Source organism: Kitasatospora sp. Xyl93 (assembly GCF_055383135.1).
In genome coordinates, this window is sequence record NZ_AP029185.1 from 3,352,280 (window position 1) to 3,409,950 (window position 57,671).

Consider the following 57,671-nt stretch of genomic DNA (forward strand, 5'->3'; position numbering starts at 1 on the left):
TCGCCGGCGCCGTCCACGCAGGTGAAGGCGACCAGCCGGCCGCCGCCGGAGGAGTGCAGCGCGGACACCAGCCCGCACTCGGCGCACAGCCCCAGCCCGTACGAGGCGTTCTCGACGTTGCAGCCGGTGACCACCCGGCCGTCGTCCACCAGCGCGGCCGCGCCGACCGGGAACCTGCTGTACGGCGCGTACGCGTGGCCCATCGCCTCGCGCGCCGCCGTCCGCAGCAGCTCCCAGTCGACCGGGCCGGCGGCCGGGGCCGTCACTTGCCCTGGCCCTTGCGGTAGATCTGGCCGTCCGCCTTCGGCATCCGCAGCCGTTGCGAGGCCAGCGAGAGCACCACCAGGGTGATCAGGTACGGCGTGGCGACGATCAGCGGGCGCTGCACCTGCTCGGTGAACGCGTACCAGCAGATCAGGCCCGCGGCCGCCGCGATGGTGACCGCCGTCGAGACGTACTTGCGGCGGTACAGGTTCCAGAGCGCCAGCAGGACCATCGCGATGCCGACGATCAGGATCAGCACGTGCACCGACTCCGGGTCGCGCAGCTGGAGGCTGTCGGTGAAGCCGAACAGGCCGGCGCCCATGGCGAGGCCGCCGGGCATCCAGTTGCCGAAGATCATCGCGGCCAGGCCGATGAAGCCGCGGCCGGCCGTCTGGCCGTCCTTGTAGAAGTGCGCGGCGACCAGCGAGAGGTAGGCACCGCCGAGGCCCGCGAACGCGCCGGAGGCGACGACCGCGAGGTACTTGTACTTGTAGACGTTGACGCCCAGCGACTCGGCGGCGGTGGGGTTCTCACCGCAGGAGCGCAGCCGCAGGCCGAACACCGTGCGCCAGAGCGCGAAGTAGCTGACCACGATCAGCACGGCGGCGAGCACCACGACCACCGAGAGCTTGGTGACCATGCCGCCGAGCACCCCGGCGAGGTCCGAGACGAAGAACCAGTGGTGGCTCTCGATGTCCTTCAGCCCGGAGGACAGGCCCGGGATGGTGATGTACGGCAGCGGGTCCGCCGGCGGGGACTGGTTCTGGCCGGCACCGGCCGAGACGTAGTCCTTGTAGTAGATCCGGTTGACGTACGCGCAGATGCCGGGGATCAGCAGGTTGATGCCGACGCCGGAGACGATGTGGTCGACGCCGAAGGTGACGGTGACGACCGCGTGCAGCAGGCCGCCGAGCGCGCCGCCGGCCATTCCGGCCAGCAGGCCGACCCACGGGTTGACCAGGTAGCCCGCCCAGGCGCCGCAGAAGGTGCCGGCGACCATCATGCCTTCGAGACCGATGTTGACCACACCGGCCCGCTCGGACCAGAGGCCGCCGAGACCGGCCATGCCGATCGGCACGGCCGCGCCCAGCGCGGCGGTGACCTGCCCGGAGGAGGTCAGCGAGTGGTTGCCGGTGGCCAGGCCCACGGCGGAGAACAGGACCAGGGCGCCCGCGATCAGGAGCAGGACGACCGGCCAGGACAGCTTGCGCTTCTTCGCGGGCGCGCCCGGCGCCTTCGGACGAGCAGCGGTGGCGGTACTCATGCCGACACCTCCTTCTTCTCAGTGGCCGCGAGCTGGGCGGCGAGCTGGGCGCCGACCTTCTGCTGCTGGCGCTTCAGGCCGTAGCGGCGCACCAGCTCGTACGCGACGACGACGCAGATGACGATGGTGCCCTTCATGACGTCGACGATCTCGAACGGGAACTCGCCGTTCAGGGGCAGCGGGAGCACCGAGCCGGACGCGTCCAGGAAGGCGAACAGCAGCGCCGCGAAGGCGATGCCGATCGGGCTGTTCCGGCCGAGCAGGGCGATCGAGATGCCCAGGAAGCCCAGGTTCTGCTGGAAGGTCTGGCCGAAGTAGTACGAGTTCTGCAGCAGTTCGGGCAGACCGATCAGACCGGCGATCGCACCGGAGACGATCATCGAGATGACGACCATCTTCTTGACGTTCACGCCGGACGCGGTCGCGGCGGACTCCGAGCGGCCGGTGGCCCGCAGGTCGAAGCCGAAGCGGGTGCGGGTCAGCACGAACTGGAAGACCACGCCGACCAGGACGGCGACGACCAGGAAGCCCCAGAGCCTGCCGCCGTCCGTCTCGATCGAGAAGAAGTGGCTGGACTCCGAGATCTTCTCGGTCTGGATCGAGTTGCTGGTGCCGCTCACCTTGGGCGCGAAGATGCCCGGGACGAGCAGCACGCCGACGATCGCGGTGGCGATCGCGTTCAGCATGATGGTCGAGATGACCTCGCTGACGCCGCGGTAGACCTTCAGCAGACCGGCGATGCTCGCGTACAGGCCACCGACCAGCATGGCGGTGATCAGCAGCAGCGGGATCTGGATGAAGGCCGGCAGGTCGAGCCGGCTGCCGACGAAGGCCGCGAACAGCGCCGCGACCTTGTACTGGCCCTCGACGCCGATGTTGAACAGGTTCATCCGGAACCCGAACGCCGCGGCCGCGGCGGCCAGGTAGTACGTGGTGGTCCGGTTGATGATGTTCACCTGGCCGTCCGACTTGGTGGCGTACGTGATCATCACGTTCCACGCGTCGAACGGGTTCTTGCCCGAGGTCGCCAGCAGCACCGAGCAGATGGCGACGGAGAGCACGATCGCGAGCACCGGCGCCGCCAGGGCGAGCACGATCCGCTCGCCGCTGAACCGCTGCGCCAGGCCGGGCTTCGCGGCGGCGGGGTTGGGACTGGTCATGGGTTACTCCCCCGCCTGCGGGTCGTCGGCGGTGTCGGTGTGCGAGTGCTGGCCCTCGGCCTCGGTGCCCTCGGCGGCGACGGCCTGCGCCTCGGCGACGGCCTCCGGCTCGGACTCCAGGTGGCCGCTGGCGGCACCGGTCATCGCGGTGCCGAGGTCCTCGGCGGTGACGGTGGCCGGGTCGGCGTCGGCGACCAGGCGGCCGCGGTAGATCACCCGGATGGTGTCGGACAGGCCGATCAGTTCGTCCAGGTCCGCGGAGATCAGCAGGACGGCCAGGCCGGCCCGCTGGGCGACCCGGATGTGCTCCCAGATCTGCGCCTGCGCGCCGACGTCCACACCGCGGGTGGGGTGGGCGGCGATCAGCAGCTTGGGCTGGTGGCTCATCTCGCGGCCGATGATCAGCTTCTGCTGGTTGCCGCCGGAGAGCGAGGCCGCGGTGACCTCGATGCCGGGGGTGCGGACGTCGTACTCCTCGACGATCCGCTGGGTGTCCACCCGGGCGGCGGCCGGGTCGAGCAGCACGCCCTTGGAGTTGGGCGCCTCGGTGACGTGCCCGAGCATGCGGTTCTCCCAGAGCGGAGCCTCCAGCAGCAGGCCGTGCCGGTGGCGGTCCTCGGGGATGTAGCCGATGCCGGCCTCGCGGCGGGCCCGGGTCTGGACGCCGGAGAGGTCCTTGCCGTCCAGGGTGACGGTGCCGGCGTTCAGCGGCAGCATGCCCATCACGGCCTCGACCAGCTCGGCCTGGCCGTTGCCCTCGACACCGGCGATGCCGAGGATCTCGCCCTTGTGGATGCGCAGCGAGACGTCGTCCAGGACGACGCGCTCGACGCCCTCGGCGTCGGTCTTGGCGATCCGCAGGCCGTCGACGTCGAGCATCACGGCGTCGGTGACGGTCGACTCGCGGCTCTCCGGGGAGGGCAGCTCGGCGCCGACCATCAGCTCGGCGAGCTGGCGGGCGGTGACGGCCTTCGGGTCGGCGTCGCCGACCGTGGTGCCGCGCCGGATGACGCTGATCGCGTCGGCCACCGCGAGCACCTCGTGCAGCTTGTGCGAGATGAAGATGACGGTGACGCCCTCGGACTTGAGCTCGCGCAGGTTGTCGAACAGCGCGTCGACCTCCTGCGGCACGAGCACGGCCGTGGGCTCGTCGAGGATCAGGATCTTGGCGCCGCGGTACAGCACCTTGAGGATCTCGACGCGCTGGCGGTCGGCGACGCCGAGGTCCTCGACCAGGGCGTCCGGGCGCACGCCCAGGCCGTACTGGTCGGAGATCTCCTTGATCTTCGCCTTGGCCTTGGCGCCGATGCCGTGGATCTTCTCGCCGCCGAGGACGACGTTCTCCCACACCGTGAGGTTGTCGGCGAGCATGAAGTGCTGGTGCACCATGCCGATGCCGCGGGAGATGGCGTCGCCCGGGGTGTTGAACTCGCACAGTTCGCCGTTGATCGCGATGGTGCCCTCGTCCGGCTTCTGCATGCCGTAGAGGATCTTCATCAGCGTCGACTTGCCGGCGCCGTTCTCACCCATCAGGGCGTGCACGGTGCCGGTGCGGACGGTGAGGTTGATGTCGTGGTTGGCCACGACACCGGGGAAGCGCTTGGTGATGCCGCGCAGTTCGACGGCCAGTGTCGCCGTCCCCGCGCTGGGGGTGCCGTCCTCGCGCAGGGGGACGGGGTCGGATGCGGTGATGGCGATCTCCTGGTGGTCTGGAGGCGCGACGTTGCGCTCGGAGGGCCAAGGGGGAACGTGGGAGACGGAACGGGGCCCGGGGGTACGCGTTGAGCGCACCCTGCCGGGCCCCTCCCGTGAACTGTGTGGACGCGTCGCGCTGCCGGGCAGGCGGCAGGCGCCGCGGCGTCCGGGACGCGCGGTGCTTACTTGACCGGCGCGGTCGGGATGGTGGTGGCGCCGGACTTGATCGCGTCGGCGGCGGCCTTCAGCTTGTCCTGGATGTCGTCGATCTTGCCGCCGGTGGTGGCGAGCGAGACACCCTCGGCCTTCAGGTCGAACAGCTTGACGCCGGTCGGGCTCTGGCCCTGCTTGACCGACTGGACGTACGAGAACACCGCGGTGTCGACGTTCTTGACCATCGAGGTCAGGATGCTGTTCTTGTACTTCGCCAGGGCCGGCTGGCTGGCCTGGTCGGAGTCGACGCCGATGGCCAGCGCGCCCGACTTGTTGGCGACGGCCTCGATGGCACCGTTGCCGGAGGAGCCGGCGGCGGTGTAGATGACGTCCGCGCCCTTGTCGAGCTGGCCCTGGGCGGCCTCCTTGCCCTTGTCGGGCGAGGCGAAGCCGGTGAAGTCCGGCGGGGTGGTCAGGTAGGTGGTCTCGACCGTGATGTTCGGGTCGACGGACTTCACACCCGCGGTGTAGCCGGCCTCGAACTTCTTGATCAGCTCGGACTGCACGCCGCCGATGAAGCCGACGTGCTTGGCCTTCGACTTGTTCGCGGCGGCGACGCCGGCCAGGTACGAGCCCTCCTGCTCGGCGAAGAGCAGCGAGGTGACGTTGGCCGGCTGGTCCTTGTCGTTCGAGTCGATGATCGCGAACTTGACGCCCGGGTTGTCCTTGGCGACCTTGTTGACCGCCTGCTGGTAGACGAAGCCGACCGCGACGATGGTCTTGTAGCCACCGTCGATCAGGTTCTTGAGGCGGGTCTCCTTGTCGGCCTCGGCCTCGCCCTGCTTGGCCTCGGCCTCGGTCACGGAGACGCCCAGCTCGGACTTGGCCTTGTCGAGGCCACGGGCGGCGGAGTCGTTGAACGACTGGTCGCCGCGGCCGCCGATGTCGTAGGCCATGCCGACCTTGATCGAGCCGTCGCCCGAGCCGGAAGAGGAGGAGGTGTCGGTGCTCTTTGCGCCGCAAGCGGCGAGCGAGGCCATGCCCAGGGAACCCGAGAGCACAACCGCGGCGAGCTTCATTGAACGGCGCAAGGGGATATCTCCTTCTACACGCAACCGTTTGGCGTGGTCGGACGCCACCGTAACGCGCGTAGAACACGGTTGTGTTACGGGGTGCCGGAGCATTCGGGTTGTTATCAAACCGTGGTCTGATGCTCGCCCCGAGGCTCTGTCCCCTGCGCGGACGGTGGTCCGAGGTCGGTCCGGCCAGTCTACGGAACGGTTCCGGAACCCCCGGGTCCGCGCGCTCCGCCCGTGTCGGCCGCACCGCCCCGGGTCCGTCGCCGGCTGTCGCCGCGCCGTCAGCTGCCGTCCGCCTCCAGGGCCAGCGCCGAGAACAGCTCCACGCCGATGCCGATCGACCGTTCGTCCACGTCGAAGCGGCCCTGGTGCAGGTCCCGGACGGTGGCGTCGCCGGGGGCGCGGACGCCCAGCCGGGCCAGGGCGCCCGGGGCGTGCTCCAGGTACCAGGAGAAGTCCTCGCCGCCCAGGCTCTGTTCGGTGCCCTCCACGACCACGGCGCCGTCCCGGCCGAAACGGTCGTTCATCACCTCGTCCAACCGGGCGACCGAGACCGCCTCGTTGACCACCGGCGGCACCCCGCGGTGGTAGTCCAGCGTCCACTTGGCCCGGTGGGTCTCGGCCAGCTTGGCGATCAGCTCGTGCAGCAGGTCCGGCGCCTCGCGCCAGCCGTCCAGCTCCAGGCAGCGGACGGTGCCCTCCAGCTCGGCGTGCTGCGGGATGACGTTGGCCGCGGAGCCGGAGGCGATCCGCCCCCAGACCAGGCTGACGCCCCAGCGCGGGTCCATCCGGCGGGCCAGCGCGCCCGGGAGGTCGGCGGCCGTCCGGGCGACGGCGGTGACCAGATCGGTGGTCAGGTGCGGACGGGCGGTGTGCCCGCCGGGACCGTCCAGGTGGAGCACCAGGCGGTCGCAGGCCGAAGTGATCGCCCCGACCCGCAGCGCGATCCGGCCGACCTCCACCTTCGGGTCGCAGTGCACCGCGAAGATCCGCCCGACGCCCGCCATCCCGCCGGCCTTGATCACGTCCAGCGCGCCGCCCGGCATGACCTCCTCGGCGGGCTGGAACACCAGCCGGACGGGGCGGCGCAGTTCGCCGGTGCGGGCGGCCTCGGCCAGCACCAGGCCGGTGCCGAGCACCACCGAGGTGTGCACGTCGTGGCCGCAGGCGTGGGCCCGGCCGGGGACGGAGGAGCGGTACGGCACGTCGGTCTTGGCGTCGTCGATCGGCAGCGCGTCGATGTCGGCGCGGAAGGCCAGGAACTCCGTGCCCGGGGCGGTGCCGGGCGGGACGATGTCGACGAGCATGCCGGTGCCGCCCGGCAGCACCCGGGGTTCGAGGCCGGCCGCCACCAGCCGGTCGCGCAGCAGCCCGGTGGTTCGGAACTCCTGGCGGCCCAGCTCCGGGTGCCGGTGCAGATCACGGCGGAAGGCGATCAGCTCGGGCTCCAGCGCCCGTACCCGGTCGCGCAGATCGGCGGCGGGACGTGCGACGGCGAGAGTGGTGGCGCCCGACTGAGCGGGCTCAGGACGGTTCATCTCGCCAATCGTAGGCCTGTTGGGGGGATTTGGCCCGACTTCCGGAAAATTAGTCTCCGGATGGGTGCATACCGGCCGGACACGTGGGTATGACATCTTGTTTCAGCCGCCTTCCCCGGGTTGCGTGCCCTGTGCAACGATCCCTCCGGCCGGCGGTCACGGCCGCCACCGCCAGGACGCGACCCGCGGGTTGACGGCCGTTCAGCGGGAGGTCAGAAGCGCTCCACCGGGGCGTACGTCCCCCACACCTCGCGCAGCGCGTCGCACACCTCGCCGACGGTGGCCCGGGCGGCCAGCGCCTCCTTCATCGGGTACAGCACGTTCCCCGTCCCCTCGGCGGTGCGGCGCAGCGCGTCCAGCGTCCGGGTGACGGCGCCGGCCGAGCGCTCGGCCCGCAGCCGGGCCAGCCGCCGCGCCTGCCGCAGCTCGATCGCCGGGTCCACCCGCAGCGGCTGGTACGGCTCCTCCGTGTCCGACCGGAAGCGGTTGACGCCGACCACGGTCCGCTCACCGGAGTCGGTCTCCTGCTGGAGCCGGTAGGCGGTGCGCTCGATCTCGCCCTTCTGGAACCCGCGTTCGATCGCGGCCACCGCGCCGCCCTGCTCCTCGATCCGGTCCATCAGCGCCCGCGCGGCGTCCTCCAGCTGGTCGGTGAGCGACTCCACGGCGTAGGAGCCGGCGAACGGGTCCACGGTGGCGGTCACGTCGGTCTCGTACGCGAGCACCTGCTGGGTGCGCAGGGCGAGCCGGGCGGCCTTCTCGGTGGGCAGCGCGATCGCCTCGTCGAATCCGTTGGTGTGCAGCGACTGGGTGCCGCCGAGCACCGCGGCGAGCGCCTGGACGGTGACCCGGGCCAGGTTGACCTCGGGCTGCTGGGCGGTGAGCTGCACTCCCGCGGTCTGGGTGTGGAAGCGCAGCATCTGCGAGCGCGGGTCCCGGGCGCCGAATCCGTCCCGCATGATCCCGGCCCAGATCCTGCGCGCCGCGCGGAACTTGGCCACTTCCTCCAGCAGGGTCGTGCGGGCAACGAAGAAGAACGAGAGCCGGGGCGCGAAGTCGTCCACGGCCATCCCGGCGGCGAGCGCGGTACGGACGTAGGCGATGCCGTTGGCCAGGGTGAAGGCGACCTCCTGCGCGGGGTCGGCGCCGGCCTCGGCCATGTGGTAGCCGGAGATGGAGATGGTGTTCCAGCGCGGGATCTCCGCGCGGCAGTACCGGAAGACGTCGGCGACCAGCCGCAGCGAGGGCTGCGGCGGGAAGATGTACGTGCCGCGGGCGATGTACTCCTTCAGCACGTCGTTCTGGACCGTGCCGGTGAGCGCCGCCGGCGCCACCCCCTGGGCCTCGGCCACCAGCCGGTAGAGGAGCAGGAGCAGGGCGGCGGGCGCGTTGATGGTCATCGAGGTGGACACGTCGCCGAGCGGGATGCCGTCGAACAGCTCCGCCATGTCGTCGACGCTGTCCACGGCAACGCCCACCCTGCCGACCTCCCCGGCGGCGAGCGGCGCGTCCGAGTCGTAGCCCATCTGGGTGGGCAGGTCGAAGGCGACCGAGAGGCCGGTGCCGCCGCCGGCGATCAGCTGCCGGTAGCGGGCGTTGGACTCGGCGGCGGTGCCGAAGCCCGCGTACTGGCGCATCGTCCAGGGGCGGCCGGTGTACATCGTCGGGTAGACGCCCCGGGTGTACGGGTACTCCCCCGGCCGGCCCAGCCGGGCGCCGGCGTCCCAGCCCGCCAGGGACTCGGGCCCGTACAGCGGCTCGATCCCGAAGCCCGACTCGGCGCGGCGCGGCTCGGCTGCCATGGGTGCCTCCTGCGGAACTGGGAGCGGGGTCCTCGCGGTGTCTCGCAATGTAGGGCCTGACCGGCCCGCCGGGGCGGCGACGCGGTTGAGATGATCGGGTGAACGACCGATGAGCCCCAGGGAGTGGCAATGACCGAGCAGAAGGTGGCCGTGGTCACCGGTGCCAGCAGCGGGATCGGCGCGGCGACCGCCCGCCGGCTGGCCGCCGAGGGTTTCGACGTGGTGCTGACCGCCCGCCGGACCGACCGCGTCGAGGCGCTGGCCAAGGAGATCGCCGACGGGGGCGGCTCCGCCCGGGCGGTCACCCTGGACGTCACCGACCGGGCCGCGGTGGACGCCTTCGCGGCCGCGGTGGGCCGGGTGGACGTCCTGGTGAACAACGCCGGCGGCGCGATCGGCGCCGAGACCGTCGAGCACGGCGACCCGGCCGACTGGCGGGCCATGTACGAGGTGAACGTGCTCGGCGTGCTGCACGTGACCCAGGCCCTGCTGCCGGCCCTGCGGGCCACCGGCGACGGCACGGTCCTGGTGCTCTCCTCGACCGCCGCGCTGGCCGCGTACGAGGGCGGCGGCGGGTACGTCGCCGCCAAGCACGCCGCGCACACCATCGCCGCCACGCTGCGGCTGGAGCTGTGCGGGGAGCCGATCCGGGTGATCGAGATCGCGCCCGGCATGGTGAAGTCCGAGGGCTTCGCGGTCACCCGCTTCCGCGGCGACGAGGAGAAGGCCGCCGCGGTCTACGCGGGCGTGGCCGAGCCGCTCACCTCGGAGGACGTCGCGGACACCGTGGCGTGGGCGGTCACCCGGCCCTCGCACGTGAACATCGACCTGCTGGTGGTCCGCCCCCGGGCGCAGGCCGCCAACCACAAGGTCCACCGCGGCTGAGCCGGGGCCCGCCCCGAGCGGCGGGCCGACGACCGCGGGGAGGGCGCTGACGTGCGGGTGTCAACGTCACAACTTGATAGCTCGTCCGGATGAATTCGGCGCGCGCCCTCCCCAACTGATGACGGCTCAACTACCTTTGAGGCGCAGCCCGACCGGCGCCCGCGCGCCCCTCGGCAGCCCCTCTTCCACCCGCTCACCCCCCCCTTCACCGGCACCTTCCCGCCCTCACGAGGAGGACCCGCTGGCCAGCGACATCCCGTCACAGCGGCTCGACGTCAGAACAGAGCCGACCCTCCTCGGGTTGCACCGCTTCAACGAAGCCGACGCCGGCGCTGCCGAGGAGGCCCTGCTGGCCTGCTGCGGCAGCCACCGCTGGGCCCTGCGCCTCACCGCGCACCGGCCCTACCCCGACATCGAGTCCCTGCTGGCCGCCGCCAGCGAGGCCTCCTACGACCTCCGCCCGGCCGACCTCGCCGAGGCGTTGGCGGACGAGAGCTGGATGCCGCAGCCGCTGCTCGGCATGCGGGCCCCCGGCAGCCAGGCCGCCCACACCGCGCTGCGGGCGGCGCACGCCGCGTACGAGGCCCGGTTCGGGCACGTCTTCGTGGTCTGCCTGGAGCGGGTCGCCCCGGAGGAGATGCTCGACACCGTGCTCTCCTCCATCCGCACCCGGCTCGCCAACGACCCGGACGAGGAGCGGCTGATCGCGGCCGACGAACTCCGCCGGATCGCCCTCACCCGACTGGAGCACCTGGTCGCCACCCCCACGGGGGCCGCGGCGCACTGAGCCCGCCACCGCACCCCGGCTTCACCTGTGCGGGTGACTCCATCCGCGAATCCGCCCGGACGGGTGAATCCGGGGCACCACCGGAGCCGAACCGGCCCGGGTCCGCGACCGCCGCGCCCCGCACCCTCCGGTGCGGGGCGTGAGCGCGCCCTCACCCGCCGTGGCGACAACCGGTCCGGTTCCCGCCCCGCTAGGCCAGAAGTGCCTGATTGATCACACCTGGGGCCCCCGGAGGCGGTTCCCGAGAAGGCGTCGATAGGATGCTGGCGGCCGGTGGACCGTACCCGGCCGGGCTGACCGACACCGAAGCCGGCCGAGCCCCCAATCGCTTCCGGAGGGTTTTTCCGTGCCGGCTGGAACGCTGTACCGCGGCCGGGAAGGCATGTGGAGCTGGGTGGCTCATCGAGTCACCGGCGTCCTCATCTTCTTCTTCCTGTTCGCCCACGTCCTGGACACCGCCCTCGTGCGAGTGTCGCCGGAGTCCTACGACACCGTCATCCAGACGTACAAGACTCCGCTCGTGAACCTGATGGAGTACGGCCTGGTGGCCGCCATCCTGTTCCACGCCCTCAACGGCCTGCGCGTCGTCGCGGTGGACTTCTGGTCCAAGGGCCCGAAGTACCAGAAGCAGATGCTCTGGACCGTCGTCGGCGTCTGGGTCGTCATGATGGCCGGTTCCTTCTACGGGATCCTCCAGCACACGCTGATCTCCTGGTTCGGGAAGTGAGCCGAGACATGTCCACGGAAATCTCCGACGCCATCGTCGTCCCGTCGAAGCAGGCGCACACCGGCAAGGGACTGGGCACCGGCAACCCGGCCGACGCGTTCGTCATCGAGCCTCCGCGCAAGCGGACCAAGAAGACCCCGCGTCGCACCCGCACCAACTTCGAGATGCTGGCCTGGCTCTTCATGCGCCTGTCCGGCATCGTCCTGGTCGTGCTGATCCTCGGCCACCTGCTGATCATGCTGGTGCTCGACGGCGGCGTCTCCAAGATCGGTTTCGCCTTCGTGGCCGGCCGCTGGGCCTCGCCGTTCTGGCAGGGCTGGGACCTGCTGATGCTCTGGCTCGCCATGCTGCACGGCGCCAACGGCATGCGTCAGGTCATCAACGACTACGCCGAGAAGGACTCGACCCGGCTCTGGCTCAAGGGGCTCATGGGTACCGCCACGGTCTTCACCGTGCTGCTGGGCACCCTGGTGATCTTCACCTTCGACCCCAACATCTGAGCCGCGAGCACCATCGACCACCGGCAGAGGCCAGAGGCGAGTTAACCCCCCATGCAGATTCACCAGTACGACACCGTCATCGTCGGCGCCGGCGGCGCCGGCATGCGCGCGGCCATCGAATCGACGCAGCGCAGCCGCACCGCCGTCCTGACCAAGCTCTACCCGACCCGGTCCCACACCGGCGCGGCCCAGGGCGGCATGTGCGCCGCCCTGGCCAACGTCGAGGAGGACAACTGGGAGTGGCACACCTTCGACACGGTCAAGGGTGGTGACTACCTGGTCGACCAGGACGCCGCCGAGATCATGTGCAAGGAGGCCATCGACGCCGTCCTCGACCTGGAGAAGATGGGTCTGCCCTTCTCCCGCACCGAGCAGGGCCGGATCGACCAGCGCCGCTTCGGCGGCCACTCCCGCAACCACGGCGAGGCCCCGGTCCGCCGCTCGTGCTACGCGGCCGACCGCACCGGCCACATGATCCTCCAGACGCTGTTCCAGAACTGCGTCAAGCACGGCGTCGAGTTCTTCAACGAGTTCTACGTCCTCGACCTGCTGATCAACGAGGGCAAGACGGCCGGCGTCGTCGCGTACGAGCTGGCCACCGGCGAGATCCACGTCTTCCAGGCCAAGTCGGTCGTGTTCGCCTCCGGCGGCACCGGCAAGTTCTTCAAGGTCTCCTCCAACGCCCACACCCTCACCGGTGACGGCCAGGCCCTGGTCTACCGCCGCGGCCTGCCGCTGGAGGACATGGAGTTCTTCCAGTTCCACCCGACGGGCATCTGGCGCATGGGCATCCTGCTCACCGAGGGCGCCCGCGGCGAGGGCGGCATCCTGCGCAACAAGGACGGCGAGCGCTTCATGGAGCGCTACGCCCCCGTCATGAAGGACCTCGCGTCCCGTGACGTCTGCTCCCGCGCGATCTACACCGAGATCCGCGAGGGTCGCGGCTGCGGTCCGGACGGCGACCACGTCTACCTGGACCTGACCCACCTGCCGCCGGAGCAGCTGGACGCCAAGCTGCCGGACATCACCGAGTTCGCGCGCACCTACCTCGGCATCGAGCCCTACACGGACCCGATCCCGATCCAGCCCACCGCGCACTACGCCATGGGCGGCATCCCGACCAACGTCGAGGGCGAGGTGCTGCGCAACAACACCGACATCGTCCCCGGCCTGTACGCGGCCGGCGAGGTCGCCTGCGTGTCCGTGCACGGCGCCAACCGCCTGGGCACCAACTCGCTGCTGGACATCAACGTGTTCGGCAAGCGCGCGGGCATCGCCGCCGCCGACTACGCGCAGACGGTCGACTTCACCGAGCTGCCCGAGAACCCGGCCGAGAAGGTCCAGGCCCTGGTCGACGGCCTGCGCGAGTCCACCGGCACCGAGTCCGTGGCGCAGATCCGCAAGGAGCTGCAGGAGACCATGGACACCAACGCCATGGTCTACCGCACCGGCGCCACCCTGAAGCAGGCGGTCGAGGACATCGCCGCGCTGAAGGAGCGCTACAAGAACGTGGCGATCCAGGACAAGGGCTTCCGGTACAACACGGACCTGCTGGAGGCCGTCGAGCTGGGCAACCTGCTCGACCTGGCCGAGGTGCTGGCGGTCTCCGCGCTCGCCCGCGAGGAGTCCCGCGGCGGCCACTACCGCGAGGACTTCCCGACGCGTGACGACGTGAAGTTCATGCAGCACACCATGGCGTACCAGGAGGTTGCCGAGGACGGCACCACCTCCATCCGCCTCGACTACAAGCCGGTCGTCACGACCCGCTACCAGCCGATGGAGCGTAAGTACTGATGAGCACTCCGACCGTGGAGAAGCACTCGGCCGCTCTGGACGCGGCCGAGGCGGGTGCCGTCCAGCTGATCACCGTCACCTTCCGGATCCGCCGGTTCAACCCGGAGGAGCACCCGGACCCGGTGTGGGTCGACTACCAGCTGGAGATGGACCCGAAGGAGCGCGTCCTGGACGCGCTCAACAAGATCAAGTGGGAGCAGGACGGCACCCTCACCTACCGCCGTTCCTGCGCGCACGGCATCTGCGGTTCCGACGCCATGCGGATCAACGGCCGCAACCGGCTGGCGTGCAAGACGCTGATCAAGGACGTCAACCCGGAGAAGCCGATCACGATCGAGGCCATCAAGGGCCTGACGGTCCTCAAGGACCTGGTCGTGGACATGGACCCGTTCTTCCAGGCGTACAAGGACGTCATGCCGTTCCTCATCACCAAGGGGAACGAGCCGACCCGCGAGCGCCTGCAGTCCGCCGAGGACCGCGAGCGCTTCGACGACACCACCAAGTGCATCCTGTGCGCCGCGTGCACGTCGTCCTGCCCGGTGTTCTGGAACGACGGCCAGTACTTCGGCCCGGCCGCCATCGTCAACGCGCACCGCTTCATCTTCGACTCGCGCGACGAGGGTGGCGAGCAGCGCCTGGAGATCCTCAACGACCGTGAGGGCGTGTGGCGCTGCCGCACCACCTTCAACTGCTCCGAGGCCTGCCCGCGCGGCATCGAGGTCACCAAGGCGATCCAGGAAGTGAAGCGGGCGCTGGTCACCCGCCGCTTCTGATCCCCGCCTGACGGCCCGAAGGCCCCCGGCCCGATCCACCGATCGGGCCGGGGGCCTTCGCGTTCCCGCCCGCCGGGTCAGTCGGCGGCCGGGGTGCGGCGGGTGGCGCGCAGGCCGCGGACGCCGACGGCGCCGACGGCGATGCCGAGGGCGAAGGAGGTGACGGCGAGGAGGAGGTGGACCCAGAAGAAGGCGGTGGGCTGGGAGTGGTCGCCGCCGGTGAAGGCCTGGCCGCCGGAGTCCTTCCAGAGGTTCTTGACGAAGGTCGTCCAGATGATGACCGACCAGACCCCGAAGGCGGTCAGGAACCAGGAGGTGCGGCGGCTGAGCTTCATGGGGGTTCCTCGGCGTGTGAAGACGGTGTGCGTCCCCAGTATGCGCGGCCTCCGATCGGCGTAGGGCGGGCCCCTCCTGCGGAGTGGACGGGCCCCGGGGGGAGGACGCGGGGAGCCGGGAGTGGGTACGGTCGGCTGGTGCCCACACCCCGTCACACGCTCGCGCGCCTGTGCGGCGCGCTCACCGCGGCCCTACCGGTACTGCTCGCCGCCCCGGCGGGCGCGGCCCCGCAGCAGCCGCCCCCGTCGGTCGCGATCGGCGGCGAGCGGCTCGGGCTCCCCGGGGTGCAGGTCGCCCCGATGGCGGGCGCCCCGCCCCTGCCCACCGACCTGACCGGCCAGTCCTGGATAGTCTCCGACGCGGCGTCGGGAGAGGTGCTGGCGGCCAGCAACCCGCATCTGCGGCTGCCCCCGGCGAGCACCCTGAAGATCCTCTTCGCGGACACCGTGCTGCCCAAGTTCGACCGCGACGCGGTGCACCGGGTGGCCGACGAGGAGATCCAGGGGATCGGCCCCGGCAGCAGCCTGGTCGGCATCAAGGAGAACCTGGACTACCGGGTCGAGGACCTGTGGCGCGGGGTGTTCCTGAGCTCCGGCAACGACGCGGTGCACGTCCTGGCGCACATGAACGGCGGCGTCCAGCGGACCGTCGACGAGATGCAGGCGCGCGCCGACGCGCTCCAGGCGAGGGACACCAGGGTGGTCTCCCCGGACGGCTACGACATGGACGGCCAGGTCTCCTCGGCCTACGACCTGTCGCTGTTCGCCCGGGCCGGCCTGCGCAACGCGGACTTCCGGACGTACTGCGCCACCCGGGACGCGATGTTCCCGGGCGCCGTCGACCGGAACACCGGCCAGCGCGGCAGCTTCGGGATCGCCAACACCGACCGGCTGCTGGGCAGGTACCCGGGGCTGATCGGCGTGAAGAACGGCACCACCACCAACGCCGGCTCGACCTTCGTCGGGGCCGCCGAGCGCGACGGCCGCACCCTGCTGGTGACGGTGATGCACCCGGCCAACTACCAGAAGGTGTACGACGAGACGGCCGCCCTGCTGGACTGGGGCTTCGCCGCGGCCGGCAAGGTCCAGCCGGTCGGCAGGCTGGTCGACGAGCTCCCGCCCGGCGGCGCCGAGCCGACCGGCCAGGCCGGCGGCACCGGCGGCCCGCCCGCCCCGCCGCCGCACCCCTCGGCCACCGCCGCGCCGGCCACCGCGGCCGCGTCGGCGCCCGCCGCGGCCACCGACGGCGGCGGGCTCGGGCTCGGCGGCTGGTCGGCCGTGGTGCTGGCCGGGGCCGCGGCCGGGTACGGCGCGGTGGTGCTGCGGCGGCGGCGCTCCGCCGGCTGACCCACCGGTCGTCGGCGGGGTTCGGCCTCAGTCCGGGGGCCGGGCCCCGCCCTTCTCCACCGCCGTCTCCACCCGCCCGGCCGCCGCCTCCGCCTTGTCGGCCGCCTCCAGCAGCGTCCGGCCGTGCGCCCTGGTCCGCTCCCGGGCGGCCACCGGGTCGGCCGTCGCGGTCCAGGCCACGCAGTACATCAGCAGCCGGGAGACGAAGTTGATCCACAGCAGCAGCGCCACCGGGGTGGCGAACGCCCCGTACAGGCTCCGTCCCGCGACCGAGCTCAGGTAGGAGGCGAGCAGGAGCTTCAGCAGTTCGAAGCCGACCGAGCCGATCAGCGCGCCCTGCACGAGGTCCCGGCGGCGCTGCTCGGTGATCCCCGGGAAGGGCGCCAGCAGGTAGGCGAAGAGCAGCATGTCGCACGCTATGGCGATCAGCACGCCCACCGCCGTCAGCAGGTAGCCGCTGCCCAGGCCGGCCGCGCCGGCGATCCGGCCGGCCAGCGTGGTCCCGACGGCGGAGACGCCCAGCGAGAACAGCGACACCAGGCCGAGGCCGGCCAGCACCACCACGTCCCAGGCCTTGCGCAGCACCGGGTTGCCGTCCTCCTGGGGCAGCTGCCACAGGTCGCGGATCGAGGTGCGCATGGTGTCCACCCAGCCGAGGCCGGAGACCAGCAGCAGCGCCCCGCCGACCAGTCCGACGGTGCCCGCGTTGGCCACCAGGGCGGGCAGGTCGAGCGCGTCCGAGATCCCCGGCAGCTGGTCGGAGATGTGCTCCTGCAGCTCGTGCACCCGGCTGTCGCTCAGCGCCGCGGCGGCGATCGCCAGGCCCACCGTGAGCAGCGGGAAGAGGGCGAGGAAGCCGAAGAAGGTGACGGCGCCGGCCAGCCGGTTGCCCCGGGCGGCGGAGAGGTACTCGTACACCCGGTACGGGCGGCTGCGCAGTACCCGGGCCACGAAGGGGCCGACGACCGGAAGTCGGGTCAGGAAGTCCACCCACCGGTTATACCGGCCTGTCCCCCGAATGGGCGTCAGGCGGGCCCAGGAACCGGTCCGTCGGCCGCCGCGGCCCGGGAGCGCGGCGGGACCGGCCGGCTACCGCTTGACGAGTCGGCGGGCCTTGGCGAGGGCCCGGACGGCCTGGTAGGCGCCGTAGCGGCCGTGGCTGAGCAGCTCGGTGCGCACGCCGTCCACCCCGGCCGGCGGCCGGTAGCCGGCCGGCCGCAGCCGGGCGCAGTGCCCGGCGGCCCGGCGGAAGTACTCGCGGCGGTCGCCGGGCGGGACCCGGCCGGGCTTGGAGACCACGGTGTTGAGGTGGTGCAGCATCCGGCCGTAGACGACCGGGCGCCAGCGGTCCAGGTCGGGGCGGCGGTCGAGGAAGGCGAAGACCAGGTCGTACTGGGCGAACACGTCGAAGTGCTTGCGGCTGGCGGTGGCCAGGATGTTGCCGCCCTCCTGGCGCTGGCGGTAGTGCACGCCGACCTGGTCGAGCAGGGTGATCCGGGCGGCGGCGAGCAGCGCCGGGTACGTCCAGGGGGTGTCCTCGTAGTAGCCGGCCGGGAAGACCAGCCGCTGCTCGGTGACGAACCCGCGGCGGTAGGCCTTGTTCCAGACGACCTGCAGCAGGTCGAGCAGGTCGGGGCGGGCGTCGAGGTCGAAGACGTCCGGGGAGGCGGCGCCGAAGACGTGCGCGGAGGCGGCCCGGGTGATCCGGCCGTCGGCGTAGGTACGGGCGTAGTCGTAGACCAGGACGTCCGGTTCACCCGTGGCGGTGAGCCGCTCGTCGACGGCCTTCAGCAATCCGGGCGTCAGCGTGTCGTCGCTGTCGAGGAAGATCACGTAGTCCCCGGTGGCGACCTCCAGGCCGGCGTTGCGGGCCCGGCCGAGGCCGACGTTCTCCGGCAGGTGCAGCACCCGGATCCGGGCGTCGGCGGCGGCGGCCTCGTCCAGCATCGCGCCGCAGCGGTCCGGGGAGCGGTCGTCCACCGCGATCAGCTCGAAGTCCGGGCCGTCCTGGCCGAGCACCGATTCGAGGCACTCGGCGAGGTAGTCCTGGACCTGGTACACGGGGACGATCACGCTGAAACGGGACACGGCCCCAGCGTAGTGGCCCCCGGGCGGGCGAGGTCCCCGGAGGTAGGATCGGGGCGCACGTACGCACCGATCACAAGTGCGGCCAGGCCCCGTACGGGCTGCCACGCTCCTCCAGAGAAAGGCCTGCGTAGCCGATGGCTCCCCGCCTCTCCATCGTCGTCCCGATCTACAACGTCGAGCGCTACCTCGTCGAATGCCTCGACTCGATCGCCGCCCAGACCTTCACGGACTTCGAGTGCGTCATGGTCGACGACGGTTCGAAGGACGGCAGCGCGGCGCTCGCCGAGGCCTACGCGGCCGGGGACTCCCGGTTCCGGCTGGTCCGGCAGGTGAACAAGGGCCTCGGCGCGGCCCGCAACACCGGCATCCGGCACATCGACCCGGACTCCGAGTTCCTGTGCTTCGTGGACAGCGACGACTCGATGCCGCCGAGCGCGTACGAGCTGATGATCAACACGCTGGACGAGACCGGCTCGGACTTCTGCACCGGCAACGTGCTGCGCTTCCGCGCCGTGGGCTACTACCCGTCCGGCGGCCACCTGAAGCCGTTCAAGGAGACCAGGCTCAAGACCCACATCACCGAGATCCCGGCGCTGGTCACCGACCGCACCGCGTGGAACAAGGTGTACCGCCGCTCGTTCTTCGACGCGGCCGGCCTGCTCTACCCCGAGGGCATCCTGTACGAGGACGCCCCGGTCAGCGTGCCGCACCACTACCTGGCCAAGAGCGTGGACGTGCTCTCCGAGCCGATCTACCACTGGCGCGAGCGCGAGGTCGGCGAGATGTCGATCACCCAGATGCGCACCAACCCCAAGGGCCTGATCGACCGGGTCGCCTCGGTCGAGCTGGTCCGCGCCTGGCTGATGAAGCAGACCGAGCCGCGCTTCGCCGAGTACCTGCGCTCCTACGACGAGAACACCCTCGTCGAGGAGATCCCGATGTTCTTCTCCTCCCTCGTGGAGGGCGACAAGGAGTACCGGGACGCCTATCTCCTGCACGTCGGCCGGCTGCTCCGGGCGATCGGCGCCGACCAGGTCGCCCGGCTGCGCGCGCCGCTGCGGCTGAAGTACCACCTGACCCTGTCGGGCCGGATGGACGAGCTGGTCGAGCAGATCACGTACGAGCGCGAGAGCGGCGGCGGCGTCCAGGCCCGCGGTCTGCTGCGCCCGTACGCCGACTACCCGTTCCTGCGCGGCGGGCGCCGGAGCGTGCCGGCCGGGGTGCTCAAGCTGGACAACTCGCTGGTCATCCGCAGCCGGCTGTACAGCAGCTCCTGGGAGGGCGGCAAGCTCCGGATGACCGGGCACGCGTACCCGGAGCAGCTGGGCGCGGCCGGCAAGCACGACATGGTCCGCACCCTGGTGCTGCGCGAGGCCAAGGGCCGCCGGGTCATCGCGGTGCCGATGCGGACGACGTACAGCCCCGAGGCCACCGCGAGCTGCCGCCACGACCTGTACAGCTGCGACTGGTCCGGCTTCACCGTCGCCGTCGACCCGAGGAAGCTCCGGTACCGCGGCCAGTGGAAGGACGGCAACTGGCGCGTCCTGGTGGCCGGCGCGGGCAAGGGCGGGGTCTACAAGGGCCGGATCTCGGCCGGGTGGAGCGACAGCGCCCAGTTCCTCCCGTCGCACTGGGTCGAGCCGGACGTGCGGATCGTGCCGTGGGTCCGGGACAACTTCGTCTACCTCCGGGTGGAGACGGTCAGGGCCCGGGTGACCGGCCTGGCCGCGCACGGCGACCGGCTGGAGGTCTCGGGCGCGGCCCGCTCCGGCCCGAGCTTCGCCGGGGCGCGGCTGCGGCTCACCCACGCCGAGTCGGACCGCCACGTGAGCTTCCCGCTGGAGCTGGGCACCCCGGTCGGCTCGCTCCAGCCGTTCACCGCGGCGTTCCCGGTCGCCGAGCTGACCGCCGTCCGCGAGGCCTGGGCCGAGCTGGACCCGATGGCCGCCGAGCGCAGCCGCGACCACTGGGACGGCGCGCTGCTGCTGGCCGACGGCAGCACCGTCCCGCTGGCCTGGGACGACCGCAACGCGCCGGAGCGGCTGCACCTGGCGCTGAACCCGCAGGCCCCGGTCGCCGAGCGCCGGGCGCTCTACTCCAAGCCCTCCCCCGAGGGGCGCCTCCAGTTCACCGACCAGGTGCTCCAGCCGATGGTGGACGAGGTGTCCTCGCGCGGCGCCGACGGCTTCCTGCTCAGCGGCTCGTTCCCGCTGCCCGGCGCGCACCGCTGGGAGCTGGTGGTCCGTCACAAGTGGCGCGAGGAGGAGCACGCCTACCCGGTGGAGATCTCGGACGGCCGGTTCCGCACCGCGCTGCCCGCCGTCCCGACGGCCTCCTTCGCCGGCCGGGTGCCGCTCTCCCGGGGCACCTGGAACGTCGTCTTCCGGCCGGTCGGGGTGCCGGTGCCGGAACTGCCGGACGCCGCCGCGCTGGTGACCCCGGACTGCTTCGACGTCCTGCCGGTCGTGGTGGAGTCCCGCGGCAAGCGGATACTGCTGGAGCGCCGCAACCACGACGGGCTGTCGCTGGAGTCGGACTCGGTGCTGCTGCCCGAGGAGCGGGCCGGCTTCCGCCAGCGCCAGCTGCAGAGCGTGGACTACCCGGCCGCCCGCCGGCTGCCGGTGCGCGACACGGTGGTCTACCACACCGGCAAGTACGGCACCTACTCCGGCTCGCCGCGGGCGGTCCACGAGGAGCTGGTCCGCCGCGGCCTGCCGCTGGAGCACCTGTGGGGCAACGACGACATGCAGGCCGAGCTGCCGCAGAGCGTGACCGCGCTCCGCTACCGCAGCCCGGAGTGGTACGAGGCGCTGGCCACCGCCAAGTACGTGGTGGCCAGCACCCACCTGCCCGACTTCTTCGTCCGCCGTCCCGACCAGGTGGTCCTCCAGACCTGGCACGGCACCCCGCTGAAGCAGATCGGCCTCGACTTCGAGAAGGTCTGGTTCACCGACTCCAAGTACCTCAAGAGCCTGGCCCGGGAGGTCCCGAACTGGAGCCTGCTGGTGGCCGGCAACCGCTGGTCGGCCCCGGTGCTGCGGCGCGCCTTCGACTTCAAGGGCGAGATCCTGGAGAGCGGTTCGCCGCGGAACGACCTGCTGTTCGCGGCCGACCGGGAGAAGACCGCCGAGCAGGTCCGGGAGCGGCTCGGCCTGCCCGAGGGCAAGAAGGTCGTGCTCTACGCGCCGACCTGGCGCGAGGACCGGCGTCGGCCGCAGGGCGGCTACCAGATCGACCTGCGTATCGACCTGGCGGCGGCCAGGGCCGCGCTCGGCGACGACCAGGTGCTGCTGGTGCGCCGGCACCACCTGATGTGCGGCCAGATCCCGGGCGCCGGCAACGGCTACGTCTGGGACGTCGGCAGCTACCCCGACATGGCGGAGCTGCTGCTGATCGCCGACGTCCTGGTGACGGACTACTCGGCGAGCGTGTTCGACTTCGCGGCGACCGGCAAGCCGATCGTGTTCTTCACCTACGACCTGGAGCACTACCGGGACAACCTGCGCGGCTTCAGCCTGAACTTCGAGGCGGAGGCGCCCGGCCCGATGCCGGCCACCTCCGAGGAGCTCGTCTCGGTGCTCGGCCGGCTGGACGAGGTCACCGAGGAGTACGCGGACCGGGCGGCCGCGTTCCGCGAGGCGTACTGCGACCTGGACGACGGCAAGGCCTCGGCCCGGGTGGTCGACGCGATGCTCCGCAAGGAATAGCCCCCGCGCGCGATCCGGAAGGCGCCCGGCACCCTCGGTGCCGGGCGCCCGCGCGTCCGCGGGCGCCGTGCGGTGGCCGGTCGGAGCGGGTCGAGCCCGCGCCGGGGCGGAACACCGGCGCCGGGTCGCCGTTGCCGGGACACCGCCGCCGCGTCACGCTCGCCGGGTCACCCGAACGGGTAGCTCCGCCAGGGGCGCCAGACCTCGTCCGCGTCGAAGCGGGAGAGGCCGAAGCCCGGCACCGGGAAGTCCGCCCGGAAGCCGCGCGCCTGCTCGTACGCCTGGTCCAGCACGTCGTCGGACAGGCCGTGGGCGACCGTCACGTGCGGGTGGTACGGGAAGGCCAGCTCGCGGGCCAGCGGGCCGGAGCGGATGTCCGCCTCCAGCAGCCGGCACTCCTGCGCGCCCTCCTCGACCCGGACGTACACCACCGGGGAGACCGGGCGGAAGGTCCCGCCGCCGCGCAGCAGCATCCGGAACGGCCGGTGCGCGGCCGCCACCGCCGCCAGGTGCTCCTCGACCTTCGGCAGCAGCTCCGCGGGCACCTCGGTCGGCGGCAGCAGGGTGACGTGCGTGGGTATCGACCGGGCCAGCGGATCGCCGTGCCCGGCCCGGGCGTCCTGGATCGCCGCGCCGTACGGATCCGGGACGCTCACGGACACGCCGATGGTGACGACCTCGGGGAGGTCGCCACCACCGGGCAGGCGCGTGAGCGGAGTCACCGCTTGGCGGCCGGGAGGAAGCCGATCCGGTCGTACACCGTCTCCAGCGTCACCGACGCCACCTCACGGGCCTTGTGGGCGCCGATCGCCAGCACCCGGTCCAGCTCGGCCGGGTCGTCCAGGAACATCCGGGTGCGCTCCTGGAACGGCGTCACCCACTCGGTGAACAGCTCGGCCAGCTCGGTCTTCAGGGCGCCGTACATCCGGCCCTCGAAGTGCGCGACCAGCTGGTCGATCGTCTGGCCGCTGAGCGCGGAGTGGATGCGCAGCAGGTTGGAGACGCCGGCCTTCTCCTGCTCGTCGTAGGAGACGACGGTGCCGGTGTCGGTGACGGCGCTCTTGAACTTCTTGGCGCTGACCTTCGGCTCGTCCAGCAGGCTCACCAGGCCCTTGGGCGAGGAGGCCGACTTGCTCATCTTCACGCCCGGGTCCTGGAGGTCCTGGATCTTCGCCGTCTCCTTGAGGATGTACGGCTTCGGGACGGTGAAGGTCGGGCTGTAGCGGGTGTTGAAGCGCTCGGCGATGTCGCGGGTGATCTCCACGTGCTGGCGCTGGTCCTCGCCGACCGGGACGGCGTCCGCCTGGTAGAGCAGGATGTCCGCGATCTGCAGGATCGGGTAGGTGAACAGGCCGACGGTGGTGCCCTCGGCGCCGTACCGGGAGGACTTGTCCTTGAACTGCGTCATCCGGGAGGCCTCGCCGAAACCGGTGAGGCAGTTCATCACCCAGGCGAGCTGCGCGTGCTCGGGCACGTGCGACTGGACGAACAGCGTGCAGTCGTCCGGGTCCAGGCCGGCGCCGAGCAGCTGGGCGGCGGAGACCCTGGTGTTCTGGCGCAGCGTCGCCGGGTCCTGCGGCACCGTGATCGCGTGCAGGTCGACGACCATGTAGAAGGCGTCGTTGGCCTCCTGGAGGTCGACCCACTGGCGCACCGCGCCCAGGTAGTTGCCGAGGTGGAACGAGCCGGAGGTGGGCTGGATGCCGGAGAGCACCCGGGGACGGTCCTTGACCGGACCAGTGACCGCTGCGTTGACCATGCGGGCCATTGTTCCAGTTCCACCGCTCGCTCAGGAAACCTCCGCCCCCGCGGGGTCGGCCAGTGTGACCGCACTCACCCCCACCCGGGCGATCCGCCGGCCCTCGACCTTGGCCACCGTCAGCAGCACCCCGCCGCCGCCCTCGACCGGGACCCGCACCTGGTCGCCGTCCCGGGGCAGCCGGCCGAGCGCGGCGACCAGGCAGCCCGCCACCGTCTCGTACGGGCCCTCCGGCAGCGTGACGCCGGTCTCCTCGGTGAAGTCGCCGAGGTTGAGCAGACCGTCCAGCTCCATGCCGCCGCCGGCCAGCCGGCGGGTGGGGGCGGCCTCCGGGCGGTCGTACTCGTCCCGGATCTCGCCGATCACCTCCTCGACCAGGTCCTCCAGGGTGACGATCCCGGCGGTGCCGCCGTACTCGTCCACCACGATGGCCAGGTGGTGGCCCTCGCGGCGCATCTCGCCCATCGCCTCCAGCACCCGCTTGGTGCCGGGCAGCAGCTTGACCGGGCGGGCCAGGTCGCGGACCTTGGCGGCCTGCTCGCCGCGCGCGCCGTACAGGTCGCGGACGTGGACGAAGCCGACCACCGCGTCGGCGCTGCCCTCGACCACCGGGTAGCGCGAGTGCGGCGAGGTGTCGGCCTGGTGCCGGACGGCGGCCAGCGGGCGCTCGGCGTCCAGGAAGGTCACCTCGGTGCGCGGGACCATCACCTCGCGCAGCTGGCGCTCCCCGGCGGCGAACACGTCGGCGATCAACGCCCGTTCGTCGCTTCCGAGTTCGGTGTTGGTGGCGACCAGGCCGCGCAGCTCCTCGGAGCTCATCGAGCCGCGGCCCGCCGTCGGGTCGCCGCCGAGCAGCCGGACCATCAGGTCGGTGGAGTGGCCGAGCAGCCAGATCGCCGGCCGCAGCACCACCGACATCACGTCCACCACCGGGGCGGCGACGACCGAGATCGACTCGGCGCGCTGCAGGCCGATCCGCTTGGGGGTCAGCTCGCCCAGCACCAGCGAGGCGTAACTGATCACCAGGGTGAGGCCGACCAGCGCCACCGCGTCGGACACGCCCTCGGAGAGCCCGGCCCGGACGAACAGCGGGGCGACCTTGCCGGACAGGGTGTCCGCGCCGAAGGCGGCGGACAGGAAGCCCATGCAGGTCACCCCGACCTGGACGGCGGCCAGGAAGCGGTTGGGGTCGGCGGCCAGGTGCGCGGCCCGCGCCGCGCGCCGGGTGCCGCGCCCCTCCAGCGCCCGGATCTGGCCCTCGCGCAGCGAGATCAGCGAGATCTCGGCGACGTTGAACAGCCCGCCCAGCAGGATGAAGACGAGGACGAGCGCGGCGTCCCCGAGTGTTTCGTTCACAGCGGGCCAGTGTAGGGCGGCCGGTCCCCGCCGGGGCCGGACACGGCGGCGGGCCCGGAGGCCGGACACGGCGGCGGCCCGCCGCTTCCGGGAGGGAAGCGGCGGGCCGCCGGTGGAACCGTGCGGGGCGGGCTCAGATGAGGCCCAGCTCCTGGACCGCGTCGCGCTCCTCGGTCAGCTCCTTGACCGAGGCGTCGATGCGGGCGCGCGAGAAGTCGGAGATCTCCAGGCCCTGGACGATCTCGAACCTGCCGTCCTTGGTGGTGACCGGGAAGGACGAGATCAGACCCGCCGGAACGCCGTACGAGCCGTCGGAGACGACGCCCATGGAGGTCCAGTCGCCCTCGGCGGTGCCGTTGACCCAGGTGTGGACGTGGTCGATGGCGGCGTTGGCGGCCGAGGCGGCCGAGGAGGCGCCACGGGCCTCGATGATGGCGGCGCCGCGCTTGGCGACGGTCGGGATGAAGTCGTTCTCCAGCCAGGCCAGGTCGCTGCCGACGGCCTCGAAGGCCGGCTTGCCGGCGATCTCGGCCTGGAAGACGTCCGGGTACTGGGTCGCGGAGTGGTTGCCCCAGATGGTGACGCGCTTGATGTCGGAGACCAGGGCGCCGGTCTTGGCGGACAGCTGGCCGACGGCGCGGTTGTGGTCCAGGCGGGTCATCGCGGTGAAGCGCTCGGCCGGGACGTCCGGGGCGTTGCGCTGGGCGATCAGGGCGTTGGTGTTGGCCGGGTTGCCGACGACCAGGACCTTGATGTCGTCCGCGGCGTGGTCGTTGATGGCCTTGCCCTGCGGGCCGAAGATGCCGCCGTTGGCCTGGAGCAGGTCGCCGCGCTCCATGCCCGCGGTGCGCGGACGGGCGCCGACCAGCAGCGCGACGTTGGCGCCGTCGAAGGCCTCGTTCGGGTTGTCGGTGATCGTGATGTCGCGCAGCAGCGGGAAGGCGCAGTCGACGAGCTCCATGGCGGTGCCCTCGGCGGCCTTCAGGCCCTGCGGGATCTCCAGGAGGCGCAGGTTCACCGGCACGTCGGCACCGAGCAGGTGGCCCGAGGCGATGCGGAAGAGCAGCGCGTAGCCGATCTGGCCGGCCGCTCCGGTGATGGTGACGTTGACGGGGGTGCGGGTCATTTCTACCTTCTCCAGCAAATCGCCAGGCGCCCCAGGCACACCGGCACTGGAGCCAGGATGATCTCTCTCGACGTCGAGAGACCGGCGTCAGGTTATCGCAAAGGGAAGCGTACGCCGGGTGTCCCGGCGTGGCTGATGCGTCACAGAAGAAAGGCGGCCCCCGCCCCGGCCCTGGGTTTCCATGGGCCGGGCGGGGGCCGCCTCGGACGTCGGGTCAGTGCCTGGGCCGGCCCATCAGCTGGCCGATGTTGTCGAGCAGCGGGATCTGCACCCACGGGTTCGGCTGCGCCACCAGGGTCAGCAGCACGATCGAGATGCCCAGGAAGCTCAGCACGATCACGTCGGTGAAACGGCTGCGCACCGCCAGCATCCCGACCTCGGGCAGCACCAGCCGCAGCACCGCGCCGAGCAGCACGCCGCCGCCGAGGATCAGCAGCCCGTACTTGAAACCGTCCTTGAAGTCGGCGAACCAGGTGACCGCGAGGCCGGCGCCGACGACCAGCAGGACCAGCGTGATCGGCCACTGCCGCACCGGCAGGGCGTGAGCGCGCCCGAGGGCCGCGGCCGAGCCCTCGGGGGGCAGGGTGCCGGTGGTCCTGACCGGCCTGCGGCGGGTCCGTGCCGGTCGCGGTTCAGTCATGCTCGCCGTCCCTGGGGTGTCAGATGCCGGCGCGGCGCTCGGCCGCCTCGACGATGTTGTTGAGCAGCATCGCGCGGGTCATCGGGCCCACGCCGCCGGGGTTCGGGGAGATCCAGCCGGCCACCTCGGCCACGCCCGGGTGCACGTCGCCGACGATCTTGCCCTCGCTGCGGCTGACGCCCACGTCCAGCACCGCCGCGCCCGGCTTGACGTCCTCCGGCTTGACCAGGTGCGGCACACCGGCGGCGGCCACGATGATGTCGGCCTTGCGCAGGTGGGCGCCGAGGTCCCGGGTGCCGGTGTGGCACAGGGTGACGGTGGCGTTCTCGCTGCGGCGGGTCAGCAGCAGGCCGATCGAGCGGCCGACGGTGATGCCGCGGCCGACCACGACCACCTCGGCGCCGTCGATCTCGACGTCGTGGCGGCGCAGCAGCTCGACGATGCCGAGCGGGGTGCACGGCAGCGGGCCCTCGATGCCCAGGGCGAGCCGGCCGAGCGAGGTCGGGTGCAGGCCGTCGGCGTCCTTGTCCGGGTCCATCAGCTCCAGGACCGGGTTCTGGTCCAGGCCCTTGGGCAGCGGCAGCTGGACGATGTAGCCGGTGCAGGACGGGTCGGCGTTGAGCTCGCGGACGACGTTCTCGACGTCCTCCTGGGTGGCGGTGGCGGGCAGCTCGCGCTGGATCGAGGCGATGCCGACCTCGGCGCAGTCCTTGTGCTTCCCGTTCACGTACCAGCGGCTGCCCGGGTCGTCGCCGACCAGGACGGTGCCGAGGCCGGGCGTGACGCCCTTCGCCTTGAGGGCCGCCACGCGGGCGGCGAGTTCGGACTTGATCGCGGCGGCGGTGGCCTTGCCATCGAGAATCTGGGCAGTCATGACCCCATTCTCCCGGATCGCGGGCAGACTCCGTACCGAGGGCGTCCCACGGCCCCGGTGGCCCGGGGCGAGCCGACGGGCGGGTGGGCGAACGGGTGGACCGCCGGGTGAACGGACGGACACGAAGGTCCGCCGCACGTTGCGGTTGCGCCACAGTCTTGACGCGGCGCGCGGAACCGGCTGGACAGGGCGCCGTCGTCCGGATGACGATAAGCGCGCATTCCCGCCGCGATACCGGCCCGGTGACGGGCCGACGGACCCCGCGGCGGGCGTACCCGGGGGAAAGAGCCAGTGAGCCGACCACAGCAGAACGAGCCGTCCGACCGCGCGGGCACCGTCCGCCCCGCGCCGCACCCGTCGGCCGCCTCGCGCCACTGATGCTCACCACGCTGCCGAGCCGCGGCGCCCGTCACCGCCGCCGGGCTGTCACCCCGCTCCGCTGACGTCCCCTTCGGCCGGTGAACCGACTCACCGGCCGGCACCGGGCCGTCCGTGTCCCGTCCCCGCGTCCCCGTAACCGCCCGGAGGCATCCATGAGTTACCCGCCCGACCCGAACAACCCGTACGGCCAGCCGCCGGCCGCCCCGGGCTACGGCTACCCGCAGCAGGCCCCGCCGCCGGCCGCCGCGTACGGCTACCCGCAGCAGGCCCCGGCCTACGGGTACGCGCCGGTGGCCCCGCCGACCATGCCGGGCCTGGTGACGACCGCCCGCGTGCTGCTGTTCATCGTCGGCGGCGTGCAGACGCTCGCCGCGATCGCCTACATGATCATCGGTGCGGCCGCCAAGGACGTCACCAACGCCGGCCGGGCCGCGACCAACGACAACCCGATCACCGCGCTGGGCGACGCCGCCGCCGGTGTCCTGATCGTCGTCGCCGTGGTGTTCGGGCTGTTCGCCGCGCTCTCCATCACGCTGGGCGCGAAGTTCGGCAAGGGCGGCAACGCCGTCCGCGTCACCACCATCGTGTACGGCTCGCTCGGCGGCCTGGTCGGCCTGCTGATCCTGCTCGGCGCCATCTCCGGCGGCACCGCCGTCGGCCTGGTGATGGCCCTGCTCTGGCTGGCGGTCAGCATCATCTGGATCACCGCCATGTGCGTCCAGGACGGCGTCAACTGGTTCAACCGGCCGCGGTACTGACCGGCCCGCACGACCGAGCGGCCCGGCTCCCTCCTCGGAGGGGGCCGGGCCGCTCTGTCATGCCGTCACGCCGTGGGCGGGATCAGTGGAAGAAGTGCCGCGCGCCGGTGAAGTACATGGTCACGCCGGCCTCGGCGGCCGCCGCGACGACCTCCTCGTCCCGGATCGAGCCACCGGGCTGGACGATCGCCCTGACGCCGGCCGCGATCAGGATCGCCGGGCCGTCCGCGAACGGGAAGAAGGCGTCCGAGGCCGCGTAGGCGCCCTTGGCGCGCTCACCGGCCCGCTCGACCGCGAGCTTGCAGGAGTCCACCCGGTTGACCTGGCCCATGCCGACGCCGACCGAGGCGCCGTCCTTGGCCAGCAGGATCGCGTTGGACTTGACGGCCCGGCAGGCCCGCCAGGCGAACGCGAGCTCGGCCAGCTCGGCCGCGGACAGCGCCTCACCGGTGGCGAGGGTCCAGTTCGCCGGGTCGTCGCCCTCGGCGTGCACCCGGTCGGCGTCCTGGAGCAGCACGCCACCGGAGACCGGGCGCACCTCCCGGCGGTTGGCCGGAGCCTCGGGGGCGAGCAGCACCCGCAGGTTCTTCTTGCGGGTGAGCACCTCCAGGGCGCCCTCCTCGTAGCCGGGGGCCACGACGACCTCGGTGAAGATCGGGGCGATCTGCTCGGCCAGCGCGACGGTGACCGGGCGGTTGACGGCGATCACACCGCCGTACGCGGAGACCGGGTCGCACTCGTGCGCCTTGCGGTGCGCCTCGGCGACGTCGGCGCCGGTCGCGATGCCGCACGGGTTGGCGTGCTTGATGATCGCGACGGCCGGCTCGGCGTGGTCGTAGGCGGCGCGCCGGGCGGCGTCGGTGTCGACGTAGTTGTTGTACGACATCTCCTTGCCGTGCAGCTGCCGCGCGCCGGCCAGGCCGCCGGTGCCGTCGCTGTACAGCGCGGCGCCCTGGTGCGGGTTCTCGCCGTAGCGCAGCACGTTCTGCCGCTCCCAGGTCGAGCCGAGGAACTCGGGGAACCGCTCGTCGCTGGGCGCGTAGCCGTCCTCGAACCAGGAGGCGACGGCCACGTCGTAGGCGGCGGTGTGGGCGAACGCGGCACCGGCCAGGCGCTTGCGGGTGGCCAGGTCGAAGCCGCCCTCCCGGGCCGCCTCCAGCACGTCGCCGTAGCGGGCCGGGTCGACCACCACGGCCACCGAGGGGTGGTTCTTGGCGGCGGCGCGGACCATGCTCGGGCCGCCGATGTCGATCTGCTCGACGCACTCGTCCGGGGTGGCGCCGGAGGCGACGGTGGCCTTGAACGGGTAGAGGTTCACCACGACCAGGTCGAAGGGCTCGACGCCCAGCTCGGCCAGCTGCGCGCGGTGCGACTCCAGCCGCAGGTCGGCCAGCACGCCGGCGTGCACGCGGGGGTGCAGCGTCTTCACGCGCCCGTCCAGGCACTCCGGGAAACCGGTCAGCTCGGAGACCTCGGTCACCGGGACGCCGGCGGCGGCGATCCGGCCGGCGGTGGAGCCGGTGGAGACGATGGCGACCCCGGCGGCGTGCAGGCCCTGGGCCAGCTCCTCCAGACCGGTCTTGTCGTACACGCTGATCAGCGCGCGACGGATCGGACGAACGTTCTCCGAAACGGGCGTGGTGGTGGAGCTGGCACTCATGCCGGAATCCATACCTTTCGGTCCTCGATGCGGTGACCCTCGCGGGCCAGCCGGCCCACGACGTCGACGAGCAGCTTGCGCTCGACAGTCTTGATGCGCTCGTGCAGCGCGTCGCCGCCATCGGCGTGGTCGGCGTCGACGACCTCGACGACGCCCTGCGCGATGATCGGCCCGGTGTCCACGCCGGCGTCGACCAGGTGGACGGTGCAGCCGGTGACCTTCACCCCGTACGCGAGCGCGTCGGTGACGCCGTGGGCGCCGGGGAAGGCGGGCAGCAGTGCGGGGTGGGTGTTGACGATCCGCCCGGCGAAGGCGGCGATGAACTCGGGGCCGAGGATCTTCATGAAACCGGCCGTGACCACCAGGTCCGGCTGGTACTCGGCGGTGGAGGCGGTCAGCGCGCGGTCCCAGGCGGCCCGGTCGGGGAAGTCCTTCACCCGGTGGACGAAGGTCGGCAGGCCGGCCTTCCCGGCGCGCTCCAGGCCGACGATCCCGTCCCGGTCCGCGCCCACGGCGAGGATCTCGGCGCCGTACGCCGGATCGGCCGCGGCGTCGATCAGCGCCTGCAGGTTGGTGCCGGAACCGGAGACCAGCACCACCAGTCGGGCCGGTCCGGGCGTACGGGGCGGGAAGTGCTGGGCGGGGGCGGCGGCCACTGCGCGTTTCTCCGTAGGTCGGGCGCCGTCCGCTGGTACGTCCACCGGCGGTGGGGCCACTACGAACGGCAGGTCGAGCGAGGGGGAACTCCGGGGAAACCCGCCGCGACGCGGGCCCGGGGAACCTCTGTGGGCTGCTGACCGTCACCACGATAACGGCTGGTCGGACGGCCTCCGCACCCTCCCGGCGGCGCTACGCGCGTAGTTGAGACGGGGATCTCCTCCGGCCCGCCGCACCGCAGTTGCCCGGCCCGCGGCGGCCCACCGGCGGTCGCGCACCGGCCCCGCGGCACGGGCCGCCGGTGGGCCGGCGGACGGCTGCGGGATCATTGGGGGCGCGGGAGACCGCTCCGACGCGAGAACCTCCGAACGAGCCCCGACCGAGAAGGAATGGCTGAACCCATGAGCAGCGGCGACGACACCGGCGAGCGCAACCCCTTCGCACCGCCGCCGGCGGATGCCCCGGACCAGCCGTGGCAGCCGCGCAGCCCCTGGGGCGGCGGGGGCCACGGCTCCGACGGGCAGGGCGGCCAGGACAGCCGGGGCGGCTCCGACGGGCAGGGCGGCCAGCGCCCCCAGCTGCCGCCGCCGTGGGGCCCCGGCGGCGACGGCCGCCCCGGCCAGCGGCCGCCGGCCCCGCAGCCGCCCCGGCTCGACCTCGCCGATCCGGCCCACCGCAAGGCCCGCAACGCCGCGCTGGCCGGGCCGTTCGCCCTGGTCTGCCTGTTCGCGGGGTTCCACTGGATCGCCCTGCTGGTCGGGGTGCTCGGCATCGTCTGGGGCGTCGGCGCGCTGCGCGCCCGGCGGACCGGTCCGGCCGCCGCCGCGGTCGCCGGACCGGGCGGCCCGGTGCCGGTGGCCCCGGCGTCGAACCCGCTCACCCCGGCCGCGCTCGCCGGCATCCTGACCGGTGCGATGACCGTCGTGGTCGCCACCTCGGTGATCGGCCTCGGGTACCACTACCGCGACTACGTCACCTGCGTCCAGGACTCGCTGACCAGCGTCGGCGCCCAGAACTGCGACCGGTACGCGCCGCGGTGGTACGTGGACTTCACCGGGAACACCGAGTAGTCGGATCTCCGGATCCGCTCGGCCGTCCGGCCCGAGCGTCCGAGTCCGGTCAGGCGTTCCGGGTCCGGTCAGGCGTCCAGGTCCACGCGGTCGACCGGGTCCACGCGGTCGACCGGGTCCCGGTCATCGGGGCCAGGGCCGCCGGCCTTCCTCGTGCCCGGCGCGGAGAGCCGCAGCACCAGGGCGTACGTACGGGCGCGCAGCCTCAGCGCACCCCGGCGGGCCCGCCGCGCGAGCCGGGCGGACACGCCCACGCCGTGCGCCGGGCCCAGCACGCGGTACCGGACCAGCAGCGCGCCCGGAACGGCGACCAGCGCGATCCAGCCCGCCGCCGCCGGGCCCGTCCACGGCACCGGGCCCACCCAGGCCAGCCGCTCCCCCGCCAGCGCCCCGCCGGAGAGCCAGCCCAGCACCGCCGCCCCGGCCCCGACCGTCAGCGCCGCCGCCAGCGCGGCCACCGCCGTCGCCGCCGCCGGCCAGGGCCGGGGGCGCTCGCCGGCCCCGGCCACGGCGGGCCGCCGCCCCGCCGCCGCGCGGCCCAGCAGCACCGCCGGCACCACGCCGGCCAGCAGCGGCAGCGCCGACACCACGAGCCGCCAGCCGCCCGGGCCGTCCGCCGGCAGCAGGGCGAACAGCGGGAACTCGGGCACGGGGCCCAGCGCCGTACCACCCGGCGCCACCACCGTCCCGGCGCCCACCGCGAAGCCCGGACCCAGCGCGTACGCGGCGCCCCACAGCACCGCGTTCGGCAGCACGGCCAGCGCGAGCAGCAGCAGTCCCAACACCGCGGCGGGCCCGCCGCCCAGCAGCGCCATCCCCCGGCCGCCGCCGGCCACCGCGTCCAGCACCGCCGAGCACGCCACCAGCAGGCCGCCCGCCGCGACCAGCCCGGCCCCGCCCGCCAGCGCCGCGGCCCGCACCACCGGCGCGCCGTCGGCCGGGCGGCAGCGCGGGGGGAGGCGGTCCAGCGGGGAGTCGGCCGGCAGGCCGAGGGCGGTCACCGAGCGGGCCCCGGCGGCCGTCGCCAGTCCCGCCACCAGCGCCACCACCAGGACGTCCAGCAGCACCCGGCTGCGGAACGGCCCGGCTCCCGCGCAGTGCAGCGCCACCCCGACGGCCACCGCGCAGTAGCCCGCCCACACCGCCACCGGACCTCCCCAGCGCGAACGCAGCCCGCGCCGTGCCGCCACCCCGGCGGCCGCCCGGTGGAGCCGGACCACGGCCAGGACGCCGAGCAGCAGCGGAGTGACGGTCAGCGGGGCGTCCGCCGGCCCGCGCAGCACCGGCGCGCCGTGCGCGAGCAGCCAGAGCACTCCCGCCAACCGGGTGACAGCGGCCGCGCCGTCGTCCGCGTACGGCGACACCACCCAGCACCCGAGCACCGGCGCCCCGACCACCGCGAGGCCGACCAGCGCCGTCCGCACTCCCGCCAACAGGTCGGCCAGCGCGGGGCGTACGCCCAATCCACCGGGCGACTCCAGGATCGGACGGCCCATCAGCTGCGTCATGGGCCACATGGTGCCAAGGCGACTCGCCATGCTCCGTGAAGCGCCAAACCGCCGCCGTGTCCCAGATTATTGGCTTATGCGCATTTTCAGACCTTGCCCCCAAGCCGCCGGCGCCCCGGCCCGGAGCGTCTGATGACCACGCCACCCACGGCCGACTCCCCCACCCCGGAGCGCCACCGCAAGCCGGCCCGCGCCGACACCGACGCGGGTCGGCTGCTGCGGAAACTGACCCCCCGTGAGGCCCAGACCCTGGCCCACCTCGCGGCCGGCCACGACCTCCCCCGCACCGCCGCCGCCCTCGGGGTCACCCCCACCACCGTCCGCAGCTACCTCCAGCGCGCCCTGCGCAAGCTCGGCGCCCGCACCGAGGCGGAGGCCCTCGCCCTGCTGGCCGGCGCCCTGCCGCACCCCCCGGGCCCAGGCCCGACCGGGCAACCGGTGAGCTTCGCCGGCCGCAACCCGGCCGATCTGGGACCGGCCTCGGCAGCCGGCCCGGGACCGGCTCCGGCAGCCGACCGCGCGCGGTCCGGCGCCGCGCCGGGCGGGGAAGCGGACGGCAAGCGGCGCCGCTCCCGAACCGGGAGGCCGTCGCCCGGCCCGAAGGGCGCCGCCCCCGGGCACGCGCAGGAGGAGTGCACGCCCGAGGCCCGAGCGGCAGGCGCCGCCACCGGGCCGGCGCGCCCGGCCGCACCGGCGACGCGCGACGGCCTGCACCGGCCGTCCGACACGGGAAGCGAACCGGCACCTGCTACGGCCCCCGGTCGGCCCGGCGGCCCTCCCGCCGCCAGGCCCGCCCGGGCCGGGGACGCCCGGGCCGGGGACGTCCGAGCCGCGAACGCGGGGTCGGCGACCGCCGCGGCCGCATCCGGCGACCCCGGCCGTACCCGGCAGGCCGAGCGGGAGGCCGAGCGGGAGGGCCGCGACCCCGGCCCGGCGCCCGGGGCAGGCCACGTCGGCACTCCGCACCGGGCCCCGACCACGCCGGAAGCGGCCGGAGCGCGGCCGCCCGACCGGGCCCGGAAGGCGGAGCAGGAGGAGCACGACGCCGCCCCCTCCCCCGCGGCCCGCGCCCAGTCCCCGGCCGAGCCCGCCGCCGGCCCCGGGTGGGCGGCGCTGGCCGCCGCCGCTCCCTCGGACGCGGACGACGACCTCGACGCGGAGCCCCCGGCCGCCCCGGCGATGGGCTTCGAGGAGCTGTACGAGACCGCGCACACCCGGCTGGTGCAGCAGATGTTCCTGCTGACCGCCTGCCGCCACCGGGCGGTGCACTGCGTGCGGCGGGCGTTCGGGGAGGCCCGGCGGCACTGGGAGGCGGTGGCCGGTTCGGGGAGCCCGGAGGGGTGGGTCCGGGTGCGGGCCTGCGAGCTGGCGCTGTCCCCGTGGCACCGGGGCGGGCCCCGGCGCTCGCACGCGTGGGGGCTGCCGCACCGGCGGATCAAGGTGCGGCCGGCCGACGAGGCCCAGGCGGTACTGCCGGACCACGACCGGCTGACCGACCGGGACCGGGCGCTGCTGAAGGCCCTCAGGCGGCTGTCCCGGCCGCAGCGCCGGGCGCTGGTGCTGCACGACGGGCTGGGGCTGCCGGCCACGGCGGTCGCGGTGGAGGTGGAGTCCACCCTGGCGGCGGCCGAGGGGCGGGTGTGGGCTGCCAGGGCGGCGCTGGCGCGGTGGGTGCCGGATCTGGTCGGGCCGGATCCGGCGGCACCCGGCTTCGCGGACGGGCTGAGCGGGCTGCTGCACCGGGCCGCGGTGCGCGGCTGCCCGGAGCCGCACCGGATGCCGGTTCCGGCGCTGCGGGCCCGGCACCGGCTCCGGACGGCGAGCCGGACGGGCGCGGCGGCGCTGCTGACGGTCGCGGTGGGCGGGGCCACGCTGGCCACCCTGGCGGGGGTGCGCCCGGCGGAGCTGTTCCGGCCGGTCGCCCCGCCGGCGCCCGCGCTGTGCCTGCCCGCCGACGGGGCGGGGGCGGAGCCGGGCGTGCCGCTGGTGCCCGGCGGCCCGCCGAGCGGCGTCACCAGCATCTGGTGCAGCCCGGCGCCCGGTCTGGAGGCCGTCCTGGTGGCGCCGCGGGCGCAGGCGGTCGCGCGCTGGGAACTGCCGTCGGCGGGCCGGGGCGCCGCTCCGCCGCCGCAGGGCCCGGCGGCCTGCCGGCTGTGGTCGCCGCAGCCGTGCACGACGGGGCCGACGGGGCCGACGGGGCCCTGAGCCGCCAACGGCGAGCGCCCCCGCCCGGGAAGGGCGGGGGCGCTCGTCACGCGCGGGGCGGGATCAGCCCTGGGCGGCGATGATCTCGCGGGCCAGGCGGGCGGTCTCGGACGGCGTCTTGCCGACCTTGACACCGGCGGCCTCGAGGGCCTCCTTCTTCGCCTGGGCGGTGCCCGAGGAGCCGGAGACGATGGCGCCGGCGTGGCCCATGGTCTTGCCCTCGGGGGCGGTGAAGCCCGCGACGTAGCCGACGACCGGCTTGGTCACGTTCGCCTTGATGAAGTCCGCGGCACGCTCCTCGGCGTCGCCACCGATCTCACCGATCATGACGATGAGCTCGGTCTCCGGGTCCTCCTGGAAGGCCTTGAGCGCGTCGATGTGGGTGGTGCCGATGACCGGGTCGCCACCGATGCCGACGGCCGAGGTGAAGCCGATGTCCCGCAGCTCGTACATGAGCTGGTAGGTCAGGGTGCCGGACTTCGAGACCAGGCCGATCTTGCCGGCCTTGGTGATGTCGGCCGGGATGATGCCGGCGTTCGACTGTCCGGGGCTGATCAGGCCGGGGCAGTTCGGGCCGATGATGCGGGTCTTGTTGCCCTTGGCACCGGCGTGCGCCCAGAAGGCGGCGGTGTCGTGCACCGGGACGCCCTCGGTGATGACGACGGCCAGCGGGATCTCGGCGTCGATGGCCTCGACGACGGCGGCCTTGGTGAAGGCCGGCGGCACGAAGAGGACGGAGACGTCGGCGCCGGTCTCCTTCATGGCCTCGGCGACGGAGCCGAAGACCGGGATCTCGGTGCCGTCGACGTCGACCGTGGTGCCGGCCTTGCGCGGGTTCACGCCGCCGACGATCCGGGTGCCGGAGGCGAGCATGCGGCGGGTGTGCTTCATGCCCTCGGCGCCGGTCATGCCCTGGACGATGACCTTGCTGTCCTTGGTAAGGAAGATAGCCATGGTGTTAAGTCCCCTTCCTTACTTGTTGGCCAGCTCGGCGGCGCGGTCAGCGGCGCCGTCCATGGTGTCCACGCGCTGGACCAGCGGGTGGTTGGCGTCGTCGAGGATCTTGCGACCCAGCTCCGCGTTGTTGCCGTCCAGACGGACGACCAGCGGCTTGGTGACGTTCTCGCCCTTGCCCTCGAGGAGTGCCAGGGCCTGCACGATGCCGTTGGCGACCGCGTCGCACGCGGTGATGCCGCCGAAGACGTTGACGAAGACCGACTTGACGTCGGGGTCGCCCAGGATGATCTCCAGGCCGTTCGCCATCACCTCGGCGGAGGCGCCGCCGCCGATGTCGAGGAAGTTGGCGGGCTTGACGCCGCCGTGGTTCTCACCGGCGTAGGCGACCACGTCGAGGGTGCTCATGACGAGGCCCGCGCCGTTGCCGATGATGCCGACCTGGCCGTCGAGCTTGACGTAGTTCAGGCCCTTGGCCTTGGCGGCCGCCTCGAGCGGGTTGGCCGCGGCCTTGTCCTCGAGCGCCTCGTGCTCCGGCTGGCGGAACTCGGCGTTCTCGTCCAGGGAGACCTTGCCGTCGAGCGCGATGATCTTGCCCTCGCCGGACTTGATCAGCGGGTTGACCTCGACGAGGAGGGCGTCCTCCTTGATGAAGACGGTCCACAGCTTCTGGAGGACCTCGGCGACCTGGTCGGCGACCTCGGCCGGGAACTTCGCCGCGGCGACGATCTCGGCGGCCTTCTCCGGGGTGCAGCCCTCGTTGGCGTCGACCGGGATCTTGGCGAGCGCGTCGGGGTTCTGCTCGGCGACGACCTCGATCTCCACGCCGCCCTCGACGCTGGCCATGGCCAGGAAGGTGCGGTTGGTGCGGTCCAGCAGGAACGAGACGTAGTACTCGTCCTTGATGTCCGCGGTCTGGGCCAGCATCACCTTGTGAACGGTGTGGCCCTTGATGTCCATGCCGAGGATCTGCTCGGCCTTGGCGACGGCGTCCGCCGGGTCGGCGGCGAGCTTGACGCCGCCGGCCTTGCCTCGGCCGCCCACCTTCACCTGAGCCTTGACGACGGCGCGGCCGCCGAAGCGCTCCGCGATGGCGGCAGCGTCTGCGGCGGTCTCGATGACATCGCCGTCAAGCACGGGCACGCCGTGCTTGGCGAAGAGGTCCCTCGCCTGGTACTCGAACAGGTCCACGTGTTTGTCCTTGTTCGTGGTCGCGGATTGTGTCTCTACGAGCGTGCCACGGCAGGATCTTCGCTGCGGGTCGTCGGGGCTTGTGCGGGTACGCAGAGGTACGGCCTTGCGGCCCACACAGCCACGGGCGCACACGTCAATCAACACGCGCGTCACGTCCGTCTGGCAGGTTATCCCCGTGGGACGGGCCTGTTCCGCCCGGGGCCTGCCCGGCACGGGTGAGAACCGTCACAGAATGCCCGGCGGGACGGGGTCGGCGGCCGGTCCACCGATCGAGCGGATTGACGCGTTCGGGTGAACGCCTCACCCGCCCTGCGGCGGGACCGGGATCGGGCGCTTCTCGATGGCCGCGGCCATGATCTCCGGGAACGCGTCCGGGGTGCAGGCGAAGGCCGGCACGCCGAGCGAGGCCAGGGCGGCGGCGTGCGCGTGGTCGTACGCCGGGGCCCCCTCGTCGGAGAGCGCGAGCAGGGCGATGAACTGGACGCCGGCCGCCTTCATCGCGGCGACCCGCTTGAGCATGCCGTCCCGGATGCCGCCCTCGTACAGGTCGCTGATCAACACCACGACGGTCTCGGACGGCCGGGTGATCTTCGACTGGCAGTAGGCGAGCGCGCGGTTGATGTCGGTGCCGCCGCCGAGCCGGGTGGCGAACAGGACGTCGACCGGGTCGGTGAGCTGTTCGGTGAGGTCGACCACCGAGGTGTCGAAGACGACCAGCCGGGTGTCCAGGGTGCGCATCGAGGCGAGCACCGCGCCGAACACCGCCGAGTGGACGACCGACGGCGCCATCGAGCCGGACTGGTCGATGCAGAGGATGACGTCCTTCTTCACCGCGCGCTGGGCGCGGGCGTAGCCGACCAGCCGCTCCGGGACGACGGTGCCGTGCTCGGGCAGGTAGTTCTTCAGGTTGGCCCGGATGGTGCGGTCCCAGTCGATGTCGCGGTGGCGGGGACGGTTGACCTTGGCGCTGCGGTCGAGGGCGCCGCCGAGGGTGGCCCGGGTGCGGTCGGCGAGCCGGCGCTCCAGGTCCGCGACCACCTTGCCGACCACCGCCCGGGCGGTCTCCCGGGTGGTCTCGGGCAGCGCGTGCTTGAGCGACAGCAGGGTGCCGACCAGGTGCACGTCCGGCTCGACGGCCTCCAGCATCTCCGGCTCCAGCAGCAGCCGGTCCAGGCCGAGCCGGCTGATCGCGTCCTGCTGCATCAGCTGCACGACGGTGGACGGGAAGTACTCGCGGATGTCGCCCAGCCAGCGGGCCACCTGCGGGGCCGAGCCGCCCAGCCCGGCGCTGCGGCGGCCGCCGCGGCCGGTTCGGGCGCCCTCGTCGGGGGCGCCGCGGTAGAGCGCGGCGAGGGCGCCGTCCATCGCGGCGTCACGGCCGCGCAGGGTGCAGCCGGTGCCGTCGGCCTCGCCGCCGAGCACCAGCCGCCAGCGGCGCAGCCGTTCGTCGGTCGTGGGCGCTGCCATCTCGTCCTCCTCCTTCAGCGGGTCCTGCGGCGGGGCAGGCGTCCGGGGCGGTGCGGGCCGCGGCGGTGCGTCGCGGCGGGGTACGGCACTGCGGCGGTGCCGGGTGTCAGGTGTCGCGGCCGGCAGCCTGCCGGGGGATCCTCGGCCGGATGCCGAGCAGCAGGGCCACCACCGGGACGGCGGCGTCGGCGCGGGCCCGGTCCAGTTCGCCGGCCTCGGACCGGGCGGTCGGGGACTCGCCGAGCGGGCCGGCCGCGACCCGGCCGCCGATGGTGGTGCGCACGCCCGCCTCCAGTCCGGCGAAGGTGCGGCGCAGCAGCGGCAGGACGTCGGTGAAGACCTCGCCGCTCACTCCGGTCAGCCACTCGTCCAGCAGGGCGAGCAGCCTCGGGTCGTGCAGCAGCAGGGCTCCGCCACCGGTCAGGAAGCCCTCGACCCAACCGGCCGCGTCCGCCGGGGCGCTGGCGACGGAGAGCACCAGCCGGAGCCGCCGTCCCGCCTCCTCGGAGTCGAGCCGGCCGTCGTCCAGCAGCAGCCGTACGGCCCGGCCGCGCAGCAGCCCGGGGGCGCCGGTGGCCGGTCCGCCGGCCGGTTCGCGGCGGGCCAGCGAGCCCAGGGCGGCGGCCCAGCGGTCCGCCAGGCCGGCCAGGCCGTCGGGGTCCGGCGCGGTGCCGGCGGTGCCGGCGGTGTCGGTATCGGTGTCTGTGCCGGCGGCGGCGGTGTCGGTGGTGGTGGCCTCGGCGGCGGGACCGGCGGCCAGCAGGCCGATCGCGCCGTGCACCTCGTCGAGGCGGCCGCGCATCGCCGCCGCGCTGTCCGCGTCCAGGCCGACGCAGGCGGGCGGCAGCCCGACGCAGATCCGCTCGGCCAGGCCCGAGGCGGCCTCGGCGAGCGCGCCGTGGTCGGTGCCGCGCACGTCGCCGTAGCGCAGCGCGCGGACCAGCGCCGGCAGCGCGCCCGCGAGGTGGGCGACGTCGGTGTCCAGGGCCGCGCAGTCGGCCAGCACCCGCATCACCGCGGGCAGCGCGCCGGACAGCCCGGCCAGCAGGCAGGTCTCCACCAGGCCGGTCAGCTCGGCGAGCTCTTCGGCGGCGCGCGCGGTGCCGACGGCCTTGTTGGCCGCCGCCTCCTCGACCGTGGTGCCCCACTGGGCTGCCTCGGCGATCCGCACCGCGAACTCGGGCTGCCAGCAGAGCCGCCAACTCTCCCGGAACGTCCCGGTCGAGTTCACCGAGGAGCGCGCGGGCACGCCCCAGTCCACGCCCAGCAGCCGCAGCCGGTGCAGCAGCCGGGAGCGGGCCGCGTCGGTGTCCTTGCGCAGGTCGAGGTCGACGTCCTTCGGCGCGGCCTCGGGCTTGAGCCGCAGCGAGCGCTGCAGCCGGGTCAGGTCGCGCTGGAGCGGCACCGCCGGTGCGGCGTCCGGGACCTCGCCGAGCGCGTCGCCGACCACCAGGCGGTCCCGGACCAGTTCCAGGGCGACGTCGGAGCCCTCGCAGAGCACCGCGCGCACGGCGTCCAGGGTCTCGGTCAGCCCCGCGAGCGGGCGGCCGCGCAGCACGGCCAGGCTCTCGGCGAGCCGGACGGCCTCGATCACGTGCGCGGAGGAGACCGGGTGGTCCTCGGCGCGCAGCAGCTCGGCGGCCCGGGTGAGCCAGCGCGGCACCGGGTCCCCGTCGGTGGTGAACAGGTGGTGGTACCAGCCGGGCGACTGCACGCCCGCGCCGTAGCCGGTGCTCTGGGAGAGCCGGCGGTGCGTCCACGGCACCCAGGTGATGTCCGTGCGTACCTTCTTCGGCAGCCCGGCGAGCAGCGCCCGGTCGTGGGCGACGGTGGGCATCGTCTCCAGCGCGGGGACGTGGAAGGCCCCGCAGACCACGGCGATCCGCTGGTGCCCGGCGCGGCGGGCGGCGCGGATCTGCTGGCGCATGTACGCCTCGCGCAGCTGGTCCCGGCGGGACTCGCCGAGGCCCTCGGCGCGCAGCGCGCCCATCGCCTCGGCGACGGCGGCGAACGGCGCCAGCGCGTCGCCGCCGGGCGCGCGATGCTCGACCACGTCCTCCCACCAGCGCTCCGCGTCGTCGTGCCCGGCCGCCTCGGCGAGCAGCGCCAGCGGGTCGGCGACCGGCCCGGCGCCGTCCTCCCCGGTGTCCTCGGCGGCGGCGTCCTCCGGGGCCGGCGCGAAGCCGTACCCGGCGGGCAGGTCGATGAAGCGGACCGGCAGGTCGTGCTCCACGGCGTGCCGGATCGCCACCCACTCCGGGGAGAACTCGGCGTACGGCCAGAAGGCGGCCCTGGCCGGGTCGTCCACCGCGTGGGCGAGCAGCGCCACCGGCGGGACCAGGTCCTTCCCGGCTGCCAGGTGGACGATTCCGTCGGCCTCCGGCGGGCCCTCGACCAGCACCGCGTCCGGCCGCCACCGCGCCAGCGCGGCGGCCACCGCCCGGGCCGAGCCGGGGCCGTGGTGGCGGATGCCGAGGAGGGCGACCTCGGCGCTCATGCTCCCACCTCGCTTCGTACGGCGGGCGCTTCGCGCAACCCGCGCCTCCTGACGGTCCGCACGCTCCGCCCGCTCACGGTGCCGTCACCTCGCGGGCGGCGCGGTAGAAGTCCTTCCAGCCGTCGCGCTCGCGCACCACCCCTTCGACGTACTCGCGCCAGACCGCCCGGTCCGCCACCGGGTCGCGGACGACGGCGCCGAGGATGCCGGCCGTCACGTCCCCGGCGCGCAGCACGCCGTCGCCGAAGTGGGTGGCCAGGGCGAGCCCGTTGGTCACCACCGAGATCGCCTCGGCGGTGGAAAGGGTGCCGCTCGGGGTCTTGACCTTCGTCCGGCCGTCCACCGTGATCCCGGCCCGCAGCTCGCGGAAGACGGTGACCACCCGCCTGATCTCGTCGGCGCCGCCCGGGAGTTCGGGCAGGTCCAGGGAGCGGCCGAGCTGGTTGACCCGGCGGGTGACGATGTCGACCTCCTCGTCCAGCGAGGACGGCAGCGGCAGCACCACGGTGTTGAAGCGGCGGCGCAGCGCGCTGGACAGCTCGTTGACGCCGCGGTCGCGGTCGTTGGCGGTGGCGATCACGTTGAAGCCGCGCACCGCCTGGGTCTCGGTGCCCAACTCCGGTATCGGGAGCGTCTTCTCGGACAGGATGGTGATCAGGCTGTCCTGCACGTCGGCCGGGATGCGGGTGAGCTCCTCGACCCGGGCGATCCTGCCCTCGGCCATCGCCCGCATCAGCGGCGAGGGCACCAGGGCGTCCCGGCTGGGCCCGTGGGTCAGCAGCTGGGCGTAGTTCCAGCCGTACCGGACGGCCTCCTCGGGGGTGCCGGCGGTGCCCTGCACCAGCATCGTGGAGTCGCCGCTGATCGCCGCGGCGAGGTGCTCGGACACCCAGGTCTTCGCGGTGCCGGGCACACCGAGCAGCAGCAGCGCGCGGTCCGTCGCCAGGGTCGTCACGGCGACCTCGACGACCCGGCGCGGGCCGATGTACTTGGGGGTGATCCGGGTGCCGTCGGGCAGTTCGCCGCCGAGCAGGTACGTCGCCACGGCCCACGGCGAGAGCTTCCAGCGCTCGGGGCGCGGACGGTCGTCCTGCGCGGCCAGCGCGGCCAGTTCACCGGCGAAGGCGTCCTCGGCGTGCTGCCGCAGAACGTCTGTCATGGGGGCTCCTTCGGGTCGGCCGCCGGGCACACGGGTGCCCTGGACGGCAGGGTGATCGCGGGGGGAGCCAGGTCGGCGTCCCGGCCTGTGGGAACCACCCTGCACCGAGCCACTGACATCGGCCGCCGCCCCGGCGGGGTTCCGGACGACCCGTCAGCCGCTGTCAGTGGCGCCGCCTACGGTCGGTCGCATGGAGGAACGCTGGAGCACCGAACACGTCCTGTCCCTGGCGCCTGACGCCGCCTCGCGGAAGGCGGCGGGCAAGCTCTCCGCGCCCGCGCCGTGGTCCGGCACCGGCACCGACGGCACCGCGCTGTGGGGCGAGTGCAAGGGCAGCGGCCGCACGCCGTACCGCACCGCGATCGAGCTCGCCACGCCCGCCTACCAGTGCAGCTGCCCCAGCCGGAAGTTCCCGTGCAAGCACGCGCTCGGGCTCCTCCTGCTGTGGAGCGGCACCCCTCAGGCCGTCCCGGCCGGCGAGCCCGCCGACTGGGTGGCCGAGTGGCTCACGTCCCGCCGGGACCGCGCCGAGAAGCGCGCGAAGGAGGCGGTCGATCCGGAGGCCGCCCGGCGCCGGGCCGAGAAGCGCGGCGCCCGGGTCGCGGCCGGGGCCGCCGAACTGCGGCTGCGGCTGGCGGACCGGGTCCGGCACGGCCTGGCCGACCAGTCCACCGCCGGGCCCTGGGAGGAGGTCGCCGCCCGGATGGTCGACGCGCAGGCCCCCGGCCTGGCCACCCGGGTCCGGGAGCTGGACGCGCTGCCGCAGGAGCGGCTGCTGGAGGAGTACGCGATGCTGCACCTGCTCGCCACCGCCGCCACCCGGACGGACGAACTGCCGGCCGAGCTGGCCGCCACCGTCCGCACCCGGGTCGGCTACACCGTGGAGTCCACCGAGGTGCTGGCCGGCCCCACCGTCCGCGACCGCTGGCTGGTGCTCGGCAGCCGGACGGCACCACTGGAAGGGGGCGCCGACGAGCGGCTCGTCAGCCGCCGGATCTGGCTGCGCGGCGCCAAGACCGGCCGCCCGGCGCTGCTGCTCTCCTTCGGCCGCCCCGGCCAGGCGCCCGCCCTCGCCCTGCCCACCGGCCACCTGGTGGAGGCCGACCTCGCCTACCACCCCGGCGCCCACCCGCTGCGCGCCACCCTCGGCGAGCGCTACGGCGCCCCCGAGCCGGGCCCCGCCGACCCGCCCGCCGGGCTCACCGTCGCCGAGGCGGTGGCCGGCTACGGCACGGCCGTCGCCGACGACCCGTGGCTGGAGAGCAGCCCGACCGTGCTCGACGGCGTCGTCCCGGTGCACACCCCGGACGGCTGGTTCCTGACGGACGGCCACCACACCGTGCCGGTCCGCACCCCGTCCGTCCCGGAGGCCGCGCTGTGGCGGCTGGCCGCGGTCTCCACCGGCCGCCCGCTGACGGTCTTCGGCGAGTACGGCCACCAGGGCTTCGCCCCGGTCACGGCCTGGGCCGCCGACCGACGCCCGGTCGGCCTCACCAACGCTTAGGAGAACCCGGCATGACGATCACCCAGGACCCGTGGGAGACGCTGCACACCACCGCCCTGCTCGGCACCGACCGCCGCCCGCTCCCGGCCACCGCCCTGCCGTTCGCCGACGCCGTGGACCAGGGCGATCCGGCCACCGCCCTGTTGGAGCTGGCCGCGCTGGCCACCGTCCGCCGCCGGGCCGGCGCACTGCCGGTACCGGCCACCGAGCCGCCCGGCCCGCCCGCGGCCGAGGACCCGCGGCCGGAGCTGCCCGAGCCGGCCGCCCGCCGGCTGGCCGTCCTGCTCTCGGGGCGGACCGGCAGCGGCGGCGGCACCCTGGCCAACCTGGCCGAGCTGCTGCCGCAGTGGCTCGACACCGCCCGGGAGCGCGGCCTGCGCCCGCCCGCCGCACTGGTACCCGGTCTGCTCGACGCCGCCCGGGCCCGCAGCGAACTGCGGCCCGACGCCGTGGCGTTGGCCGGTCCGCTGGGCCGCTGGCTGGCCGAGCGGAACCCCGACTGGCGGTTCGTGCTGCGCACCGCCACCCCCGAGCTGCCGCGGCAGCCCACGGACGACCGGCTCTGGCACGAGGGCCTGTTCGCCGAGCGGGTCACCCACCTCACGCTGCTGCGCCGCCGCGACCCGGCGGCCGGCCTGGAGCTGCTGCGCGGCACCTGGTCCACCGAGCGCGCCGAGGACCGCCTGCTCTTCCTGGACGCCCTGCAGGACGGTCTCTCCGCCGACGACGAACCCTTCCTGGAGGCCGCCCTCGGCGACCGCAGCAAGAACGTCCGGGCCACCGCCGCCGAGCTGCTCTCCACCCTGCCCGGCTCGGCGCTGGCCCGCCGGATGGCCGAGCGGGCGCGGGCCGCCGTCCGGCTCGCCGACACCGGCACCCACCTGCTGGTCACCCCGCCCGCCGAGTGCGACGCGCAGATGCAGCGCGACGGGATCGCGCCCAAGTCGCCCACCGGGCGCGGCGAACGGGCCTGGTGGTTCGGCGAGGTGGTGGCCGCCGCGCCGCTGTCGCTGTGGCCGCGGACCACCGGGCTGACGCCCGAACAGCTGCTCGCCCTGCGGGTCGGCGACAGCATCGACGAGACCACCAGCAGCTGGGCCGACGACCTGCGGGAGGCCTGGGCGCGGGCCGCCGTCCGCCAGCAGGACGCCGACTGGGCCCGGGCGCTGCTCGGCCCGGCACCCGTCGCCGAGCGCGGTGCGCGGGCCCGCTCGCCGCGCACCACCGGTTCCCCGGCCAAGCTGCTGGCCGTCCTGCCGCCGGAGGAACGGGCGGTCTGGACGGCCGCCTTCATCGGGGTGCACGGGCTGGGCGAGGCCTTCCAGCTGCTCGGCGCCTGCGCCACCCCGTGGACGCCGCCGCTGTCCACCGCCGTGGTGGCCGCGCTGGCCCGGGCGGCGGCCTCCGGGGCGTACCCGTGGAGCCACAGCGGGGTGCTCGGGATGACGGAGCGCGCGCTCGCCCCGGAGACGGCCGCCGCGGTGGAGGAGCTGGCCGCCGGGGCCGCTCCGGACTCCGCCTGGTCCGAGACCTTCGCCCGGCTGGCCGGCACCCTGCGCTTCCGGGCGGCGATGCTCGCGGAGCTGGCGGGCTGAGCCCACGGCTCCCGCACGCCCCCGGGGCGCCCCGGAACGACGGAGCGGGCCGGCCCCGGGAAGGGCCGGCCCGCTCGACGCGCCGTGGTTCAGCCGGCCCGCAGGTTCGACTCGACCCAGGCGACCACGTCCCGGGTCGGCGTGCCCGGGGTGAAGATGTCCGCGACGCCCAGCGCCTTGAGCTCGGCGATGTCCTCGTCCGGGATGATCCCGCCGCAGAAGACCTTGATGTCCTCCGCGTCGCGCTCCTTCAGCAGCTCCAGCACCCGCGCGCACAGCGTCATGTGGGCACCGGAGAGGATCGACAGCCCGATGCCGTCCGCGTCCTCCTGGATCGCGGTGTCGACGACCTGCTCGGGCGTCTGGTGCAGTCCGGTGTAGATGACCTCCATACCGGCGTCGCGCAGGGCGCGCGCGATGACCTTGGCACCACGGTCGTGACCGTCGAGCCCGGGCTTGGCGACCACCACACGGATCGGCCCCGACACACTCATGACTGCCTCCTGGACGTCGTCGTCCACCATCCGACCGGGCCTCGTGGGCCGCCGGCGCGGTTAACGGTCAATAACCAACCTGAGGGGAGGTTAGCGCCACCCGGCCCGGTTGACCGTGCCGCCCCCGAAGAGGAGGGCAAAGTCACAGCTCCAGGCCTTGCTACCAGCGGGTATACCCGTCCTTCCCGCAACCTCCGCACAGACCCCCCGGCCGACCCCTTGACATCCGGGGGTTTTTCCGGGGCGTCGGCCTTGGAGCTACAGTCACGGCTGTTTTCCCTCGTCCGACGACGTCCGAGGCCCACCGAGGAGGCAGCCCCCGATGGCTCCCGATGCAGCCGCCCGTCCGACCCGTGCGGAGCTGCGCCTCGCCGCCCGCGAACAGTCCCGCGCCCAGCGCCGCGGCGCCGCCAGGGCGGCCACCCGGACGGCGCTGCTGCGGGTCGCGCTGCCGTCGATGGCCGCGCTCGGAGTGGCCGCGGCGGCCGCGGTCACCGTGCAGGGGGAGGCCGACCAGCAGCGCGCCCAGGCCTCCGGACGGGCCCCGCAGTCCGCGGTGGAGGCCGACCCGGGCACCACGGCCGCGCAGGCGGCCGCCGCCCAGGCGGTCGCGGCCGGCGCACCGGCCCAGGCCTCCCGCGGCGACGCCCGCCAGCCGCTGGCCGGCGCCCGGCCCACCGAGGCCCCGACCGCGCAGCCCACCGCCGAACCGGCGCCCGAGCCGGTCAGGCCCGAGGTGGTCATGCCGGTCGCCCGGCACGGCCTCGGCGAACTGTTCGGCGAGGCCGGCACCCGCTGGGCCAACCGGCACACCGGCATCGACTTCCCGGTGGACGGCGGTTCCGAGGTCTACGCCGTGACCGACGGCACCGTCCGCACCCAGTGGAACCCGTTCTACGGCTACATGACGATCCTCAGGACGCCCGACGGCACCGAGGCCTGGTACTGCCACCTGCGGGCGTACAAGGTCCGCAAGGGCCCGGTGAAGCAGGGCGACGTGATCGCCTTCGTCGGCAGCAGCGGCAACAGCACCGGCCCGCACCTGCACTTCGAGATCCGGCCGCAGGGCAGCGGACCGATCGACCCGCTGCCCTGGTTCCTCTCCCACGGGCTGGACCCGCGCTGAGCCGCCGGGGCCCCGCAGCCCCGGGCCGAGCCGCCGGCCCCTACAGCTTCTCGACCGGCGCGTAGCGCAGCAGCAGCTGCTTGCGCCCCTCGGTGCCGAAGTCGACGGTGGCCTGCGCCCGGTCGCCGGCGCCCGTGACGGCCACCACCGTGCCCAGCCCGAAGCTGTCGTGGGTGACCCGGTCGCCGACCGCGAGCGAGGCGACCTCGCGCTCCACCACCTGGCCGCCGCGCCGCACCGACTGCCCCCAGCCGGCCTTCGGCGACGCCGACGACGAGGCGCGCGAACTCCCGCCCCCGGACGAGGACTTGCCCCAGGACGAGCCCGAGGAGTAGCCGCGCTGGACCGGCGCCTGCGCCGCCCCGGTGCGCTTCCACTCCACGAGCGCCTCCGGGATCTCCTCCAGGAACCGGGAGGCCGGGTTGTAGGCCGGCTGCCCCCAGGCGCTGCGCAGCACCGAGCGGGTCAGGTACAGCCGCTCGCGGGCCCGGGTGAGCCCGACGTACGCGAGCCGGCGCTCCTCCTCCAGCTCCTTGACCTGGTTGAGCGCCCGCATGTGCGGGAAGATCCCGTCCTCCATGCCGGTCAGGAAGACCACCGGGAACTCCAGGCCCTTGGCGGTGTGCAGGGTCATCATCGTGATGACGCCCTGCCCGTCCTCGTCCTCGTCCGGGATCTGGTCCGAGTCGGCGACCAGCGCCACCCGCTCCAGGAAGTCGGCCAGCGAGCCGACCGGCGGGGTGCCCTCCTCCCCCGCGTCCGGCCGCTCGCCCGGGTCCTGCTCGTACTCCAGGGCGACGGAGGCCAGCTCCTGGAGGTTCTCCACCCGGGTCTCGTCCTGCGGGTCGGTGGAGGCCTGGAGCTCGGCCAGGTAGCCGGTCTCCTCCAGGACGGCCTCCAGCACCGCCGCCGGGCCCGCGCCCGACTCGACGACCTGGCGCAGCCCGGCCATCAGGGTGTTGAACTTCTTGACGGCGTTGGCCGAGCGCGCGGCCATCCCGTACGCCTCGTCCACCCGGACCAGCGCCTGGGCGAAGGAGATCCGTTCCCGCGCGGCCAGCGCGTCGATCATCGCCTCGGCCCGCTCGCCGATGCCGCGCTTGGGCACGTTGAGGATCCGGCGCAGCGGCACGGTGTCCTCCGGGTTGGAGAGCACCCGCAGGTACGCCAGGACGTCCCGGACCTCCTTGCGCTCGTAGAAGCGCACCCCGCCGACCACCTTGTACGGCAGGCCGACCCGGATGAACACCTCCTCGAACACCCGGGACTGGGCGTTGGTCCGGTAGAAGATCGCGACGTCGCCGGGCTTGGCCTCGCCCTTGTCGGTGAGCCGGTCGATCTCGTCGGCGATGAACTGGGCCTCGCCGTGCTCGTCGTCCGCGACGTAGCCGATGACCTTCTCGCCGTGCTCGCCGGCCGTCCACAGCTTCTTCTCGCGGCGGTTGGCGTTGCGCTCGATGACGGCGTTGGCGGCGCTCAGGATGGTCTGGGTGGAGCGGTAGTTCTGCTCCAGCAGGATCGTGGTCGCGTTCGGGTAGTCCTCCTCGAACTGGAGGATGTTGCGGATGGTGGCGCCGCGGAAGGCGTAGATCGACTGGTCCGCGTCACCGACCACGCACAGCTCGGCCGGCGGCACCTCGGCCAGCCGCCCGGCCGCCGGGTTCACGAAGTCCCCGTCCGCGGTGCGCTTCGGCGCGGCCGCGACGGAGCCCCCGCTCAGCTCCCGGACCAGCATGTACTGGGCGTGGTTGGTGTCCTGGTACTCGTCGACCAGGATGTGCCGGAACCGGCGCCGGTAGTGCTCGGCGACGTCGGGGAAGGCCTGCAGCAGGTTCACCGTCGTCATGATGATGTCGTCGAAGTCCAGCGCGTTGGCCTCGCGCAGCCGCCGCTGGTAGAGCGCGTACGCCTCGGCGAGCTTCTTCTCCATCGGGTTGGCGGCCTGGTCGGCGAAGGTCTCCTCGTCGATCAGCTCGTTCTTGAGGTTGCTGATCTTCGCCGTGAAGGACTTCGGCGGGAACTGCTTCGGGTCCAGGTCGAGGTCCCGGCAGACCAGCGACATCAGCCGCTGCGAGTCGGCCGAGTCGTAGATCGAGAAGCTGGAGGTGAAGCCCAGCTGCTTGGACTCGCGGCGCAGGATGCGCACGCAGGCGCTGTGGAAGGTGGAGACCCACATCGCCCGGGCGCGCGGGCCGACCAGCGCCTCGACGCGCTCGCGCATCTCGCCGGCCGCCTTGTTGGTGAAGGTGATCGCCAGGATCTCGCCCGGCTGCACCCCGCGGGCGCCCAGCAGGTGGGCGATCCGGTGGGTCAGCACCCGGGTCTTGCCGGAGCCGGCGCCGGCCACGATCAGCAGCGGCGAGCCCGCGTGCAGCACCGCCTCCCGCTGCGGGTCGTTCATCCCCTCCAGCAGCTGCGCCGGATCGATCACCGTGCGGGCGGCGCCGTTGCGGTACCAGGCGTCCCGCTCCGCCTCGGCGGCGTGGTCGGTGTGGAACAGCCCGTCCGGGATGGCCTCCTCGTACGCGTCGTACGGGACCTCCTCCTCGTACGGCGGGGGCTCCTCGTCGGCGGGAGCGGCGGGCTGCTTCGACCCGGCGGCGGGTGCCTCGAAACCGGGGAGCGGAAGGTCGTCAAAGAGGCTACTCATGGCACATCGAGTCTATGGCCACCCACCGACAAGCCCGTCCGCCCCGGGAGATCCCGGGGCGGACGGGCTTGTCGGTGGGCTCGGGCTCAGACCAGGCGGCGGGCGGTGGCCCAGCGGGTCAGCTCGTGGCGGTTGCTCAGCTGCAGCTTGCGCAGGACGGCGGAGACGTGGCTCTCGACGGTCTTCACCGAGATGAAGAGCTGCTTGGCGATCTCCTTGTAGGCGTAGCCGCGGGCGATCAGGCGCAGCACCTCGCGCTCGCGCTGGGTGAGGCGGTCCAGGTCCTCGTCCACCGGCGGGGTGTCGGTGGCGGCGAAGGCGTCCAGCACGAAGCCGGCCAGCCGGGGCGAGAACACCGCGTCGCCGTCGGCGATCCGGAACACCGCGTTCACCAGGTCGGTGCCGGTGATGGTCTTGGTGACGTAGCCGCGCGCGCCGCCGCGGATGACGCCGATGACGTCCTCGGCGGCGTCCGACACCGACAGCGCCAGGAACTTCACCCCTCCCTGCTCGCCCATCACCCCGGCCGAGCGGCGCAGCACCTCGACGCCGCCGCCGCCCGGCAGGTGGACGTCGAGCAGCACCACGTCCGGCCTGGTCTCGGCGACCACGCGGACCGCCGAGTCCACGTCGTCGGCCTCGCCGACCACGTCGATGCCGGTCACCTCGGTGCGGCCGATCTCGGCCCTGACCCCCGTCCGGAACATCCGGTGGTCGTCGACCAGCACGACCCGCGCCGTACGCTCCGGAGCTGCCTCAGTCATCAGTTCTCTCCATCTCCAGCTCGACCTCGGTGCCGCCGCCCGCAGCCGGCCGCACCCGAGCGGTGCCGCCGTTGCGCTTCATCCGGCCGATGATCGACTCCCGTACGCCCATCCGGTCCTCGGGCACCGTGTCGGGATCGAAGCCGGGGCCGTGGTCGCGCACGAACACCGACACCGTCCTCCCCTCGACCTCGGCGTAGACCTGGACCGGTCCCCCGCCACCGTACTTGGCCGCGTTGACGGTCGCCTCCCTCGCGGCCTGCATCTGCGCCGCGATCCTCTCGTCCATCGGGCAGTCGCCGACGATCACCAGCTCGACCTGGACGCCGTGCCGGTCCTCTACCTCGGCGACGGCGGCCCGCAGGGTCTCCGCCATGGTGTCCGGCGCGGCCTCGGCGGCGGCCTCCGGGCGGTACAGCCACAGCCGCAGCTCGCGCTCCTGCGAGCGGGCCAGCCGCAGCACCTCCTTGGGGTCCTCGGCCCGGCGCTGGATCAGGGTCAGGGTGTGCAGCACGGAGTCGTGGATGTGCGCGGCGATCTCGGCCCGCTCCTGGGCGCGGATGCGGGCCGTGCGCTCGGCCCCGAGGTCCTGCCAGAGCCGCAGGCCGTACGGGCCGAGCAGCACCAGCACGCCGGCCAGCACCGCGAGCGAGGCCTCGATCACCGAGCCGAGCGTGGAGCCGCTGCCCTGCATGGCGAGCAGCGCGATGGTGCCGGCCACCGCGAGCAGCACGCCCGCGCCGACCCGGGTGTAGGCGCCGCGCCGCTTCTCGCCCTCCTCGATGCCGAACCAGCGTTGCCAGCGCGAGTCGTCGGCCTGCCGCCAGACCAGCGCCACGCCGACGCCGATCGCCAGCAGCGGCCAGGTGTACGGCTTGGCGGTCTGCCAGCCGAGCACGTTGAGCAGGGCGATCAGGCCGATCACCGTCATCACCAGGGCGGCGAGCTGGCCGATGCCGCCCTGCCCGCCCTTGCCGGTCGCCTCCTCGCCCTCGGCGGGCGCGGCCACCGGCTCGCCCTGGAGGGTGTGCTGGAGCAGCCGGCGCATCCGGCCCACCCAGCCGCCGCTCTCGCCGCCCTTGCTCAGCAGGCCGCCCTGGAGCCCGGGCGTGGCCGGGACGAACACCCCGTTGAGGTACACCCACTGGGCGCCGCCGCGCTGCGAGGGCTCGCCGATGCCGATCGGCACCACGAACCAGAACGCGGCGTACAGCAGCGCGCCGATCCCCTGGGCGAAGAACAGCACGACGAAGGCCAGCCGCACCCACCGCACCGGCAGCCCGAGGTGCACCGCCAGGCCGTGCGCGACGCCGCCCAGCATCCGCCCCTGCGGGCTGCGGTAGAGCCGCCGGTAGGGCGGCCGCCCGCCGTCGGGCGTGCTCGGGTCGGCGCCGGCCGACGGCGCGGTGTCGGGGGCGATGGATCGGGGATCGGTACCGGGGGCTGCCACGCCACCGATGGTTCCACGCGGGCACCCGCGGGCGCATCAGGGTGTGTCCCCATCCCGTATCAGGGACAAGTCAGGGTACGGACAGGGGTCGACCCGGTTGGGCCGGACCGTCCCCTGCCGGAAGGATGGTGTCCATGACCGAGGACCCCCGCATCGAGGAGGCCGGGCCCGCCGCCCCGCCGGAACCGGATCGCCCGCCACTGACCCGGGCCGAGCACCACCGCGTGGTGGCCGGCGTCTGCGGCGGCCTCGGCCGGCACCTGGACATCGACCCGGTGGTCTTCCGGATCGTCACGGTGGTGCTCTGCCTCTCCGGCGGCCTCGGGCTGTTCCTGTACGGCCTGGCCTGGCTGATCGTCCCGACCGACGACGACGCCAAGGGCCGCGGCGGGCGCACCGAGCTCCAGCGGGTGCTCACCGGGCGGGTGGACGGCCAGTCGGTCGGCGCGGTGCTGCTGACCGTGATCGGCACCGGGGTGTTCTTCTCCTCGATGGGCGACGGGGACCAGATGTTCCCGCTGCTGCTGCTCGCCGCCCTGGTCTTCCTGGCGGTGCGCTACGACCCGGAGCGCCGCCGGGGGCGCGGGCGGGGGCGCGAGCGCCGCCGCGGCGGCCCGTACGACCGCCACTTCCCCGACGGCGAGGGCACCGGCGGCTCCGGGATCACCGGCGGCACCGGGGCCTACCGCTGGCCGCGGCCGGAGCAGGCCGAGTCGGCCGGGAAGGCCCCCGCCGACGGCCCGGCCCCCGGCGCCGGCGGCTACCTGTGGGACCCGCGCCACCCCGAGCGCAACCCGTACGGCAGCGCCGCCCCGGGCACCCCGACCCCGCCGTACGGCACCCCGACGCCGCCGTACGGCACTCCCACCCCGCCGTTCGGCACCCCGGTGCCGCCGGTCGGCACCCCGGCCCAGCCCTGGTGGCGGCGCACCGACCTGCCGGAGGGCGATCCGCTGCGCAAGGAGCGCGCGGAGCGCCGTCCCGAACCCGCCGCCGTCCGGCGCCCCCGGGAGCGCTCGGCGCTCGGCTTCTTCGGCTTCCTGCTGGCGGTCGGCGCGGGCACCGCGGTGTGGACCGCCTCCGCCGGCCACCACGACCCCACCGTCCGCGGCGCGACGGTGCTGGCCTCCGCGCTGCTGGTGGTGGGCCTGACGCTGCTGGTCGGAGCGAAGTTCGGCCGGGCCCGCCGGCTGGCGGTGACCGGTCTGCTGCTCACCCTGGCGCTGGCCTTCGTCGGCCACTCGCCGGACTCCGTGCGCGACGCGGTCGGCGATCGCGAGTGGACCGTCGCCTCGGCGACGGACCTGCACGACCGGTACAACCTGGGCGCCGGGACGATCAGGCTGGACCTCTCCGCGGTCGACCCGGCCGGGGCCACCCTGGCCACCAAGGCCGACCTCGGCACCGGCGACATGACCGTCACCGTGCCGGACGACGTGACGGTGAACCTGGTGGTCCGGGTCGGCCTGGGCAACGTCACCGTGCCCGGTGACCGCAGCGACGGCACCGGGCGGCACACCTACCTGATCGGCCCTGCCAACGGGCAGCCGGCCAAGGGCACCCTCAATCTCGAACTCGGAATCGGGCTCGGCAACATCAAGGTGGTCCAGCAGTGAGGAAGCACCGGCTCGACCTGTTCTCGCTGATCGCGGGCGCGCTGTTCACCGTGATCGCGGTGCTCTACCTGGTCGCGGCGCTCAACGACCAGTCGGTGAACGGGCGGATCGTCATCCCGGTCACCTTCATCGTGCTCGGCGTCGGCGGCCTGGCCGGCGCGGTCGCGGCGGTGGCCCGGCGCGGCCGGCCCGACCGCGAGGAGTGACCCCGCCGACGGCCCTCCGGGCCCTCAGATCTGCTGGGGGCCCAGGGTCAACTGGTCGCCGTCCTTGCGGACGGCGTACTTGGGCAGCGGCTTGACCGCCGGGCCGTTGACCACCGCACCGGTCGCGGCGTCGAACCGGGAGCCGTGGCAGGGGCAGTACAGCTGGCCGTTCTTCGGCGCGTCCACGGCGCAGCCGGAGTGGGTGCACACCGCGGAGAAGGCGCAGTACTGGCCGGCCTTGGGCTGGACGATGTAGACGGCGTCCCCGGTGGCCGGGTCCTTGACCTGGGCCGAGCCGCCGACCGGCACGCTCGCGGCGGGCACCGCGGGGGCCTGGGCCGGGGCGGCGGAGACCGGGGCGGCCGACTGCTCGGGCGCGGCGGACCGGTCCCGGCCGAAGGTGCGGGTCAGCGAGCCGGCCAGCAGCCCGGCCCCGCCGATCGCGACGGCCGCGATCCCGCCGTCCACCAGGGCCCGGCGCCTGACGTGGTCCTCGCCGAGCCCGCGCGCGCGGTCCCGCCCGGCCCGGCGGGCCAGGTAGCCGTCCACCGACAGGTACGGCGTGCCGGCCAGCACCAGCGGGGTCCAGGCCATCAGGTATGCCAGGTCGTTGCCGAGGTAGTACGGCGCGACGCTCCAGCTCACGGTCAGCCACAGGCTGAGGCTGAGCAGCGCGCCGCCGAGCGCGGCGGCCCGGCCCCAGAGGCCGAGCAGGGTGCCGAGGCCGACCGCCAGCTCGCCGAAGGCGACGGCGAGCGCGAACAGGGTCGGGTGGTCGAGGGCGGGGCCGAGCAGGAAGGAGATCGGGCTGCCGCCCGCCTTGGCGGCCCGGGTCTGCGAGACGAAGGAGGCCGGGTCGCCCGCCCCGGCCAGGAAGTGGGCGTCGGAGAGCTTGTCGAGGGCGGCGTAGACGAACGTGACGCCGAGGAAGAGCCGCAGCGGCAGCAGCGCGTGCCCGGACGCGAGCGCCCGCCACCGCGCCACCCGGTCGGCCCGACCGGCCGCTCCCCCACCGGCCGGCACCGCGTTGCTGGCCTCCGACATCCCTCACACCTTCCCTCGCCGCCTGCCACTCCCTGACAGGTCCGGTCCGCATTCTGCCCGTTCCCGACCGCTTTCGGTGGGAGGTCCCTCCCGGAGAGCGGCACCCGCACGGCAAACGGCCGCGCCGTCGCTCCCTCCAGTACGGGAACGACGGCGCGGCCGTTCAGGCACCGGCCTCAGGACGGAGACGGAGTCCCGCCCCGCCGGCCGGCGGGAGTGCTCACTCCCACTCGATGGTGCCCGGCGGCTTGCTGGTGACGTCGACGACGACGCGGTTCACGTCGCGGACCTCGTTGGTGATCCGGGTGGAGATCTTCGCCAGCACGTCGTACGGCAGGCGCGACCAGTCGGCGGTCATGGCGTCCTCGGACGAGACCGGGCGCAGCACGATCGGGTGGCCGTAGGTGCGGCCGTCGCCCTGCACGCCCACGCTGCGGACGTCGGCGAGCAGCACGACCGGGCACTGCCAGATCTCACGGTCCAGGCCGGCCGCGGTCAGCTCCTCGCGGGCGATCGCGTCGGCGTCGCGGAGCAGGTCCAGGCGCTCCTTGGTGACCTCGCCGACGATCCGGATGCCCAGGCCCGGGCCCGGGAACGGCTGGCGCTGGACGATCTCCTCCGGCAGGCCCAGCTCCTGGCCGACCATCCGGACCTCGTCCTTGAACAGCTTGCGCAGCGGCTCGACCAGCTGGAACTGGAGGTCCTCGGGCAGGCCGCCGACGTTGTGGTGGGACTTGATGTTGGCGGTGCCGGTGCCGCCGCCGGACTCCACCACGTCCGGGTACAGGGTGCCCTGGACCAGGAAGTCGACCGACTCGCCGTGCTCGCCGGCCTCGGCGATGATCTCGGCCTGGGCCTGCTCGAAGACCCGGATGAACTCACGGCCGATGATCTTGCGCTTCTCCTCGGGGTCGGTGACCCCCTTCAGCGCGTTCAGGAAGCGCTCGGAGGCGTCGACGACCTTCAGCTGGACGCCGGTGGCGGCCACGAAGTCCTTCTCGACCTGCTCGGTCTCGCCCTTGCGCATCAGGCCGTGGTCGACGTAGACGCAGGTCAGCCGGTCGCCGATGGCCTTGTTGACCAGGGCGGCCGCGACCGCGGAGTCCACGCCGCCGGACAGGCCGCAGATCGCGCGCTTGTCGCCGACCTGCTCGCGGATCAGGGCGATCTGCTCGTCGACCACGCTGCCGGTGGTCCAGGTCGGGGCGATGCCGGCGCCGCGGTAGAGGAAGTGCTCCAGGACCAGCTGGCCGTGGTCGGAGTGCAGCACCTCGGGGTGGTACTGGACGCCGTACAGCCGGGCCTCGTCGTTCTCGAAGGCCGCGACCGGGACCAGGTCGGTGGAGGCGGTGACCTCGAAGCCCTCCGGGGCGGCGGAGCAGGCGTCGCCGTGCGACATCCACACCGAGTGCTGCGCCGGGACGCCCTCGAACAGGGTGGAGCCGGTGCGGGAGACGGTCAGCGGGGTGCGGCCGTACTCGCGGGCGCCGTTGTTGTCGACGGTGCCGCCGAGGCTCTTGGCCATCAGCTGGAAGCCGTAGCACATGCCGAAGACCGGGACACCGGCCTCGAAGATCGCGCGGTCGATCTGCGGCGCGCCCTCTTCGTAGACCGACGACGGGCCGCCGGAGAGGATGATCGCCTTGGGGTTCTTGGCGAGCATCTCGGCGACCGGCATGCTGCTCGGCACGATCTCGCTGTAGACCCGCGCCTCACGCACCCGACGGGCGATGAGCTGGGCGTACTGGGCGCCGAAGTCGACCACCAGGACGGGGTCGTTGTCCGGCGCGGACTGGACGGGAATTGCAGAGGACACAGACGGCCTTCCGGCAGCGGTATCGAGGTGTCGCGCGGGCCCGCTTCCCCGGCGGGGGCTGCGGCTGCGGACGGTGTGGGGTGTCTGGACACCGATTCTACCGGGCTGTCCGGTTTCACTCGTCTGCCCGTCCAACGAACCGTGACCGGGCGGGGCGGCGGTTCGTTGCTTCTGACGAACGTACGGCCGCGCCGCGTCCGCCAGACGCGCCGCCCGTCCCCGCGGGGGCACCGCCGTACGGCA

The 57,671-nt window shown here is 73.6% G+C and carries 46 protein-coding genes (1 of these 46 cut by a window edge); 16 read left to right on the plus strand and 30 right to left on the minus strand.

Features of this window, described 5'->3' with window-relative positions; translation table 11 throughout:
• From ACZ5GH_RS14830 to ACZ5GH_RS14860, 7 genes are all read right to left on the minus strand, one after another.
• A protein-coding gene (locus ACZ5GH_RS14830; protein WP_387756491.1) for a cytidine deaminase crosses the window boundary here: on the minus strand, positions 1-266 show its 5' portion. The gene continues 136 nt to the left of window position 1, outside the view; 266 of the gene's 402 nt are visible here — the first part of the coding sequence; its start codon is at positions 264-266; its stop codon lies beyond the left edge, outside the window.
• Entirely contained in the window at positions 263-1,528 is a 1,266-nt protein-coding gene (locus tag ACZ5GH_RS14835; RefSeq protein ID WP_464334468.1) for an ABC transporter permease, read from the minus strand. Before ACZ5GH_RS14835 ends, ACZ5GH_RS14830 begins: the two co-directional genes overlap by 4 nt.
• On the minus strand, positions 1,525-2,688 hold the full coding sequence (locus tag ACZ5GH_RS14840) for an ABC transporter permease (RefSeq protein ID WP_387756487.1): 1,164 nt from the start codon (positions 2,686-2,688) through the stop codon (positions 1,525-1,527). Before ACZ5GH_RS14840 ends, ACZ5GH_RS14835 begins: the two co-directional genes overlap by 4 nt.
• A gap of 3 nt (positions 2,689-2,691) precedes the next feature.
• Positions 2,692-4,218: an ABC transporter ATP-binding protein gene (locus ACZ5GH_RS14845; RefSeq protein WP_387756610.1), complete on the minus strand. Its 1,527-nt coding sequence runs from the start codon at positions 4,216-4,218 to the stop codon at positions 2,692-2,694.
• Between the two features lie 347 nt (positions 4,219-4,565).
• The gene (locus ACZ5GH_RS14850) at positions 4,566-5,627 is read right to left on the minus strand and encodes a BMP family lipoprotein (RefSeq protein ID WP_387756485.1); all 1,062 of its coding nucleotides are present in this window, start codon (positions 5,625-5,627) and stop codon (positions 4,566-4,568) included.
• Between the two features lie 269 nt (positions 5,628-5,896).
• Entirely contained in the window at positions 5,897-7,153 is a 1,257-nt protein-coding gene (locus ACZ5GH_RS14855) for an amidohydrolase (protein ID WP_387756483.1), read from the minus strand.
• 212 nt (positions 7,154-7,365) lie between these two features.
• Positions 7,366-8,955, minus strand: a complete 1,590-nt coding sequence (locus tag ACZ5GH_RS14860; protein WP_464334469.1) for an acyl-CoA mutase large subunit family protein — start codon at positions 8,953-8,955, stop codon at positions 7,366-7,368.
• A gap of 129 nt (positions 8,956-9,084) precedes the next feature.
• On the opposite strand from ACZ5GH_RS14860, the gene ACZ5GH_RS14865 reads away from it, so the two are divergent.
• From ACZ5GH_RS14865 to ACZ5GH_RS14890, 6 genes are all read left to right on the plus strand, one after another.
• Positions 9,085-9,840, plus strand: a complete 756-nt coding sequence (locus tag ACZ5GH_RS14865; protein ID WP_387756479.1) for an SDR family oxidoreductase — start codon at positions 9,085-9,087, stop codon at positions 9,838-9,840.
• A gap of 301 nt (positions 9,841-10,141) precedes the next feature.
• A complete protein-coding gene (locus tag ACZ5GH_RS14870) occupies positions 10,142-10,627 on the plus strand; it encodes a 2-oxo-4-hydroxy-4-carboxy-5-ureidoimidazoline decarboxylase (RefSeq protein ID WP_464334470.1) in 486 nt (161 codons plus the stop codon).
• A 346-nt stretch (positions 10,628-10,973) separates the two neighbouring features.
• Positions 10,974-11,354, plus strand: a complete 381-nt coding sequence (sdhC, locus tag ACZ5GH_RS14875) for a succinate dehydrogenase, cytochrome b556 subunit (RefSeq protein ID WP_387756477.1) — start codon at positions 10,974-10,976, stop codon at positions 11,352-11,354.
• Between the two features lie 8 nt (positions 11,355-11,362).
• Positions 11,363-11,854, plus strand: coding sequence for a succinate dehydrogenase, hydrophobic membrane anchor protein (gene sdhD / locus ACZ5GH_RS14880; RefSeq protein ID WP_316523753.1), 492 nt, complete (start codon positions 11,363-11,365; stop codon positions 11,852-11,854).
• A 51-nt stretch (positions 11,855-11,905) separates the two neighbouring features.
• Positions 11,906-13,648 (plus strand): succinate dehydrogenase flavoprotein subunit, encoded by a 1,743-nt coding sequence (gene sdhA, locus ACZ5GH_RS14885; protein ID WP_387756474.1) that lies wholly within the window; start codon positions 11,906-11,908, stop codon positions 13,646-13,648.
• Complete coding sequence (locus ACZ5GH_RS14890) at positions 13,648-14,421, plus strand: succinate dehydrogenase iron-sulfur subunit (RefSeq protein WP_387756472.1); 774 nt, start codon at positions 13,648-13,650, stop codon at positions 14,419-14,421. The genes sdhA and ACZ5GH_RS14890 overlap by 1 nt, the downstream gene beginning before the upstream one ends.
• Positions 14,422-14,498: 77 nt before the next feature.
• Here ACZ5GH_RS14890 and ACZ5GH_RS14895 read toward each other — a convergent pair whose 3' ends face one another.
• Positions 14,499-14,756 (minus strand): SCO4848 family membrane protein, encoded by a 258-nt coding sequence (locus ACZ5GH_RS14895; RefSeq protein ID WP_387756470.1) that lies wholly within the window; start codon positions 14,754-14,756, stop codon positions 14,499-14,501.
• 138 nt (positions 14,757-14,894) lie between these two features.
• Between ACZ5GH_RS14895 and ACZ5GH_RS14900 the strand changes: the two genes are divergently transcribed.
• Entirely contained in the window at positions 14,895-16,103 is a 1,209-nt protein-coding gene (locus ACZ5GH_RS14900) for a D-alanyl-D-alanine carboxypeptidase family protein (protein WP_464334471.1), read from the plus strand.
• Positions 16,104-16,130: 27 nt separating this feature from the next.
• Here the strand turns inward: ACZ5GH_RS14900 and ACZ5GH_RS14905 are convergent, their stop codons facing one another.
• Entirely contained in the window at positions 16,131-17,093 is a 963-nt protein-coding gene (locus ACZ5GH_RS14905; protein WP_387756466.1) for a YihY/virulence factor BrkB family protein, read from the minus strand.
• A 99-nt stretch (positions 17,094-17,192) separates the two neighbouring features.
• Entirely contained in the window at positions 17,193-18,191 is a 999-nt protein-coding gene (locus tag ACZ5GH_RS14910) for a glycosyltransferase family 2 protein (RefSeq protein ID WP_387756464.1), read from the minus strand.
• A 134-nt stretch (positions 18,192-18,325) separates the two neighbouring features.
• Here ACZ5GH_RS14910 and ACZ5GH_RS14915 point away from each other — a divergent pair, with 134 nt between their 5' ends.
• On the plus strand, positions 18,326-21,898 hold the full coding sequence (locus ACZ5GH_RS14915) for a bifunctional glycosyltransferase/CDP-glycerol:glycerophosphate glycerophosphotransferase (protein ID WP_464334472.1): 3,573 nt from the start codon (positions 18,326-18,328) through the stop codon (positions 21,896-21,898).
• A 167-nt stretch (positions 21,899-22,065) separates the two neighbouring features.
• On the opposite strand, the gene ACZ5GH_RS14920 is transcribed toward ACZ5GH_RS14915, so the two are convergent.
• The 6 genes from ACZ5GH_RS14920 to ACZ5GH_RS14945 form a co-directional block, all read right to left on the minus strand.
• Positions 22,066-22,554, minus strand: coding sequence for a 2'-5' RNA ligase family protein (locus ACZ5GH_RS14920; RefSeq protein ID WP_464334473.1), 489 nt, complete (start codon positions 22,552-22,554; stop codon positions 22,066-22,068).
• Positions 22,555-22,616: 62 nt separating this feature from the next.
• A complete protein-coding gene (gene trpS, locus ACZ5GH_RS14925) occupies positions 22,617-23,612 on the minus strand; it encodes a tryptophan--tRNA ligase (RefSeq protein ID WP_464336831.1) in 996 nt (331 codons plus the stop codon).
• A 75-nt stretch (positions 23,613-23,687) separates the two neighbouring features.
• On the minus strand, positions 23,688-25,013 hold the full coding sequence (locus ACZ5GH_RS14930; protein WP_387756458.1) for a hemolysin family protein: 1,326 nt from the start codon (positions 25,011-25,013) through the stop codon (positions 23,688-23,690).
• Between the two features lie 133 nt (positions 25,014-25,146).
• Positions 25,147-26,139: a malate dehydrogenase gene (locus ACZ5GH_RS14935; protein ID WP_387756456.1), complete on the minus strand. Its 993-nt coding sequence runs from the start codon at positions 26,137-26,139 to the stop codon at positions 25,147-25,149.
• Between the two features lie 214 nt (positions 26,140-26,353).
• Positions 26,354-26,779, minus strand: a complete 426-nt coding sequence (locus ACZ5GH_RS14940; RefSeq protein ID WP_387756454.1) for a DUF3017 domain-containing protein — start codon at positions 26,777-26,779, stop codon at positions 26,354-26,356.
• A 19-nt stretch (positions 26,780-26,798) separates the two neighbouring features.
• Positions 26,799-27,653, minus strand: a complete 855-nt coding sequence (locus ACZ5GH_RS14945; protein ID WP_359819675.1) for a bifunctional methylenetetrahydrofolate dehydrogenase/methenyltetrahydrofolate cyclohydrolase — start codon at positions 27,651-27,653, stop codon at positions 26,799-26,801.
• Positions 27,654-28,186: 533 nt separating this feature from the next.
• Between ACZ5GH_RS14945 and ACZ5GH_RS14950 the strand changes: the two genes are divergently transcribed.
• The gene (locus tag ACZ5GH_RS14950) at positions 28,187-28,792 is read left to right on the plus strand and encodes a hypothetical protein (protein WP_387756451.1); all 606 of its coding nucleotides are present in this window, start codon (positions 28,187-28,189) and stop codon (positions 28,790-28,792) included.
• A gap of 82 nt (positions 28,793-28,874) precedes the next feature.
• On the opposite strand, the gene purH is transcribed toward ACZ5GH_RS14950, so the two are convergent.
• A complete protein-coding gene (gene purH, locus ACZ5GH_RS14955) occupies positions 28,875-30,452 on the minus strand; it encodes a bifunctional phosphoribosylaminoimidazolecarboxamide formyltransferase/IMP cyclohydrolase (protein ID WP_387756449.1) in 1,578 nt (525 codons plus the stop codon).
• On the minus strand, positions 30,449-31,108 hold the full coding sequence (gene purN / locus ACZ5GH_RS14960) for a phosphoribosylglycinamide formyltransferase (protein ID WP_387756447.1): 660 nt from the start codon (positions 31,106-31,108) through the stop codon (positions 30,449-30,451). The genes purH and purN overlap by 4 nt, the downstream gene beginning before the upstream one ends.
• A gap of 402 nt (positions 31,109-31,510) precedes the next feature.
• Between purN and ACZ5GH_RS14965 the strand changes: the two genes are divergently transcribed.
• Positions 31,511-32,179, plus strand: coding sequence for a hypothetical protein (locus ACZ5GH_RS14965; RefSeq protein WP_464334474.1), 669 nt, complete (start codon positions 31,511-31,513; stop codon positions 32,177-32,179).
• 68 nt (positions 32,180-32,247) lie between these two features.
• On the opposite strand, the gene ACZ5GH_RS14970 is transcribed toward ACZ5GH_RS14965, so the two are convergent.
• Positions 32,248-33,687, minus strand: coding sequence for a cell division protein PerM (locus ACZ5GH_RS14970; protein ID WP_464334475.1), 1,440 nt, complete (start codon positions 33,685-33,687; stop codon positions 32,248-32,250).
• Between the two features lie 132 nt (positions 33,688-33,819).
• Here ACZ5GH_RS14970 and ACZ5GH_RS14975 point away from each other — a divergent pair, with 132 nt between their 5' ends.
• Complete coding sequence (locus ACZ5GH_RS14975; RefSeq protein WP_464334476.1) at positions 33,820-35,892, plus strand: sigma factor-like helix-turn-helix DNA-binding protein; 2,073 nt, start codon at positions 33,820-33,822, stop codon at positions 35,890-35,892.
• A 63-nt stretch (positions 35,893-35,955) separates the two neighbouring features.
• Here ACZ5GH_RS14975 and sucD read toward each other — a convergent pair whose 3' ends face one another.
• The 5 genes from sucD to ACZ5GH_RS15000 all read right to left on the minus strand — a co-directional run bounded on the left by sucD (position 35,956) and on the right by ACZ5GH_RS15000 (position 43,163).
• Positions 35,956-36,846, minus strand: a complete 891-nt coding sequence (gene sucD / locus ACZ5GH_RS14980) for a succinate--CoA ligase subunit alpha (protein WP_387756439.1) — start codon at positions 36,844-36,846, stop codon at positions 35,956-35,958.
• A gap of 18 nt (positions 36,847-36,864) precedes the next feature.
• Positions 36,865-38,037, minus strand: coding sequence for an ADP-forming succinate--CoA ligase subunit beta (gene sucC / locus ACZ5GH_RS14985; RefSeq protein WP_387756437.1), 1,173 nt, complete (start codon positions 38,035-38,037; stop codon positions 36,865-36,867).
• A gap of 303 nt (positions 38,038-38,340) precedes the next feature.
• On the minus strand, positions 38,341-39,507 hold the full coding sequence (locus ACZ5GH_RS14990; RefSeq protein ID WP_464334477.1) for a VWA domain-containing protein: 1,167 nt from the start codon (positions 39,505-39,507) through the stop codon (positions 38,341-38,343).
• Between the two features lie 106 nt (positions 39,508-39,613).
• Positions 39,614-42,004: a DUF5682 family protein gene (locus tag ACZ5GH_RS14995; protein WP_464334478.1), complete on the minus strand. Its 2,391-nt coding sequence runs from the start codon at positions 42,002-42,004 to the stop codon at positions 39,614-39,616.
• A 73-nt stretch (positions 42,005-42,077) separates the two neighbouring features.
• Positions 42,078-43,163 carry an ATP-binding protein gene (locus ACZ5GH_RS15000; protein ID WP_464334479.1) on the minus strand — a complete coding sequence of 362 codons (1,086 nt, stop codon included), beginning with the start codon at positions 43,161-43,163 and terminating at the stop codon, positions 42,078-42,080.
• Positions 43,164-43,353: 190 nt separating this feature from the next.
• On the opposite strand from ACZ5GH_RS15000, the gene ACZ5GH_RS15005 reads away from it, so the two are divergent.
• Together ACZ5GH_RS15005 and ACZ5GH_RS15010 are read left to right on the plus strand one after the other, a co-directional pair.
• A complete protein-coding gene (locus tag ACZ5GH_RS15005; RefSeq protein ID WP_464334480.1) occupies positions 43,354-44,667 on the plus strand; it encodes an SWIM zinc finger family protein in 1,314 nt (437 codons plus the stop codon).
• Positions 44,668-44,678: 11 nt separating this feature from the next.
• Positions 44,679-46,262 (plus strand): DUF5691 domain-containing protein, encoded by a 1,584-nt coding sequence (locus ACZ5GH_RS15010; protein WP_464334481.1) that lies wholly within the window; start codon positions 44,679-44,681, stop codon positions 46,260-46,262.
• An 89-nt stretch (positions 46,263-46,351) separates the two neighbouring features.
• Here the strand turns inward: ACZ5GH_RS15010 and ACZ5GH_RS15015 are convergent, their stop codons facing one another.
• Positions 46,352-46,756 (minus strand): cobalamin B12-binding domain-containing protein, encoded by a 405-nt coding sequence (locus ACZ5GH_RS15015; RefSeq protein WP_049660544.1) that lies wholly within the window; start codon positions 46,754-46,756, stop codon positions 46,352-46,354.
• A 322-nt stretch (positions 46,757-47,078) separates the two neighbouring features.
• Here ACZ5GH_RS15015 and ACZ5GH_RS15020 point away from each other — a divergent pair, with 322 nt between their 5' ends.
• Positions 47,079-47,882: a M23 family metallopeptidase gene (locus tag ACZ5GH_RS15020; RefSeq protein ID WP_464334482.1), complete on the plus strand. Its 804-nt coding sequence runs from the start codon at positions 47,079-47,081 to the stop codon at positions 47,880-47,882.
• 40 nt (positions 47,883-47,922) lie between these two features.
• Here the strand turns inward: ACZ5GH_RS15020 and pcrA are convergent, their stop codons facing one another.
• From pcrA to ACZ5GH_RS15035, 3 genes are all read right to left on the minus strand, one after another.
• Positions 47,923-50,532, minus strand: a complete 2,610-nt coding sequence (gene pcrA, locus ACZ5GH_RS15025; protein ID WP_387756422.1) for a DNA helicase PcrA — start codon at positions 50,530-50,532, stop codon at positions 47,923-47,925.
• 86 nt (positions 50,533-50,618) lie between these two features.
• Complete coding sequence (locus ACZ5GH_RS15030) at positions 50,619-51,296, minus strand: LuxR C-terminal-related transcriptional regulator (protein ID WP_380735377.1); 678 nt, start codon at positions 51,294-51,296, stop codon at positions 50,619-50,621.
• Positions 51,289-52,746: a PspC domain-containing protein gene (locus ACZ5GH_RS15035; protein ID WP_387756419.1), complete on the minus strand. Its 1,458-nt coding sequence runs from the start codon at positions 52,744-52,746 to the stop codon at positions 51,289-51,291. The genes ACZ5GH_RS15030 and ACZ5GH_RS15035 overlap by 8 nt, the downstream gene beginning before the upstream one ends.
• Positions 52,747-52,880: 134 nt before the next feature.
• Here ACZ5GH_RS15035 and ACZ5GH_RS15040 point away from each other — a divergent pair, with 134 nt between their 5' ends.
• Positions 52,881-54,362, plus strand: a complete 1,482-nt coding sequence (locus tag ACZ5GH_RS15040) for a PspC domain-containing protein (RefSeq protein WP_464334483.1) — start codon at positions 52,881-52,883, stop codon at positions 54,360-54,362.
• Positions 54,359-54,568 (plus strand): hypothetical protein, encoded by a 210-nt coding sequence (locus tag ACZ5GH_RS15045; protein ID WP_049661234.1) that lies wholly within the window; start codon positions 54,359-54,361, stop codon positions 54,566-54,568. The genes ACZ5GH_RS15040 and ACZ5GH_RS15045 overlap by 4 nt, the downstream gene beginning before the upstream one ends.
• 24 nt (positions 54,569-54,592) lie before the next feature.
• Here ACZ5GH_RS15045 and ACZ5GH_RS15050 read toward each other — a convergent pair whose 3' ends face one another.
• On the minus strand, positions 54,593-55,612 hold the full coding sequence (locus ACZ5GH_RS15050; RefSeq protein WP_387756414.1) for a Rieske (2Fe-2S) protein: 1,020 nt from the start codon (positions 55,610-55,612) through the stop codon (positions 54,593-54,595).
• 220 nt (positions 55,613-55,832) lie between these two features.
• A complete protein-coding gene (gene guaA / locus ACZ5GH_RS15055) occupies positions 55,833-57,428 on the minus strand; it encodes a glutamine-hydrolyzing GMP synthase (protein ID WP_387756412.1) in 1,596 nt (531 codons plus the stop codon).
• Positions 57,429-57,671: the final 243 nt, after the last annotated feature.

Excerpts from the sequence above, each read along its gene's own strand:
- ACZ5GH_RS14835 (WP_464334468.1), bottom strand. The coding sequence starts at position 1,528 with ATGAGTACCGCCACCGCTGCTCGTCCGAAGGCGCCGGGCGCGCCCGCG.
- ACZ5GH_RS14840 (WP_387756487.1), bottom strand. The coding sequence starts at position 2,688 with ATGACCAGTCCCAACCCCGCCGCCGCGAAGCCCGGCCTGGCGCAGCGG.
- ACZ5GH_RS14845 (WP_387756610.1), bottom strand. The coding sequence starts at position 4,218 with ATGGGTGAGAACGGCGCCGGCAAGTCGACGCTGATGAAGATCCTCTAC.
- ACZ5GH_RS14855 (WP_387756483.1), bottom strand. The coding sequence starts at position 7,153 with ATGAACCGTCCTGAGCCCGCTCAGTCGGGCGCCACCACTCTCGCCGTC.
- ACZ5GH_RS14860 (WP_464334469.1), bottom strand. The coding sequence starts at position 8,955 with ATGGCAGCCGAGCCGCGCCGCGCCGAGTCGGGCTTCGGGATCGAGCCG.
- ACZ5GH_RS14865 (WP_387756479.1), top strand. The coding sequence starts at position 9,085 with ATGACCGAGCAGAAGGTGGCCGTGGTCACCGGTGCCAGCAGCGGGATC.
- sdhD (WP_316523753.1), top strand. The coding sequence starts at position 11,363 with ATGTCCACGGAAATCTCCGACGCCATCGTCGTCCCGTCGAAGCAGGCG.
- sdhA (WP_387756474.1), top strand. The coding sequence starts at position 11,906 with ATGCAGATTCACCAGTACGACACCGTCATCGTCGGCGCCGGCGGCGCC.
- ACZ5GH_RS14890 (WP_387756472.1), top strand. The coding sequence starts at position 13,648 with ATGAGCACTCCGACCGTGGAGAAGCACTCGGCCGCTCTGGACGCGGCC.
- ACZ5GH_RS14895 (WP_387756470.1), bottom strand. The coding sequence starts at position 14,756 with ATGAAGCTCAGCCGCCGCACCTCCTGGTTCCTGACCGCCTTCGGGGTC.
- ACZ5GH_RS14915 (WP_464334472.1), top strand. The coding sequence starts at position 18,326 with ATGGCTCCCCGCCTCTCCATCGTCGTCCCGATCTACAACGTCGAGCGC.
- ACZ5GH_RS14935 (WP_387756456.1), bottom strand. The coding sequence starts at position 26,139 with ATGACCCGCACCCCCGTCAACGTCACCATCACCGGAGCGGCCGGCCAG.
- ACZ5GH_RS14940 (WP_387756454.1), bottom strand. The coding sequence starts at position 26,779 with ATGACTGAACCGCGACCGGCACGGACCCGCCGCAGGCCGGTCAGGACC.
- ACZ5GH_RS14945 (WP_359819675.1), bottom strand. The coding sequence starts at position 27,653 with ATGACTGCCCAGATTCTCGATGGCAAGGCCACCGCCGCCGCGATCAAG.
- ACZ5GH_RS14950 (WP_387756451.1), top strand. The coding sequence starts at position 28,187 with ATGAGTTACCCGCCCGACCCGAACAACCCGTACGGCCAGCCGCCGGCC.
- purH (WP_387756449.1), bottom strand. The coding sequence starts at position 30,452 with ATGAGTGCCAGCTCCACCACCACGCCCGTTTCGGAGAACGTTCGTCCG.
- ACZ5GH_RS14965 (WP_464334474.1), top strand. The coding sequence starts at position 31,511 with ATGAGCAGCGGCGACGACACCGGCGAGCGCAACCCCTTCGCACCGCCG.
- ACZ5GH_RS14970 (WP_464334475.1), bottom strand. The coding sequence starts at position 33,687 with ATGACGCAGCTGATGGGCCGTCCGATCCTGGAGTCGCCCGGTGGATTG.
- ACZ5GH_RS14975 (WP_464334476.1), top strand. The coding sequence starts at position 33,820 with ATGACCACGCCACCCACGGCCGACTCCCCCACCCCGGAGCGCCACCGC.
- sucD (WP_387756439.1), bottom strand. The coding sequence starts at position 36,846 with ATGGCTATCTTCCTTACCAAGGACAGCAAGGTCATCGTCCAGGGCATG.
- ACZ5GH_RS14990 (WP_464334477.1), bottom strand. The coding sequence starts at position 39,507 with ATGGCAGCGCCCACGACCGACGAACGGCTGCGCCGCTGGCGGCTGGTG.
- ACZ5GH_RS14995 (WP_464334478.1), bottom strand. The coding sequence starts at position 42,004 with ATGAGCGCCGAGGTCGCCCTCCTCGGCATCCGCCACCACGGCCCCGGC.
- ACZ5GH_RS15000 (WP_464334479.1), bottom strand. The coding sequence starts at position 43,163 with ATGACAGACGTTCTGCGGCAGCACGCCGAGGACGCCTTCGCCGGTGAA.
- ACZ5GH_RS15005 (WP_464334480.1), top strand. The coding sequence starts at position 43,354 with ATGGAGGAACGCTGGAGCACCGAACACGTCCTGTCCCTGGCGCCTGAC.
- ACZ5GH_RS15010 (WP_464334481.1), top strand. The coding sequence starts at position 44,679 with ATGACGATCACCCAGGACCCGTGGGAGACGCTGCACACCACCGCCCTG.
- ACZ5GH_RS15015 (WP_049660544.1), bottom strand. The coding sequence starts at position 46,756 with ATGAGTGTGTCGGGGCCGATCCGTGTGGTGGTCGCCAAGCCCGGGCTC.
- ACZ5GH_RS15020 (WP_464334482.1), top strand. The coding sequence starts at position 47,079 with ATGGCTCCCGATGCAGCCGCCCGTCCGACCCGTGCGGAGCTGCGCCTC.
- pcrA (WP_387756422.1), bottom strand. The coding sequence starts at position 50,532 with ATGAGTAGCCTCTTTGACGACCTTCCGCTCCCCGGTTTCGAGGCACCC.
- ACZ5GH_RS15030 (WP_380735377.1), bottom strand. The coding sequence starts at position 51,296 with ATGACTGAGGCAGCTCCGGAGCGTACGGCGCGGGTCGTGCTGGTCGAC.
- ACZ5GH_RS15040 (WP_464334483.1), top strand. The coding sequence starts at position 52,881 with ATGACCGAGGACCCCCGCATCGAGGAGGCCGGGCCCGCCGCCCCGCCG.
- ACZ5GH_RS15050 (WP_387756414.1), bottom strand. The coding sequence starts at position 55,612 with ATGTCGGAGGCCAGCAACGCGGTGCCGGCCGGTGGGGGAGCGGCCGGT.